The organism is Microbispora siamensis (assembly GCF_016863095.1).
Taxonomy (GTDB): Bacteria; Actinomycetota; Actinomycetes; order Streptosporangiales; family Streptosporangiaceae; genus Microbispora; species Microbispora siamensis.
The window spans coordinates 1-55,613 of record NZ_BOOF01000060.1; the positions used below are offsets into that span (position 1 = coordinate 1).

The 55,613-nt window shown below is 70.6% G+C and carries 38 protein-coding genes and 1 pseudogene; 22 read left to right on the forward strand and 17 right to left on the reverse strand.

Annotation, left to right across the window (positions count from 1 at the left end):
• Together Msi02_RS37795 and Msi02_RS37800 are read right to left on the reverse strand one after the other, a co-directional pair.
• Positions 1-336 (reverse strand): annotated as a pseudogene (locus Msi02_RS37795) (hypothetical protein); the annotation flags it as partial.
• A 258-nt stretch (positions 337-594) separates the two neighbouring features.
• Positions 595-1,611, reverse strand: coding sequence for a LacI family DNA-binding transcriptional regulator (locus tag Msi02_RS37800; RefSeq protein WP_239109127.1), 1,017 nt, complete (start codon positions 1,609-1,611; stop codon positions 595-597).
• Positions 1,612-1,822: 211 nt separating this feature from the next.
• On the opposite strand from Msi02_RS37800, the gene Msi02_RS37805 reads away from it, so the two are divergent.
• From Msi02_RS37805 to Msi02_RS37830, 6 genes are all read left to right on the forward strand, one after another.
• A complete protein-coding gene (locus Msi02_RS37805; protein ID WP_204052579.1) occupies positions 1,823-3,781 on the forward strand; it encodes a glycoside hydrolase family 127 protein in 1,959 nt (652 codons plus the stop codon).
• 136 nt (positions 3,782-3,917) lie between these two features.
• Positions 3,918-5,627 carry a carbohydrate-binding protein gene (locus Msi02_RS37810; protein WP_204052580.1) on the forward strand — a complete coding sequence of 570 codons (1,710 nt, stop codon included), beginning with the start codon at positions 3,918-3,920 and terminating at the stop codon, positions 5,625-5,627.
• Between the two features lie 45 nt (positions 5,628-5,672).
• Positions 5,673-6,953: a sugar ABC transporter substrate-binding protein gene (locus Msi02_RS37815; protein WP_204052581.1), complete on the forward strand. Its 1,281-nt coding sequence runs from the start codon at positions 5,673-5,675 to the stop codon at positions 6,951-6,953.
• A 66-nt stretch (positions 6,954-7,019) separates the two neighbouring features.
• Positions 7,020-8,000, forward strand: a complete 981-nt coding sequence (locus Msi02_RS37820; RefSeq protein ID WP_204052582.1) for a carbohydrate ABC transporter permease — start codon at positions 7,020-7,022, stop codon at positions 7,998-8,000.
• Positions 7,997-8,818, forward strand: a complete 822-nt coding sequence (locus tag Msi02_RS37825; protein ID WP_079318423.1) for a carbohydrate ABC transporter permease — start codon at positions 7,997-7,999, stop codon at positions 8,816-8,818. The genes Msi02_RS37820 and Msi02_RS37825 overlap by 4 nt, the downstream gene beginning before the upstream one ends.
• A 243-nt stretch (positions 8,819-9,061) precedes the next feature.
• On the forward strand, positions 9,062-12,106 hold the full coding sequence (locus Msi02_RS37830; protein ID WP_204052583.1) for a LamG-like jellyroll fold domain-containing protein: 3,045 nt from the start codon (positions 9,062-9,064) through the stop codon (positions 12,104-12,106).
• A gap of 168 nt (positions 12,107-12,274) precedes the next feature.
• Here Msi02_RS37830 and Msi02_RS37835 read toward each other — a convergent pair whose 3' ends face one another.
• Entirely contained in the window at positions 12,275-15,091 is a 2,817-nt protein-coding gene (locus Msi02_RS37835) for an immunoglobulin-like domain-containing protein (RefSeq protein ID WP_204052584.1), read from the reverse strand.
• A gap of 909 nt (positions 15,092-16,000) precedes the next feature.
• On the opposite strand from Msi02_RS37835, the gene Msi02_RS37840 reads away from it, so the two are divergent.
• On the forward strand, positions 16,001-17,701 hold the full coding sequence (locus Msi02_RS37840) for a lectin (RefSeq protein ID WP_204052585.1): 1,701 nt from the start codon (positions 16,001-16,003) through the stop codon (positions 17,699-17,701).
• A 60-nt stretch (positions 17,702-17,761) separates the two neighbouring features.
• Here Msi02_RS37840 and Msi02_RS37845 read toward each other — a convergent pair whose 3' ends face one another.
• The 6 genes from Msi02_RS37845 to Msi02_RS37870 form a co-directional block, all read right to left on the reverse strand.
• A complete protein-coding gene (locus Msi02_RS37845) occupies positions 17,762-19,834 on the reverse strand; it encodes an alpha-galactosidase (protein ID WP_204052586.1) in 2,073 nt (690 codons plus the stop codon).
• Positions 19,835-19,925: 91 nt separating this feature from the next.
• Entirely contained in the window at positions 19,926-20,972 is a 1,047-nt protein-coding gene (locus Msi02_RS37850; protein WP_204052587.1) for a LacI family DNA-binding transcriptional regulator, read from the reverse strand.
• A gap of 10 nt (positions 20,973-20,982) precedes the next feature.
• On the reverse strand, positions 20,983-22,326 hold the full coding sequence (locus Msi02_RS37855; protein WP_204052588.1) for an ABC transporter substrate-binding protein: 1,344 nt from the start codon (positions 22,324-22,326) through the stop codon (positions 20,983-20,985).
• Between the two features lie 31 nt (positions 22,327-22,357).
• Positions 22,358-23,167: a carbohydrate ABC transporter permease gene (locus tag Msi02_RS37860; RefSeq protein ID WP_204052589.1), complete on the reverse strand. Its 810-nt coding sequence runs from the start codon at positions 23,165-23,167 to the stop codon at positions 22,358-22,360.
• Positions 23,168-23,190: 23 nt separating this feature from the next.
• Entirely contained in the window at positions 23,191-24,132 is a 942-nt protein-coding gene (locus Msi02_RS37865) for a carbohydrate ABC transporter permease (RefSeq protein WP_204052590.1), read from the reverse strand.
• 358 nt (positions 24,133-24,490) lie between these two features.
• Entirely contained in the window at positions 24,491-24,808 is a 318-nt protein-coding gene (locus Msi02_RS37870; RefSeq protein WP_204052591.1) for a hypothetical protein, read from the reverse strand.
• Positions 24,809-24,878: 70 nt separating this feature from the next.
• On the opposite strand from Msi02_RS37870, the gene Msi02_RS37875 reads away from it, so the two are divergent.
• From Msi02_RS37875 to Msi02_RS43680, 5 genes are all read left to right on the forward strand, one after another.
• The gene (locus Msi02_RS37875) at positions 24,879-25,799 is read left to right on the forward strand and encodes a LysR family transcriptional regulator (protein WP_204052592.1); all 921 of its coding nucleotides are present in this window, start codon (positions 24,879-24,881) and stop codon (positions 25,797-25,799) included.
• A 248-nt stretch (positions 25,800-26,047) separates the two neighbouring features.
• On the forward strand, positions 26,048-26,863 hold the full coding sequence (locus Msi02_RS37880) for an NAD(P)H-binding protein (RefSeq protein WP_204052593.1): 816 nt from the start codon (positions 26,048-26,050) through the stop codon (positions 26,861-26,863).
• Positions 26,864-26,972: 109 nt separating this feature from the next.
• Positions 26,973-27,833: a haloalkane dehalogenase gene (locus tag Msi02_RS37885; RefSeq protein WP_204052594.1), complete on the forward strand. Its 861-nt coding sequence runs from the start codon at positions 26,973-26,975 to the stop codon at positions 27,831-27,833.
• Between the two features lie 211 nt (positions 27,834-28,044).
• Complete coding sequence (locus Msi02_RS44850; RefSeq protein ID WP_239109128.1) at positions 28,045-28,797, forward strand: GH12 family glycosyl hydrolase domain-containing protein; 753 nt, start codon at positions 28,045-28,047, stop codon at positions 28,795-28,797.
• 100 nt (positions 28,798-28,897) lie between these two features.
• Positions 28,898-29,500, forward strand: a complete 603-nt coding sequence (locus tag Msi02_RS43680; protein ID WP_239109130.1) for a hypothetical protein — start codon at positions 28,898-28,900, stop codon at positions 29,498-29,500.
• Positions 29,501-30,182: 682 nt separating this feature from the next.
• Here the strand turns inward: Msi02_RS43680 and Msi02_RS37905 are convergent.
• A complete protein-coding gene (locus Msi02_RS37905) occupies positions 30,183-30,752 on the reverse strand; it encodes a TetR/AcrR family transcriptional regulator (protein ID WP_204052596.1) in 570 nt (189 codons plus the stop codon).
• Between the two features lie 79 nt (positions 30,753-30,831).
• On the opposite strand from Msi02_RS37905, the gene Msi02_RS37910 reads away from it, so the two are divergent.
• The gene (locus Msi02_RS37910) at positions 30,832-32,265 is read left to right on the forward strand and encodes an MFS transporter (RefSeq protein WP_204052597.1); all 1,434 of its coding nucleotides are present in this window, start codon (positions 30,832-30,834) and stop codon (positions 32,263-32,265) included.
• A gap of 196 nt (positions 32,266-32,461) precedes the next feature.
• Positions 32,462-33,895, forward strand: a complete 1,434-nt coding sequence (gene pdxR / locus Msi02_RS37915; protein WP_204052598.1) for a MocR-like pyridoxine biosynthesis transcription factor PdxR — start codon at positions 32,462-32,464, stop codon at positions 33,893-33,895.
• 43 nt (positions 33,896-33,938) lie between these two features.
• Here the strand turns inward: pdxR and Msi02_RS37920 are convergent, their stop codons facing one another.
• From Msi02_RS37920 to Msi02_RS37930, 3 genes are all read right to left on the reverse strand, one after another.
• A complete protein-coding gene (locus tag Msi02_RS37920; RefSeq protein WP_204052599.1) occupies positions 33,939-35,294 on the reverse strand; it encodes an FAD-binding oxidoreductase in 1,356 nt (451 codons plus the stop codon).
• A 359-nt stretch (positions 35,295-35,653) separates the two neighbouring features.
• Complete coding sequence (locus Msi02_RS37925) at positions 35,654-35,992, reverse strand: hypothetical protein (protein ID WP_204052600.1); 339 nt, start codon at positions 35,990-35,992, stop codon at positions 35,654-35,656.
• A 9-nt stretch (positions 35,993-36,001) separates the two neighbouring features.
• Complete coding sequence (locus tag Msi02_RS37930; RefSeq protein WP_204052601.1) at positions 36,002-36,445, reverse strand: VOC family protein; 444 nt, start codon at positions 36,443-36,445, stop codon at positions 36,002-36,004.
• An 88-nt stretch (positions 36,446-36,533) separates the two neighbouring features.
• Here Msi02_RS37930 and Msi02_RS37935 point away from each other — a divergent pair, with 88 nt between their 5' ends.
• Positions 36,534-36,983, forward strand: a complete 450-nt coding sequence (locus Msi02_RS37935) for a winged helix-turn-helix transcriptional regulator (RefSeq protein ID WP_204052602.1) — start codon at positions 36,534-36,536, stop codon at positions 36,981-36,983.
• Positions 36,984-37,249: 266 nt separating this feature from the next.
• Here Msi02_RS37935 and Msi02_RS37940 read toward each other — a convergent pair whose 3' ends face one another.
• Positions 37,250-37,501, reverse strand: a complete 252-nt coding sequence (locus Msi02_RS37940; protein ID WP_204052603.1) for a hypothetical protein — start codon at positions 37,499-37,501, stop codon at positions 37,250-37,252.
• A gap of 87 nt (positions 37,502-37,588) precedes the next feature.
• On the opposite strand from Msi02_RS37940, the gene Msi02_RS37945 reads away from it, so the two are divergent.
• The 5 genes from Msi02_RS37945 to Msi02_RS37965 are packed head-to-tail and all read left to right on the forward strand — an operon-like array spanning position 37,589 to position 47,982.
• Entirely contained in the window at positions 37,589-39,136 is a 1,548-nt protein-coding gene (locus tag Msi02_RS37945) for a TIGR02677 family protein (protein WP_204052604.1), read from the forward strand.
• The gene (locus Msi02_RS37950; RefSeq protein ID WP_204052605.1) at positions 39,133-40,584 is read left to right on the forward strand and encodes a DUF2398 family protein; all 1,452 of its coding nucleotides are present in this window, start codon (positions 39,133-39,135) and stop codon (positions 40,582-40,584) included. The genes Msi02_RS37945 and Msi02_RS37950 overlap by 4 nt, the downstream gene beginning before the upstream one ends.
• Positions 40,581-44,936 (forward strand): SbcC/MukB-like Walker B domain-containing protein, encoded by a 4,356-nt coding sequence (locus Msi02_RS37955; protein ID WP_204052606.1) that lies wholly within the window; start codon positions 40,581-40,583, stop codon positions 44,934-44,936. Before Msi02_RS37950 ends, Msi02_RS37955 begins: the two co-directional genes overlap by 4 nt.
• On the forward strand, positions 44,933-46,228 hold the full coding sequence (locus tag Msi02_RS37960; RefSeq protein WP_204052607.1) for a TIGR02679 family protein: 1,296 nt from the start codon (positions 44,933-44,935) through the stop codon (positions 46,226-46,228). Before Msi02_RS37955 ends, Msi02_RS37960 begins: the two co-directional genes overlap by 4 nt.
• 59 nt (positions 46,229-46,287) lie before the next feature.
• Positions 46,288-47,982, forward strand: a complete 1,695-nt coding sequence (locus Msi02_RS37965) for an AMP-binding protein (RefSeq protein ID WP_204052608.1) — start codon at positions 46,288-46,290, stop codon at positions 47,980-47,982.
• A gap of 46 nt (positions 47,983-48,028) precedes the next feature.
• On the opposite strand, the gene Msi02_RS37970 is transcribed toward Msi02_RS37965, so the two are convergent.
• Both Msi02_RS37970 and Msi02_RS37975 read right to left on the reverse strand, forming a co-directional pair.
• The gene (locus Msi02_RS37970; RefSeq protein ID WP_204052609.1) at positions 48,029-48,916 is read right to left on the reverse strand and encodes an oxidoreductase; all 888 of its coding nucleotides are present in this window, start codon (positions 48,914-48,916) and stop codon (positions 48,029-48,031) included.
• 25 nt (positions 48,917-48,941) lie between these two features.
• On the reverse strand, positions 48,942-50,375 hold the full coding sequence (locus Msi02_RS37975; protein ID WP_204052610.1) for an MFS transporter: 1,434 nt from the start codon (positions 50,373-50,375) through the stop codon (positions 48,942-48,944).
• Between the two features lie 203 nt (positions 50,376-50,578).
• Here Msi02_RS37975 and Msi02_RS37980 point away from each other — a divergent pair, with 203 nt between their 5' ends.
• Positions 50,579-51,157: a TetR/AcrR family transcriptional regulator gene (locus Msi02_RS37980; protein WP_204052611.1), complete on the forward strand. Its 579-nt coding sequence runs from the start codon at positions 50,579-50,581 to the stop codon at positions 51,155-51,157.
• Between the two features lie 67 nt (positions 51,158-51,224).
• Here Msi02_RS37980 and Msi02_RS44160 read toward each other — a convergent pair whose 3' ends face one another.
• Complete coding sequence (locus Msi02_RS44160) at positions 51,225-54,815, reverse strand: LamG-like jellyroll fold domain-containing protein (RefSeq protein WP_204052612.1); 3,591 nt, start codon at positions 54,813-54,815, stop codon at positions 51,225-51,227.
• 281 nt (positions 54,816-55,096) lie between these two features.
• Here Msi02_RS44160 and Msi02_RS37990 point away from each other — a divergent pair.
• Positions 55,097-55,613: extracellular solute-binding protein (locus tag Msi02_RS37990; RefSeq protein ID WP_204052613.1), on the forward strand; the 517-nt coding region annotated here is incomplete at its 3' end.

Sequence of the window (55,613 nt, forward strand, 5' to 3'; positions counted from 1 at the left end):
GGCCCCGGTCGCTCGTCCCTTGTCCGCGCCGTCCCATGCCTCAGGCGCTCGGTCGCTCAGGTCGAACACGCCGTAGCCGCCGTCGGAGCTCGGCTTGCCCTGGTGGTCGTCCCAGCGGGACAGCATGTACGCCACGGCCTTCAGCAGCGGTTCCGGTACGCCCGTCGCCTTGGCCGCCTCGCCGAAGGCCGCCTCGCGGGTGGGCGCCGACAGCGTCGCCGTGCAGGAGACCCGCGGGCCGGCCGTGGAGGTGGAGGCCAGGACGGACGGCGTCGCGGGGAGCAGCGCCGCCGCCGCGGTGACCGCGACGACGATGCCACGATGTGGAGTTCTCAACGTTGTGCGACCCCTTCTCGAATGCCTGTGGGGGATCAGGCCGGGGCAATCACACCTCTGTGTGCGTCCGTACGCCAGAGCGCCACGCAAATCTCGTCGAGATCGTAACTTTTCGCCAGACAGGCCGAGTCAGATGAAAATCCTCGCCCGGAGCGCGCCCCAGCCAGTTTTTGACGTCTGTGATGGGAGCGCTAACATTCGCGCTGGCCACCCCGCCGCGTACGGCGGGGCGGCGCTGCGTCTCCCAAAAAGAGAGTCTTACGGGAGCGGGACCGCGCTCGACTCGCGGACGACGAGGTGGCAGGGCAGGGCGTGCCGGCCGGGTGAGGGGGAGCCGTTGATGGCGGCCAGGAGCATCTCGGCCGCGGAGCGGCCCAGGCCTTCGAGGTTCATGTCGACGCTCGTCAGCGGCGGCTGGCAGCCCTCGGTCATGACGTCCCAGTTGTCGAAGCCGACGAGGGCGACGTCCTGCGGAACCCGGCGGCCGGCGGCGCGCAGCGCGTCGCACACGCCCCGGGCGATCTGGTCGCTGCCGCAGAAGACCGCGTCGAACTCCGCCCGCCCGGCCAGCAGGATGCCGACGGCCTGGCGTCCCCACGCCTCGCTCCAGCCGCCGAACAGCGGCGACGCGGCCGGTTCGAGCCCCTCCTCCGCCAGCCGCTCCAGCGCCGCCGCCGCGCGAACCCGGGCGGAGTTGTGATGCTCGGGGCCCGTGACGTGCGCGATCCGGGTGCGGCCGACGGCCAGCAGGTGCTCGACCGCCTTGCGGGCGCCGCCCGCCTCGTCCGGGACCACCGAGCAGTCGCCGGGGTCGGCCGAGCTGATGAAGGCGTACACCACCGGCACGGGCAGGTCCGCGGCGATGGGCGCGCGTGCCTCGGTCCGCCGGCCGGTCACGATGATCCCGTCGACCCGGCGGCTGAGGAGCGTCCTGACGTAGTACTGCTCGCGGATCGGGTCGTCCCGCCCGTCACAGAGGAAGACCGACATCTCCCCGGCGCCCAGCGCGTCCTCCGCGCCGATCAGGACGGGGATGCTGAACCGGCCGATGGTGTCCGTCGTGATCATCCCGACCGTGTAGGTGCGGCCCGAGTGCAGGCTGCGGGCACCGGCGTTCGCCTCGAAGCTGAGCTGCCGTGCGGCCTCCCGGACGCGCATGCGGGTCTCCTCCCGCAGCGATCCGCGTCCGTTGAGCGCCTTGGAGGCCGTGCCCACCGACACCCCGGCCAGTGCCGCGACGTCGGCGATCGTGGCGTGACGCTCCAGCTTTCCCACGTTTCCTCCACTTTCCGATGGCGTTGCCTGCATTCACTCTATCGCCGGACCGTTGCGGCGCCGGTTCCCTCCGGTAACACCAGTGAAACCTGCTATTGACGACCCAGGACAGCGTTGGTAGCTTTCCGGCAACCGTTTTCCTAATTTTCCTTCTGAAGGACGTCCCGGCGGAATCTCGCACGGTCCCGCGTCACGACACGAGAGATCAGGAATGACCCAGCAGAAGCTGTCAGACACCGTCCCGGCCGCGCCCGGCCTCCAGGAGGCGGCCGGGCCCGTAGTCCCGACCCCGGCGGCCCTGTCCGCGCTGCGGCCGCTCGGCCTCGGCCAGGCCCGGTTAAGGGCGGAGGGCCTGCTCGGGCGGTGGCGGCGGCGCAACGCCGAGGACACGCTGCCGCACTGCGTGGACAACCTCCACACCGCCGGCAACATCGGCAATCTCCGCGCCGCCGCGGGGGAGTCCGAGGACGAGTTCGTCGGCATGTGGTTCGCCGACTCCGACGTCCACAAGACGCTGGAGGCGGCGGCGTGGCAGCTCGCGACCTCGCCCGAGGACGACGGCCTGCGGTCGTTCGTCGACGACACGACCGCGCTGCTCGCCCGCGCCCAGCGGGAGGACGGCTACCTCAACTCCTACTTCACCGTCGTCGCGCCGCAGGAGCGGTGGGCCAAGCCCGACTGGAGCCACGAGCTGTACTGCGCGGGCCACCTCTTCCAGGCGGCGGTGGCCGCGGCCCGCACCGGGGTGAGCCCCGACCTGCTGCCGGTCGCCCGGCGGTTCGCCGACCTGCTGGTCGAACGGTTCGGCCCGGACGGAGTGGAGGAGGTCTGCGGGCACCCCGAGGTCGAGACCGCGCTCGCCGAGCTGTACCGGCTGACCGGCCATCGGCCCTACCTGGACCTCGCCCAGCGCTTCCTCGACCTGCGCGGACGCGGCCTGCTCGGCCACGGCCGGTTCGGCCCCCGCTACTACCAGGACCACCAGCCCGTACGCGAGGTGCGGGAGGTGACCGGGCACGCCGTGCGCCAGTTGTACCTGCTGGCCGGGATGGTGGACGTGGCCGTGGAGACCGGTGACCTGGCGCTGCTCGACGCGGCGGAGCGGCTGTGGGCCGACGCCTTCCGCTCGCGGACCTACGTCACCGGCGCCCACGGCTCGCGCCACCGCGAGGAGGCGTACGGCGACCCGTACGAGCTGCCGTCCGACCGGGCCTACGGCGAGACGTGCGCGGCCATCGCGAGCTTCCAGTGGAACTGGCGGCTGCTGCTGGCGACCGGCCGTGCCCGCTACGCCGACGAGATGGAGCGGGTGCTGTACAACGCGGTCGCCGCCGCCGTGTCGTCCGACGGCAGGCACTTCTTCTACTCCAACCCCCTGCAGCTGCGTACGGGGCACGCCAGCTCGGGCGAGGAGGCGGCGTCGCGCCGGCTGCCCTGGTATTCGTGCGCCTGCTGCCCGCCGAACATCGCCCGGCTCATGGCCTCGCTGCCCGGCTACCTGGCGACGGCCGACGACGGCGGCCTGCAGATCCACCTGTACGGCGACGCCTCCCTCACCGCCCCCGGGGGGCGCCGCGTGGAGATGCGCACGGCCTACCCCTGGCAGGGCCGCATCGAACTGGAGGTCGCCGAAGCCGGCGGGGACGGTCAGGCGTGGACGCTCGCGCTGCGCGTGCCGGCCTGGTGTGACACCTACACGGTGAGCGTCGGCGGCGAACCGGTGCGGGTGCCCGCGCGGGACGGCTACGTGCGGCTCACCCGCGTCTGGACGCCGGGCACGACCGTGGTCCTCGACCTCGACATGCCCGTCCGGCAGGTGACCGCCCATCCGCGGGTCGACGCCGTGCGCGGATGCGTCGCCCTGACGCGCGGCCCGCTCGTGTACTGCCTGGAGCAGGCCGACCTGCCGCCCGGCACGGTCCTGGAAGACGTGCGGCTGGACCCCGGCGCCGAAGCGACGGCGGCCCGCCGGGAGGACCTGCCGGACATCCCGGTCGTGATCACCGCCGGTGGGCTGGTCGCCCACGCCGGCGACTCGCTGTACACCGCCGGAGCCAGGCGGGAGCGGACGGGCACGCCGCTCACGCTCACGGCGGTGCCGTACTTCCTGTGGGGCAACCGGAGCGAGGGCCCGATGCGGGTCTGGATCCCGGTCGCCGCTGCCGGATGACCGCGGCGGGCCGGATCCGTAGAGGTCCGGTCCGCCCGCATGGGGACCGTCCACGGCGTCGCCGGCTCGGGGAGGGACGGTCCCGCTCCACCTCCTGCTCTCCCCCCACCTGAGCACAGAAAGAGCGAGGTAGTTCATGCGCAGACCCCGAGGCACGACCCTGCTGCCCGCGCTGGCCGTGTCACTGACCGCGGCACTCGTCCCGCTGAGCCCCGCCGAGGCGGCGGGCGCCACCCTCACGGTGAACGTCGCCCAGCCCTTCCGGCCCGTCACCCACGTCGCCGCGGGCGGCCTGTACGGCCTGGCGGAAAACGGCCGCCCGGCCGACTCCACGCTGCTGCCGCTGAAGGTCAACTCGCTGACGCAGCCCGCCCCCGGCGTGGGGCAGAAGCCCAACGGCCAGCCCCCGGGAGGCGACTCCCTGCTCGTGGCCCCGCAGGCCACCCGCGTCGGGGCCGGGGAGTTCATCCGGATGCCGGACATCTATCCGAATTTCCCGTACAAGTGGGTGAGCTGGAACGACTGGCTGGCCAAGGTGGACACGATGGTCCGCGCCCGCCTCAACGCGACCACGGTGACCAACGTCATCGGCTGGGAGCTGTGGAACGAGCCCGACGGGACGTGGAACACCTCGGCGGCCGGGTCCTTCAACGACGGCTGGACGCGCACCTACCGGGCCGTGCGGGCACTGGACACCACGACGCCGATCGTCGGCCCGAGCATCTCCTACTACAACCACTCCTGGTTGTCGTCCTTCCTGAGCAGCGCCAAGGCCGCGGGCACGCTGCCCGACGTCATCTGCTGGCACGAGTTGGGCGGCGACCCCAGCGGCATCGCCGCGCACATCGCCGACTACCGCGCCCTGGAAAGCTCGCTCGGCATCAGCCCCCGGCGCATCGCCATCAACGAGTACGCCGCGACGAGCGAGGTGGACGTCCCCGGCCGGATCGCCAGCTACGTGGCCAAGTTCGAGCGCGGCGGCGTCGAGATGGCGCACCGGGCGTTCTGGTACGAATACGGCACCATGAACGGGCTTGTCGTCAACAACAGCCAGCCCACCGGCACCTGGTGGCTGTACAAGTGGTACGGCGACATGGCCGGCCGCATGGTCACCACCACCCCGGCCACCCAGACCGGGCTGGACGGCTTCGCCTCCTACGACTCCACGCGCAAGATCGTCAACGTGGTCTTCGGCAACGAGTCGGGCACCAACACGGTCCGCGTCACGGGCATCGGCGCGCTGGGCTCCTCGGTCCGGGTGACCCTGCAGTCGACCCCCGCGAACGGCCGCTTCACCGCCGTGACCGCGCCCACGACCATCTCGACGAGCACGTACGCCGTGAGCAACGGGGAGATCAGCGTCTCGGTGCCGAACATGTCGGCCACCAGCGCGTACAACCTGGTGATCCAGCCGGTGAGCGGCGTGCCGTCCTACCAGCAGCGTTACGAGGCGGAGAACGCGTCCGTCTTCCGCGCCCAGCGGCTGACGAGCTCCAGCGCGTCCGAGGGCGGCTACGTCGGGCGCATCGACAACAACACGAGCACGCACAGCACGGACAGCTACGTCGACTTCGTCGTGAACGTGCCCACGGCCCGGACGTACACGATGACCATCGGCTACGCCAACGCCACCGGGGCGACCGCCACGCAGGGGCTGGCGTACAACGGCGGCGCCTGGACGACCGTCAGCTATCCGCCCACGGCCGCTTGGGGCCAGTTCGGCGCCACGGTCAGCACGAGCGTCAACCTGCAGGCGGGCTACAACGTGATCCGCCTGGCCAAGGGGTCCCCCAACTTCGCCGGCGGCACCGGCTACGCCGAGCTGGACTACATCCAGCTCACCTGAGCCGCGCCGGTCCACCGAGCAGGGTCACTGAAAGGAAACAACGACATGGATAGCCTCGACAGGGGCCGGCGCGCCGCCGGTCTGGGCCTGGCGGCTCTCGCCATCGCGGGCGGCCTCACCGCGTGTTCCGGGTCGTCCGGCGGCGACGGCGGTGCCGCGTCGGCGGGCGCGGGCCAGGCCGCCGGGGGCGGGACCTACACGATCTGGGATCCCTACCCGCAGTTCGACGACTCCTCCGACTGGGTGAAGCTGCTCACGCAGTGCGGGACGCAGGCCGGGGTGACCGTCAAGCGGACCGGCTACGACACCACAGACCTCACCAACAAGGCGCTGCTGGCGGCGCAGCAGGGCAACTCGCCGGACGTGCTGATCGTGGACAACCCGGTGGTCTCGACGCTGGCCGAGGCGGGGGTGCTGACCTCGACCGACGAGACGAAGATCGACACCTCGGCCGTCTCGCCGAACCTGCTCGCGGCGGGTCAGCTCGGCGGCAAGACGTACGGCATCCCGATCGGGGCCAACACCCTCGCCCTGTACTACAACAAGGAGGTGCTGAAGAAGGCCGGAGTCGACGCGGACGGCATCAAGGACTGGGCGTCGCTGACCGCGGCGCTGGAGAAGGTGAAGGCCGCGGGCAAGAAGGGCATCACCTTCTCCGCCATCGGCACCGAGGAGGGCAGCTTCCAGTTCCTGCCCTGGTTCTGGGGCTCCGGCGCGAACCTCACGAAGCTCGACTCCCCGCAGGGCGTGGCGGCGCTGTCGCTCTGGACCGACTGGGTGAAGAAGGGCTACGCCCCGACCTCGGTCATCAACAACACCCAGACCACGAGCTGGCAGGAGTTCGCGACCGGTGACTTCGCCTTCGGCGAGAACGGCACCTGGCAGCTCGCCAACGCCAAGAAGACCGGCTTCGACTACGGCATCATCCCGATCCCCGGCAAGGACGGCGGCACCGCCCCCGCCCCGACCGGCGGCGAGTTCGTCACCATTCCCGTGCAGAAGGACGCCGCCCGCTACGTCGCCACGCAGAAGCTGGTGACGTGCCTGGCCAGCACCGGCAACTCCCTCACCACCGACACCACGCTGTCGTACATCGCGCCGACCGAGGAGGTGCAGACCAAGCAGGTCGAGCAGAACGCCGAGCTGAAGGTCTGGGTGGAGGCGGTCAAGGCGGCCAAGGGCCGCACCAGCGACAACCTCGGCACGAAATACCCGAAGATCTCCGAGCCCATGTGGAAGGCGATGCAGGCCGCGCTGAGCGGGTCGCAGCCGCCGCAGGAGGCGCTGACGGCCGCCCAGGCGACGGCGGCGAGCGCCGTCCAGTAGCGTCGCGCGGGCCCGGGATATCGTCTCCGGGCCCGCATCCGGTTGTCCGACGGGTCGAAGGAAAGCATGAAACACGCAACACAGACGCCGGCCCCGCCGACGGGGGAGCGCCGGCGCGAACAGGCCCCGGTGCCACGGGCCGCGGGCCGCCGCGCACCCGCACGGCGATCGGGACAGTGGGCGGCATGGGCGTTCCTCGTGCCGGTGGTGGTCTACCTGCTCGCGTTCTACGTCTATCCGCTGTACCGGAACGTCGACCTCAGCCTGCGGAACTACACGGTGCGGTCGTTCGTGCAGGGGGACGCGCCGTTCACGGGGTTCGCCAACTACGCGAAGGTGTTCGCGGACGCCACGTTCGGGCCGGCGCTGTGGCACACCATCGTGTTCACGGTGGTGTCGCTGGCCTTCCAGTTCTCCATCGGGCTCGCGCTCGCGGTGTTCTTCAGCCGGAACTTCCGGCTGTCGACGACGTTGCGCGCGCTGTTCCTGGTGCCGTGGCTGCTGCCGCTGATCGTGTCGTCCTCGACGTGGTCGTGGATGCTCAACAGCGAGTCGGGCGTGGTCAACGCGGTGCTCGCGGCGCTGGGGATCGACCCGGTCAACTGGCTGACGTCCCCGGACTGGTCGCTGTGGTCGGTGACCATCGCCAACATCTGGATCGGGATCCCGTTCAACCTGGTCGTGCTCTACAGCGGCCTGCAGGCGATCCCGTCCCACATCCACGAGGCGGCGGCCCTGGACGGCGCGAGCGGCTGGCAGCGGTTCTGGCGGGTGACGTTCCCGCTGCTGCGGCCGGTATCGGCGATCACGCTGCTGCTCGGGCTGGTCTACACGCTGAAGGTGTTCGACATCATCTGGATCATGACGAAGGGCGGGCCGAGCGACGCGTCCACGACGCTGGCCACGTGGTCGTACCGGCTGGGCTTCGGCAACCTGCTGCCCTCCTTCGGGCCCGGCGCGGCGGTGGGCAACCTGCTGATCGTGATCGCGCTGGTCTTCGGACTCGTCTACATCCGCGCACAGCGAAGGCAGGGGGCGGCGGCATGAGGGCGACCCGGCGCACCTGGTGGCGGACCGGCCTTGGCGTGGTCTTCACCGCGTTCATGCTGTTCCCCGTCTACTGGATGATCAACGTCTCGTTCACCCGCGACCAGGACATGCGCAAGTCGCCGCCGTACTGGTTCCCGGTGCACGGGACGCTGGAGGGCTACCGCGCGGTGCTGGAGCAGCAGGGGCCCTACCTCGCCACCAGCCTCGTGGTGGGGCTGGGCACCGTGGCCCTCACGCTGGTGATCGCGGCGCCCGCGGCGTACTCGCTGGCCAAGCTGCGCCCGCGCGGCGGCGGCGTGCTGAGCTTCGTACTGCTGATCGCCCAGATGATCCCCGGCGTGATCATGGCGATGGGCTTCTACGCGATCTACCTCAGCACCGGTGTGCTGAACACCGTGCCGGGGCTGATCGTGGCCGACTCCACGCTGGCGGTGCCGTTCGCGGTGCTGATCTTCACCGCGTTCATGTCCGGCATCCCCGAGGAACTGATGCAGGCGGCCCGGGTGGACGGCGCGGGCGCGGTGCGCACATTCTGGTCGGTCGTGCTGCCGGTCAGCCGCAACTCGGTCATCACCGTGTCGCTGTTCGCCTTCCTGTGGGCGTGGTCGGACTTCGTCTTCGCCAGCACGCTCGACCAGGGCGGCGGCCGCCAGCCGATCACGCTCGGCATCTACCACTACATCGGCAACAACAACCAGCAGTGGAACGCCATCATGGCGACCGCGGTCGTCGCCTCGATCCCGGCGACCGTGCTGCTCGTCATCGCCCAGCGCTACGTCGCCGCCGGGGTCACCGCCGGCGCCGTCAAGGACTAGACAGGGGCGACGGATCGTCCGTCGCCCCTGTCGGCACCACGCGTCAGGGCACTCCAGGGCGGCCCGCCGCCGTCCTCGCCCTTTCGAAGGAAGCGCCCACATCGGCAGAGGACGCCACCACCCCCGGACGCGCTCCTATGTTAACGCTAACACAGCGCATCGGCACGGACCGGGACCCCTTCGAGACGACGCACAACCAAATGTGAGCGTCCCCTCGTTCACGAACTCAAAGGAGCACCACGCATGTCTCGAACGGCATCGCCTCCGGGGAGGGCATCGGCCTCGCGCCTCGGCCTGCGCCGGTATCAGGGCGCATCCCACCACGCGGCGGTCCTGGCGGTGGCCGCGCTCACGATCGCGGCCACGGGAGCGGCCCTGTCCGCCTCGCCCGCGTCCGCCGCGGCGGCCCCCGCGGCCACGCTCGTGGTGAAAGCCGACCAGCCCTTCCGCCCGGTCACGCATGTCGCGACGGGGTCCCTGTACGGCCTCGCCGACGACGCGACGCCCTCCGACGCCCTGGTCAAGGCCATCAAGCCGAACACGTTCGTCCAGATGGCCGTGGGCGGCAAGCAGCAGGCGAAGGGCGACGTGCTGGTGGTCGCCGACAAGGCGGCCAGAGCGGGCGCGAAGGTCGTGAACCGCCTGTCGGACTACTACGCCGGCTGGCCGTACAAGTTCAGCTGGGACACCTGGCCGGGCGTGGTGGAGCAGCAGGTCAAGGCCGTCCAGGCGTCCGGCGCGACGAACATGGCGGCGTACGCGCTGTGGAACGAGTCGGACAACACCTGGCTCTCGTCCAACGGCACCTACGAGGACTTCTGGACGAAGACCTTCCGTCAGGTGCGATCGCTCGACCCGACCACGCCGATCCAGGGCCCGAGCTTCTCCGACAACATCACCGACATGGAGAAGTTCCTGAAGAACGCGGTCGAGACCGACACGGTCCCCGACATCATCGCCTGGCACGAACTGATCAACTCGGGCAAGATCGTGAGTGACCTCGCCAAGGTCAACGCCATCATGAAGGACCTCGGCATCAGCCCCCGCCCGATCTCGATCGAGGAGTACGCGGCGCCCTCCGAGGTCGGCATCCCCGGCTCCCTGGTGGGGTACATCGCGAAGTTCGAGCGATACGGCATCCACGACGCCGAGCTCGCGTTCTGGAACGGCTATGGCGCGCTCGGCGACCTGCTGACCGGCACCGGCGGAAGCCCGAACGGCGCCTACTGGCTCTACAAGTGGTACGCCGACATGAGCGGGGACATGGTCGTGACCACCCCGCCCAACGCCACCACCGGCCTCGACGGCGCCGCCGCCGTGCCCACCGACAAGAAGCAGGTCAGCGTGGTCTTCGGCGGCGGCAGCGGCGCCACCGCCGTCAAGGTCGACGGACTGGACAAGCTCGACCTGGGCGGCACCGTCCACGCGAAGCTCGAGTACACCCCGTCGTACGGGCGCACCAACCCCGTCGCCGGCCCGATCACCATCTCCGACACCGTCTACCAGGTGACCGAGGGCTCCATCACCGTGCCGGTGGCGATGAGCTCCGCCGACGCCTACCACCTGGTGATCAGCGGCGCCGGTACGGCGACCGGCCTCGAGAACACGTATCGGATCACCAATCTCAACAGCGGGCTCGCGCTCGACACCCACGATGCGGGGACGTCGGCCGGGACCCTCGTGAACCAGGCCACCGCCGCGGGCGGCGCCACACAGAAATGGAAGCTGGTCTCCACCGGCTCCGGCCTGTACAAGGTGGTCAACGCGGCCAGCGGATTGGTGCTCGGGGTGAAGGACGCCTCGTCAGGCAACGGTGCGTCCGCTGTCGTGGAGACCGACACCGGCGGCAACGCCCAGCTCTGGCAGGTCGTCCCCGACGGGAAGGGCCACAACCAGCTCGTGAACTACGACACCGGTCTCGTGCTCGCCGTCGACGGCATGAGCAAGGACCCGGGCGCCCAGGTCGTGCAGTGGAGTGACACCACCGTCACGTCCTCCGGTATCGGCGGCACCCGGGTGACCGGCAAACTCGGCAAGGCCGTCGCGCTGTCCGGAGCCAACCAGTACGTGAACGTCCCGCGAGGCGCGGTGAGCGGCGTCACGGGCGACTTCACGGTCTCGACGTGGGTCAACCCGGCCAAGAACACGACGTGGTCGCGGGTGTTCGACTTCGGCACCGGCGCGTCGAACTACATGTTCCTGACGCTCAACAAGAACACCGGGCTCCGCTTCGCCATCACGACCAGCGGCGCCGGCGGGGAGCAGCAGATCAGCTCCACCACGACGCTCCCGCTCAACACCTGGTCGCTGGTGACGGTGACCGTGTCCGGCACCACCGGCACCCTCTACGTCAACGGCCAGGTCGCGGGCACCAACACCAACCTGACCCTGCATCCGTCCAGCCTCGGCAGCACCACCCAGAACTGGATCGGCCGCTCGCAGTACTCGGGGGACCCGTACCTGGCCGCCGCGGTCGACGACTTCAACGTCTACAGCCGCGCGCTGACCGCGTCCGAGGTGTCCGCCCTCGCGACCGGGCAGGCCGGCGCGGGCGACGTCCTGCGCTACACGTTCGACGAGACCGGAGGCACGGCCGTCGCGGACTCGTCGGGCAACGGGCGCAACGCGACCCTCGTCGCCAGCCCGGCACCCGCGACAGGCGAGGCCGCCGTCCCCGACCATTTCTGGGCCCTCGAGCCCTACCCGACGATCAAGGGCGTCTCGGTGGCCGACGGCGCCACCGTCTCCGGCACCCCGACCTTCACCGTCGACCTCGGCGGCACGGCGTCCGACGTGTCCTACACCTACATCGAACTCAACCGCGGCGGCGTCTGGCTGACCGACAACACCAAGGCGCCCGGCAGCCACAACGACGGGCTTCACCCCAACCTCGTCGTCGACACCACCGCCTATCCGAACGGCACCTACCAGCTCAAGATCGACGCGGTCGGCGCGAACGGGCTGACCACCGAGCAGACCGTCTCCATCGTCATCGACAACCCCCCGGCCTGGGCCGCCGCCACGGTCTACGACACCGGTGACCAGGTGTCCTACCACGGATCCGTCTGGCGCGCCTCGTGGTGGACGAAGAACCAGACCCCCGGCGATCCGTACGGGCCCTGGCAGCAGATCGTGACCACGGCGGACGGCACCGCCGTGTGGACCCCGTCACGGATCTTCGTCGCCGGCGACCGGGCGGAATACCAGGGCGTCGTCTACCAGGCGAAGTGGTGGACCCGTAACCAGACACCAGGCGACCCGAACGGCCCCTGGAAGCGCGTCGGATAAGGCCGACAGGCCGACGTCGCGGGCCGGGCGTCCTCCGGGCGCCCGGCCCCGGCGTGCTTTGGTCCCGACGCTCCCGCCGGGCGCCGTCGAGGCGCTGAGCTCGCCGGCCCTCCCAGGCCGCTCGTGGCGGGCCGGCGAGGATGAGCTCGCCGGTCCGCCACCTGCCGGCTACCGCACCGTCAACTTCTGGTAGTCGGCGGCGTAGGGCTGGTAGGTCGGGTTGCCGGAGTATGCGACGTGGACCGTGTACGCCCCGCGCTGCAGATCGGCAGTCTGCAGTGTGACGACGGCCTCGCCGTCCGCCAGTGACACGACCTGCACGGTGCCGCCGAAGGTGACGGTGACCTCGCCGGTCGGAGTCGGAGCGTTCTTCTTCTGCCCGCCCGCCGGCCCGACGGTCACGTGCAGCTTGAACGTGTCCCCGCGGACGACCGACGCCGGCGCGGTCTTCGCATGGACCTTGACGGCGTCCGGGCCGGAGGGCACCTCGAATGACGCCGCACCTTCCGACGCCTTCAGGTAGTCGAAGCCGAGGTACTCGGCCTTGACCGTCCGGGTACCCGCAGGCAGAGCCGCCGGCAGCGTGACCGTGGCCGCGCCGTCCTTCAGGTACGCGAGCTTCGACCACGAGCCGATGCTGAACCGCACCTGACCGCCGGTCTCGAACCCGTCGGCTGCCTTGACCGTGGCGGTGACCGTAGTCGTCTGGGCCTCGCTCGCGTACGGCTCGACAGCCACCTCAGTGGTGGTCGTGACGTCGCTGTTCGGGATCCGGCGGATGTCGTTCCACTCGCGGAGGGTGATCGGGATCACGGTGCCGTGACGCGGACGGGCGACGCCCGCGTTGGTCATCGTGATCGCCTTGGCGTTCCAGGTCGGAGCCTCGATGTTGTCGTGGCACGCGGCCTGGTATCCACCACCGTTCGTGTATCGGTCACCCCAGAGGTAGAACTGGCCGGGGCAGGAGGTGTCACCAGGGTTGGCCTTGAAGATGATCGGCCCCTCGTACCCCTGGTTGGCGACCCACGTCGTGCGCCCCAGAGCCGGAGCGACCAACGTCCAGTTGTCGATGTTGCTGTCCAGGAAGTCGGTGTGCTTCTCCGAGAAGATGTCCGAGCCCTGGTTGCCGGCCTCGTTCTTGGTCACGCGGTAGTAGTAGTCGCCGACCCGGATCGCGGTCGTGTCGATCCGCGACAGAGGGGCCGGGTTCTGCCAGACCTTGGGACCGGAGAACGTCTGGAAGTCGCGCGTCGTGGTGTACCACATCTGCGCGTTTCCTTGACCGGTGCGGTTCACGGGGTCGTTCCACAGCGACTGTGCCCAGAACACGGCGTAGGCGCCGATCTCCTTGACCCACAGCGACTCGGGTGCGAAGGCGTTGCCCGCGTTGTCGGGCGCGACCTTCACGTGCCGCTGAGGAGTCCAGTGCACGAGGTCGTGCGACTCGAACACCTCGATGTACTGGGTGTCGTTGATGGCGTATCCGCCCTGGTCGTACCAGTTCAGGTCGGTGGCGATCATGTAGAACGTGTCGCCGTCGGGTGAGCGGACGATGTGCGGGTCACGAAGGCCCTGGTCGCCCAGCTGGGAGATGAGCGACGGCCGGCCTCCGGTCAGACCGGTCCAGTCCAGAGCGGTGTTTCCGTTGGACGTCGCGAACATGATCTGCTCGCCGTCGGCGATCCCCTCGCCCTTGAAGTACCCCATGAAGTACCGCTCGTACTCCTCGGAACGGGGCATGGCGGTGATGGTCACCGGGAACGACTTCGTCTTCGAGGCCGAACCCTTGGTGACGGTCGCCGTCAGGACGGCGTCGACGTCCGCACGGCCGAAGGGCGGGCGGCTCACCTTACCCGTCGGGGTGACGAGGTCGGTGGTCGACTTCCAGGTGATCGTGGATCCGAACTCGCCGGTGGCAGGGAGGTTGATGTTTCCGCGCACGTGGTCGGTGGCGTGCAGGGTCAGGTCGGACGTGTCACGGTCGACCGCCTGCGCGTTGCCGAACTCGGCCTTCACCACGATGGGGATCTCCCGTGTGGTGACCTCTTGGGCGCCCTTGCGGACAGTCGCCGTGAGCGTGGCTGTCGCGTCGGGCTGCCCCTGCGCGGGTCGGGTGATCTTGCCGGTCACCGGGACCTTGCGTGCGCTGGGGAGGGTCGGCGGGGTGTAGACCTGGACGACTGACGGGTCCGAACTCGTCCACGTGATGGTCGAGCCCGCCACGGAGCCCACCTTGGGCAGAACGATGTCGCGTACGATCGCATTGGTCAGGCCGAGGTCGATGGCGTCGGCGTCGGCGTGAACGCCATTGGAGACGGTCCTTGCCGCCAGGGCGAGTGTCTCGTCGGGGCTCACTGCCCGGTCGTAGACCCGGAAGTCCCGGATCGTTCCGCGGAACGAGTAGTGGCCCGACGTCTGCGAGCGAGCGAGAAAGTTGCAGTTGGTCCCCGCAGCGTTCACCGACGGCGGCGTGGTCAGGTTCGTTGACGTCGCGTGCAGCACGCCGTCGAGGTAAAGCCTGCCGGTCCAGCTCGTCCCGTTCGCGTTCAGTGACTGGGTGTAGGTGACGTGCGTCCATGCTCCCTCGGGCATGCGGACCCGGTTCTGTTGGAGGTTCGCCGAACCCACCGCGATGCGGAACCGCTGGGTGTTCGACGCGAAGATGGAGCCCTGGGCGCCGGTGTCGGCGTCGCACGAGCCGGACTTCGCGCCGAAGCTCCACATCTGGTGCTCGCCGACGTTCGCCGGGTCGATCCACACGTCATAGTCGACCGTGAGGTTCGACATGCCGGTGGTGATGTTTTTCGGCAGCGCCACGTACGCACCGTCGAGGGCGCTCTCGTAGGAGCCGGGGTTGAACCTGACTCCATCGCCGGTCAAGGTCGCCTTCTCCGGATGCACGAGCGTGGCGTTCGCCGCCGAGCCCGCACTACCCGAGTTGACCAGCGTCGTCCCACTGGTCTCGTCGAGGGCGAAGTGGTGCACCAGGCCCTCGTTCAGCTTGTCCTCGGCAGCGTGCGAGGGCGTCGCTGCGAGCGAGACCGAGAGAAGCGCACCCAGTACCAGGCCCGCGACACCTCTACCCTTGCGACTCAGCCTGTGACGTGACCTTGGCTGTCGCACTCTCAATCGATCCTCCTCGATCCGGTCGCTGACACGTGGGGCACGACGCCGTTCCGGGCGGGGCTCCGAGGGGACGAGGGCAGCACAGACAAAGGTTCACCTCGCTGTGAGATGTGGGGGGCGGTGTGAGCTGGGGGGATGGGGCTATATGTCGCAGGTGTCCGGGTCTTGAATGCAGACCCTAACCTCCAGCGCCAGCGAAAGATAGCGTTAACAGAAGCGAGCTTTGTGCGTGAACCGATGAAAGCAACGCAAGACGTGGATAAAGGTCTCATCCTTGTCAGAACATGAAGAACTTCGCCGAGCACTGGCGGCGGGTTCACTGAACGTGACCGAAGGCCTCTATGCCGCCTACGACAAACAACGGAACCAGGGCCGTTCAGCCCAGGAACGTGGCCAGGTGTGGGTCGCGCAGCGGGGCGTCGGTGGGCGACGGGAGGTTCTGGGATAGCCCGCATGAGATACGGACTGGGGGAGTGTTACCGCTATCACCTCTAGTCGTCAAGGAGCATGCCGGGCGGGCGTGAATCTTTCACGTCCGCCCGGCCTTTCTTCCTGCCTGGGAACAGGCGCTGACCAGCGATCGGACCGATAAGACGACTTCCCTTCGTTCGGCCGATCCGCGACCACCGCTTGACATCGTCGGCGGCAGGTTCTAGATCCTCATGTTACCGATAACTCACATCGTCGCGGATCCCGCGACCCCCCTACCGGCGGGAGTGCCGCTTCCGCACACTCCGGCCCTACCACCCCCCGACGAGGAGAAGAACGATGCACGACTTACCCGTTCGCCCGGCGGCCGGGCGGCGGCGTTCGCCGGGCGCCGTCGCCCTGGGCCTGTTCACGGCGCTCGCCACCCTGGCGGCCACCGCGCTCACCTGGACGGCGCCGGCCTCCGCGGCCCCCGCGCCGCTGGTGGGCACCGCCTCCGGCCGCTGCCTGGACGTGAAGGGCAACGTCGACACGCTCGGCACCACCCTGGACATCTGGGACTGCAACGGCCAGGCCAACCAGGGCTTCGAGTTCACCTCGGCCGGCGAACTGCGCACCCTGAACGGCACCCGCTGCGTGGACGCGTACAACAACCAGACCTCGCCCGGCACCCAGGTGATCATCTGGTCCTGCAACGGACAGGCCAACCAGAAGTGGCGGCAGAACTCCGACGGGTCGATCACGGGGACGCAGTCGGGCCTGTGCCTCGATGTGGACCATGCCGGCACCGCCAACGGCACCGCCGTCATCCTGTGGACGTGCAACGGGCAGAGCAACCAGAAGTGGAGCACCACGACCGGCGGCGGCAGCGCCCTCGTGGTCGACGCGAGCAGCGTCGTGCGGCCGGTCACCCGCGTCGGGTCGGGAACGCTGTACGGCCTGTCCGACGCGAACACCCCGCCGGTGTCGGTCATGCAGCCGCTGAAGCTGCACCAGCTCCGGCAGCCGCCGCCGCTGCACGAGCACCGGCCGAACGGCTCCCCGGTCCCGATCGGCGACACGCTGAACATCTGGCGCAACGCCGCCGCCATCGGCGCCGTGATCACCGTCGACATGGCCGACAGCTTCGACGGCTTCCCCTACAACTGGACCAACTGGAACGACTGGTACAGCCGGATCGACAAGATGATCGCGGCGGCCAAGTCGGCGGGCGTCAGCAACATCGACGCCTGGGAGCCGTGGAACGAACCGGACTGGACCTGGCCGTCGGCGTCGGGCGTCTCCTTCAACGACGGGTGGGTGCGCACCTACCAGCGGATCCGGCAGAGCGAGCCGAACAAGGCCATCATGGGGCCGAGCTACTCGTACTGGAACGTGAACGCGATGCGGTCCTTCCTGACCAACGCCAAGGCGACGAACACGCTGCCGCAGGTCGTGTCGTGGCACGAGCTGAGCGGATGGCAGCAGGTCACCGCCAACGTCCGGGCCTACCGGGCGCTGGAGCGCGAGCTGGGCATCTCGCCGCGGCCCATCTCCATCAACGAGTACGCCACGACCGGCGAGATCGACGTGCCGAGCAGCGTCAACCACTACGTCGCGCAGTTCGAGCGCGAGGGCGTGCGCGACGCCGAGCGGGCGTTCTGGTACGAGGCCGGCACGCTCAACGGCCTGCTGTACAACGGCCAGCCGACGGCGTCGTACTGGATGTACAAGTGGTACGCCGACCAGACCGGCAACGTCGTCAAGGTCACCCCGACCACGTACAACGACGGCGTGGCCGCCTACGACGGCAGGACGTTCAGCCTGGTCTTCGGCGGCCAGGCCGGCAACAACACGATCCGCGTCGACGGAATCGGCGGGCTGGGCTCCTCGGTCACGGCGACCCTCGAGTACGTCCCGGGCTCGGGACGCAAGACGAACGTGCAGGCCGCGACCCGGGTGTGGTCGAACGCCTACACCGTCACCAACGGCAGCGTCACGATCCCGATCGCCAACCAGGACGCCAACGGCGCCTACCGCCTGGTCCTGACGGCGGGATGACATGAATGAAGGAGGCCCGCCGGCGCCCGGCGGGCCTCCTCTCGGCCTGTTCCCGCGCGCCTATTCCCGGACCAGGTGGACCAGGGCGCTGGCGTAGTCGCCGGGCGCCAGATCGGGGAACAGGCCGTGGGTGAGCAGGACGGCCCCGTGGTGGACCTCACCCGTGGCCGTGTCGCGGTAGCGCGCGTCCGGGTCGAGGGCGCGCAGCGGAATGCCGGGATCGGCGTGCCCGAACCGGCGGGCGCGGCGGTAGACGAGTACAGCGGCCTCCCTACCGTCGGAGGCGAGGTACTGCACGGCCGACAGCTCGCCGTCCGGCGGCCGCAGGCGGTACTGCCGGCCGTGCTGGACCAGCGGCCGGATCCGCTTGTAGTCGGCGACCAGCTCGGCCGCCCGGTCCAGGTCGGCCCGGCTCCACTCGGTCAGGGCCCCGCCGATGGCGAGCACCCCGGCCATGGCCACGTGGAAGCGGAAGTCGAGCGGGATCTCCCGGCCGGTGTAGGGGTTGGGGCTGTCGGTGACCCACGCGCCCATCACCCGGGCCGGGTAGAGCTGGGAGAATCCGTGCTGGATGTCCAGCCGGTCGAGGGCGTCGGTGTTGTCGGAGGTCCACACCTGGTCGGTACGCCGCAGGATTCCGAGGTCCACCCGGCCGCCGCCGCTGCTGCACGACTCGATCCGCACGTGGGGGTGGGCGGCGCGGAGGCGGTCGAGCACGTCGTACAGGGTGTGGACGTGGCCCAGCCACAGCCGATCGTCCGGGCCGGCCTCGGTGAAGGGCCGGTTCATGTCCCACTTCAGGAAGTCGATGGCGTTCTTGGACAGCAACTCGTCCAGCGTCCGGTAGAGCCAGTCCCCGACCTCGGGCCGGGACAGGTCGAGCACGAGCTGGTTGCGGTGCTCGGTGCGCGTCCGGTGCGGCCGGTGGATCACCCAGTCCGGGTGGGCGCGGTAGAGGTCGCTGTCGGGGTTGACCATCTCCGGCTCCACCCACAGCCCGAACCGCATGCCCAGCTCGTGCACCCGGTCGATCAGCGGGCCGAGCCCGTCGGGGAACCGGTGCGGGCTGGGATACCAGTCGCCCAGCCCGGCGGCGTCGTGCGTGCGGGCGCCGAACCAGCCGTCGTCCACCACGAACAGCTCCACGCCCATCCGGGCGGCCGACTCCGCCAGCCGGATCTGCCCGTCGAGGGAGACGTCGAAGCCGGTGGCCTCCCAGGAGTTGTAGAGCACGGGCCGGATCTCGCCGGGGTGCGGCAGCACGTGCCGTAGCTGGTGGTCGTGCCAGGCGCGGCTGGCGGCGCCGAAGCCGCCTTCGGTGTACAGGCCCGCGCACACCGGCGTGACCAGCTCCTCGCCGGTGCCCAGCTCCCAGGTCACGGGGTCGTGCCCGGCCCCGGCCGACAGCGTCACGCGCTCCGTGGGCAGCCGCTGCGCGGTGAGCCGCCAGCTCCCGCTCCAGGCCAGCGCGCAGGAGTAGACCGCGCCGTGCTCCTCGCCCGCCGTGCCGTCGTCGACCATCGCCCAGGGGTTGGCCTGGTGGCTGGTCACACCCCTGCGGCTGGTCAGTACGGTCTCGCCGTACGGCAGCTCGGCGCGGTGCAGCCGGGTCTCGGCGCCCCACTGGCCGCGTACGGAGCTGAGCCGGTAGCCGTCCAGGCGGGGGAGGACCCAGGTGGCGGAGTCCGCCCGTACGACGGTGACGGGCTCGCCCTCGTTGCACAGGACCAGGTGGCGCTCGATCACGTCGCCGTACAGGCGGTAGTGGCACTCCACGGCCAGCGGGTAGTGACGGTCGGCGTACGCCAGCACCAGCTCCCGATCGGTGCGGCGTTGCCCGGTGAAGACGAGCTCCAGGTCGCGGGTGCCGTCGGCGAAGCGCACCTGCAGGCCGGCCTGCCCGTAGCACAGGCCCCCGGTCGCGACCAGGTCGAAGGAGCCCTCCAGCGGGTCCTCGACCGGCCGGAAGCCGGGCCTCGGCAGCCGGAGCAGCAGCGAGGCCGCCTGCTCGGGGGTGAGCCGGGGTCCCCAGTGCAGGACGCGCGGCCGGTCGGCCTCGTCGAGGTGCAGTACGTAGGAGGAGGACGGCCCGGACAGCACCCACAGGCGGTGTTCGGAGTCGTGGTGGATCATCTCAGCCTTTCGACGGCGAAGGAGAAGGCGGCATGGCATGCCGGACCCCTCCGCCGCATGGCGCGGCGGAGGGCCGTGGAGACGCGGGAGGTCAGGCGGGAGCGGGGCCGCTGCTCTCCCGCACGATGAGTTCGGGCTCGCTCCAGGCCGGGACGGCGGGGGCGTTCTGCGGGTCCAGCCTGCGGTGCAGCAGGCCGAAGCAGGCCCGGCCGAGGCCCTCGAAGTCGAGCCGCACGGTGGTGAGCGAGGGGTTGAGGTAGGCGGAGGGCGGGGAGTCGTCGAAGCCGACCACGCTGAGGTCGCCGGGGATGTCCCGCCCGGCCTCGCGGGCGGCCCGCATGACACCCAGCGCCAGGTCGTCGTTGCCGCACAGGACCGCGGTGACCGAGCGGTCCGCGAGCAGGGAGCGTACGGCGAGGTAGCCGGATCGAGGGCTCCAGCCGCCGGGCAGCGGCTCGGGCACCGGGCGGCCGGCGGCACGCAGCGCGTCCTGCCAGCCCTGGGTGCGCTGCGGCAGCGCGCTGGTGGAGGAGGGGATGGCCACGTAGTGGACGGTGCGATGCCCCAGGCCCAGCAGGTAGCGGGTCGCGTGCGCGGCCGCCGCCCGGTCGTCCAGCCAGACCTGCCAGGGGTCGTCCGGCCCGTCGTCGGGCCGTCGCTCGACGGCGGCCGCGACCGGGACGTCCGCGGGCAGCGCCCGCAGCGCGCGCACCCCCGCGTCGTCGAAGGCGATCACCATGACCGCCTCCCCGGGCCGGTTCAGCCGCAGGGCGATGTCCGCCTGGCCGGAGGTCCGCTCCAGCACGCTGATGCCCACGGAGAACCCGGCCGTCCTGGCCGCCTCCTCCATGCCGCGCAGCGTGGCTGCGGCGCCGTACAGGGCGGTGTCGGAGGTGAGGACGGTGACCGAGCGGACGGGCCCTCCGGCCAGCGCCTGGGCCAGCCGGTTGGGCCGGTAGCCGAGCTCGGCGATGACCTGGAGGACCCTGGCCCGGGTCGCCTCGCTCACCCGGGCCTTGCCGTTGATGACGCGGCTGACGGTCTGCTGGGAGACACCGGCCACCCGGGCGACGTCCCAGATGCTCGCCGACCGTGCGCGGGGAGCGTCCTGGGCAGGCATGTGACCGGTAACTTCCATGAGTCTGACCTTACTTGATGGCGGCGTTGGCCTCGGTGGTGATCTTCTGGGCGGCGTCCTGCGGCGACAGCTGACCCAGCCAGACCTGGTTGAAGATGTCGAGCGCCTTCACGTTGTAGACGTCGGCCGCCTCGGTCAGCGGGTAGCCCATCGTGGTGCCCTCGGCGGCCTTCTTGAAGCCGGTGACGTCGACGCCCTTGGCCTTCCACGCGTCGGCGAAGACGTCGTTGAGCGAGGTGATCCCCGGCCAGACGGCGCCCGCCTGGGCGACGGCCTTCTGATGGCGTTCGGAGATCAGCCACTTGAGCAGCTCCCATGCTTCCTTCGGATGCTTGGTGCCGGCGTAGACGGCCTCGGTCAGGCCGTTGTAGACGCTGCCCTTGCCGACCGGGCCCGCGGGGAGGTCGGCGACGCCGAAGCCCCCGTTCGGCAGCGCGGTGTCGAAGGCGCGCAGCATCCAGCTTCCGTCCATCGCCGTGGCCGCCTCCCCGCGCCCGACGACCTGGTCGAGCGACGGGCCGTTGGGCGGGTTGGTGACCGTGGCGGGCACCGCGACGTGATACTTCAGCCGCAGGTCCTGGACGAACTGGATTGCCTGCACGCAGGCCGGCTGGTCGATGGTCCACCGGCCCCACGGCTTGTCCTGGAGCTTGCAGCCGTTCTGCAGGGCGAAGTTCCACCAGTCCTGCTGGCCGGTGGGCGCCTGCATGGCCAGGCCGTACTGCTTGATTTTCTTGGGGTCGAAGCCCGGCTCGCCGGCGCGCTTGCCGTTCTCGTCGACCGTCAGCTTCTGCAGGGTTTTGACGAAGGTTCCGCCGTCGGCGGGGTTCCAGGTGAGGCCGTCGAGGTCGGCGGGGGTGAGCCCGGCGTCCTTCAGGGCCTTGGTGCTGTAGAAGAGCCCAATGGTGTCCCAGTCCTTGGGCAGGCCGTAGACCTTGCCGTCCACCTTCCAGCCCTCGGCGAGCTTGGGGTCGTAGATCGAGGTGTCCACCTTGTCCTGGGCGATGAGCGGCGCCAGGTCGGTGAGCACTCCCTCCTTGCTGAACTTCGGGAAGTAGGAGACGTGGTCCCAGAAGACGTCGGGGGCCGAGCGGCCGGCGAGCTGGGTCTGCAGCTTGCTCCAGTAGTCGTTCCAGTTGTTCAGCTCGATCTGCACCTTGATGCCGGGGTGGGCCTTCTCGAACTCCCGGATCGACTGCTCGATCGGCGGCTTCTGCACCTCGTCCCACATGGCGTACCGGAGGGTGACGGCGCCGCCGGTCGAGTCCGAGTCGTCGGCTCCTCCGCCGCCGCACGCGGCGAGGGACAGCAGGGCCGCCGCCGCGACAGCAGATAAGGCGATTTTTCTGGACATAGGTGTATGCCCTTCTCTCTACGGGGGGTGGTTACTTCAGCCCGGTGAGGGCGATCGAACGGACGATGTGCCGCTGGAACAGCAGGAAGATCACGATGAGCGGCAGCAGCGCGAGGGCGGCGGCCGCCAGGATCAGGTGGTACTGGGAGGAGTACTGGCCCTTCAGGGCCGAGATGCCGAGCGTGACCACCCGGGTCGCGTCGCCGTTGGTGACGATCAGCGGCCACAGCAGCGTGTTCCAGGTCGTGATGAACGTGATGGTCGCGAGGGTGGCCAGGATCGGGCGGCTCAGCGGGAGCAGCACCCGGACGAGCACGGTCAGCGTGCCCGCGCCGTCGATGCGCGCGGCCGACTCCAGGTCCTTCGGGATCGTGCGGAAGTACTGCCGCACCAGGAAGATCCCGTACGGCGTGCCGAACGCGGTGGGCAGGATCAGCCCGAGATAGGTGTCGATCAGCCCGAACTCCCGCATGATCAGGAAGAGCGGGACCAGGGTGACGATCTGCGGCACCATCATCGTCGCGAGGTAGCCCCAGAACAGCACGTCGCGGCCGGGGAACGACATCCTGCCGAAGGCGTAGGCGGCCATCGTGCTGAAGACGACCTGCCCGGCGGTGACGACCCCGGCGTAGACCAGCGAGTGCAGCAGGAAGCCGGCCATGTCGTACTCCGACCAGACCTGGGCGAAGTTGTCGAGCGTGACGGGGAAGGCGGGCTCCCAGGCGCGGGTGGTGAGCACCTGCGCGGGTTCCTTGAACGCCGAGTTCAACGTCATCAGGTATGGCGCGACCGAGACCGCGGCGCCCGCGAAGAGCGCGAGATACAGGCCGATCCTTCTCATCGGGGTCCTTCTCATCGGGGTCGTCAGGAGAAGTCGTAGACGGTGCGCTTGCGGAAGTAGAGGAACTGCGCCGCGGTGACCAGCAGGATCAGGGCGAACAGCACCATCGCCAGCGCCGAGGCGTAGCCGGACCGGAAGAGCTGGAACCCCTGCTGGTAGATGTGGAAGTTCAGCACGTCGGTGGCGCCGCCCGGACCGCCCTGGGTCATCACGAAGACCGTGTCGAAGATCTGGAACGACCCGATCGTGTTCGTCACCAGCACGAAGAACAGCGACGGCCGCAGCAGCGGCAGGGTGATCATGAAGAACCGCTGCACCGGCGTGGTGCCGTCGATCGCCGCGGCCTCGTACAGCGTGTGCGGAATCGCCTGCAGCCCGGCCAGCAGGATCAGCATCGTGTAGCCCGTGTACTGCCAGACGTTCACCGAGGCGATCACCGGCATGGCCCACGCGGGGTCGGTGAGCCAGTTCGGGCCGTCGATCCCCACCATGCCCAGCAGCTGGTTGACCGCGCCGTATCTCGGGTCGAACACCCAGGACCAGATGATGCCGAGTGCCACCGGCATGGCCATCCAGGGCAGCACGAAGACCACCCGGAGCACCTTGCCGCCGCGCATCCGCCGGTTCAGCGCCAGCGCCAGCAGCAGCGCCAGCACCGTCTGCGCCGGGATGTTGAGCACCACGTAGTAGATCGTGTTGAGCACGGCCCGCCAGACCTCGGAGTCGGCGGCGAGCTCGCGGTAGTTGTCCAGTCCGACGAACGAGGGCGCGCCCATCAGGTTCCAGTCGAACAGGCTCAGCGCCGCGACGCCGAAGATGGGCGCCACGAGGAAGAGCAGGAAGCCGGCGAGGCTCGGCGCGAGCAGGGCGTACGCCTCGGCGACGGTGCGGGCCCGCGCCGCGAGGCGGCGCTCCACCCGGCGGTGGCCCCGTACGGGTTGGGCGTAGGTGATGTTATCGGTCACATTCGTTCTCCACATGCCTCCGGGGTATCCGGAGGGCTCAGGTGATGGAGAGAAGAGTTATCGATAACATCCGAGTCGTCAAGTGTTCATGCCGCAGGAATCGGCCCGGGGGCGGCGAGGACGCCACCCCCGGGCCGGGGCAGGGTTCGGTAGACGTAGGGCCATGTCCACCGTCGTCGTCGGTGAGGACGGCCTGGTGGCCGGGGCCATGGATGCTCCCGTGCCCGGCCAGGATCTGCCGCTCCCGAGGTCGTCGCCGTCCCGTTGCGGTCGACGTACGGGCCTGTGACCGCGCCGTTCTGACGGCCGATCCCGCTGCCGGCCCCGGTGACCAGGCCCGCCTTTTGGGAAGTGCCGCTTATGCCAGAGTCTCGTGGTTCGCCCAGGCGACCTTGTAGGGGTGCCGGGACTGCCAGCGGTGGATGACCTCATGCATGCCCGGCGCGGTGAACGCCTTCGCGAGGGCGTCGATATCGGCGACGGTCACCCGCACGATCGCGGTCGCGATCAGGGCCGGAATGTCCTCCTCGCCGGGGACGGGAATGTGGCGCCGGGTCGCGACCGACTGCACGAAACCGGAGCCGAGCATGACTTGTTCGATATCCGCGAGGTACTGGTCGAGCTCGGCGTCGGGCAGCGGCTGGTCGAAGGAGACAATCATCGTGTGGTAGATCATGCAGGCATTCTGGGCTCCGCACGTCGCCTGCGTCCAAGACCGGTTCGCCATTCGGCGATAACCTGTAGGCATGGTCGAACTGGAGACCCGCGAGCTCGAGTACTTCATCGCACTCGCCGACGAGCTGCACTTCGGCCGGGCCGCCGTCCGGCTCTCGATCGCCCAGCCGGCGCTGTCGAAGGCCATCCGACGGATCGAGACCCGGCTCGGTGTCCCGCTCTTCACCCGCTCCAGCCGGCACGTCGAGCTCACCCCGGCCGGGAAGGCGTTGCAGGAACACGGCCGGCACGCGCTCAACGCGGTCAGCGCCGCCATCCGGTACGCCCAGCGTGCCGGCGACACCCAGGACCACCTGCGGCTCGTGCTCAAACCCGGCGGCGACGCCGGCCTGCTCTCCGGGCTCCTGGCCGAATACGCGCACCAGCCCGACGCCCGCCAGGTGGACATCCTGTTCAGCGGCCCGGCCGATCGCGCCGACTTCCTGCGCGACGGCCGGGCCGACGTCGGCCTGCTCTACGCGCCGTTCGACGACCTCGACGGCCTAACCCACGAGACGCTGCACACCGAGGACCGCGTGGTCATCGTCCCGGCCGGACACCGGCTGGCCGGGCATACTTCGGTGCGCATGTCCGATCTGGAGGGTGAGACGCTGCCACGCTGGAAAGGAGTACCCGGAGGCGATGGCACCGGTCCCGAGGTCGCCGACGTGGTCCAGATGCTCCAGATGATCACGGTGGGACGGATGATCGGGGTGCTGCCCCGCTCACTGGTCGAACCGGCCCCGGCCGATCTGGTCTGCGTCCCAGTGGCCGACGCGCCGCCCAGCCGCCTGGTGCTCGCCTGGATCGAGCGAGACCGCCGGCCGCTGGTCGCCTCGTTCGTGGCCGCCGCACTCAGGTGGCGCCGGGACAAGACCCGGTCGGACATCGACGAACCTGACGCGCCGCTCGCTGCGGACAACGAGCGGCTCGTGCCGGAGAACGTTCGGTGACGGGGACGAGCAGTTCCCGGCTGCCGGCCGCATATCGGACAGCCGCCGTTCAATAGTGACTGTGCCTGCGCCGCGACCGAACCCCGCAGTCCGGGCACGCGGCCGCGGCATCGCCGCACGTGAGCGTGGACCGTCGCGTGTCGGAAACCTTCCGACCTTCTGAGCCCGTCAACTGACTAGAGCTGGACAAGTGGTATCGAGGGCCGCTACGGTGTTTTAAGTCAGTCAACTAACTCATAGGAGCGATTATGATCGTGGTGACGGGTGCCACCGGAAACGTCGGAGGCCAGGTGGTCGCGCTGCTCGCCGCCGCAGGCGAGCGGGTGACCGCCGTCTCCCGGCGGACCGCCGAAGTGCCTCAGGGCGTACGGCATGTGCGAGCAGACCTGGACGACCCGGCCGGGTTGAAGGACGCCTTCGACGGTGCGGACGCGCTGTTCCTGCTGGTGGCCGGTCAGGACCCGCAGGCGATCCTCGGCGCCGCCCGGGCCGGCGGGGTCCGGCGGGTCGTCCTGCTGTCCTCGCAGGGGGCGGGGACCAGGCCGGAGTTCTACCGCCACCCTGCCGCGTTCGAGGACGCGGTGCGCCGGTCCGGCCTGGAGTGGACGATCCTGCGTCCCGGCGGCTTCCACTCCAACGCCTACGCCTGGGCGGAGTCCATCCGCGGCGGACGTATGGCCGCCGCCCCGTTCGGCGACATCGGCCTGCCGACCATCGACCCGGCCGACATCGCCGAGGTAGCCGCGACCGTCCTGCGGGAGGACGGGCACGCGGGCCGCGTCTACGAGCTGACCGGTCCCGCGCCGACCACGCCGCGGGAACGGGCGGCGGCGATCGGCGCCGCGCTGGGCACGCCGGTGCGGTTCGCCGAGCAGACCCGGGAGGAGGCCCGGGCGCAGATGCTGCAGTTCATGCCCGAGCAGGTGGTGGAGGGGACGCTCGCCATCCTGGGGGAGCCGACGGACGCCGAGCGGCAGGTCAGCCCGGACGTCGAGCGCGTCCTCGGCCGTGCGCCCCGGTCCTTCGCCGACTGGGCGGGCCGCAACGTCGCCGCCTTCCGATGAGCCCGATCGAGGCGTTCCCGGCCGAGCCGTCCGCGGCTGCCTGACCACCCTCCGCCCCGGCGCGCGCCGTTCCACCGATTCACAAGCTCGAGATCTGAAAGGATTCGTCGTGCCCGTTGCGCACGTTCTCGGCTCCACCATCCACTACCGCGACACCGGCTCCGGCACGCCGATGGTCTTCCTGCACGGCAACCCCACCTCATCCCACCTGTGGCGGCACGTCATCCCCGCGATCGGCGAGGGCCGCCGGCTGGCTCCCGACCTGATCGGCATGGGTGATTCCGGCAAGCCCGACATCGCGTACACCTTCGCGGATCACGCCCGCTATCTGGACGCCTGGTTCGACGCCCTCGGCCTTCACGACGTGGTCCTCGTCGGCCACGACTGGGGCGGCGCGCTGGCCTTCGACTGGGCCGCCCGTCACCCCGGCCGCGTACGCGGAATCGCCTTCACAGAGACCATCGTCAAGCCGATGACCTGGGAGGAGTTCCCCGAAGGCGGCCGGGAACTGTTCGCGGCGATCAAGACCGAGGGCGTCGGGGAGAAGATGATCCTGGACGACGACGCATTCATCGAACAAGGACTGCCGGGCACCGTCGCCGCCCCCATGGACCAGAGCGACCTGGCCGTCTACCGCAAGCCGTACCCGACGCGGAAGAGCCGCCTGCCGCTGCTGCGGTGGGCGCGCTCGATGCCGCTGGGCGGTGAGCCCGCCGACGTGGTGGCCCGCGTGGAGGCGTACGACACGTGGCTGGCCGCCAGCCCAGAGGTGCCGAAGCTCCTGCTGGCCTTCGCGCCCGGACCCGGCACGATGGTGCACCAGGACATGATCGACTGGTGTGCGGCCTCCATGGCCGGCCTCGAGATCCGGCGGTTCGACGAGGTCGCGGGGCACCACACCCCGGAGGACCACCCGGGGTTGATCGCCGCGGCCGTCGCGGGCTGGGCGAAGGCGCACGGGCTCCGGTGACACCCGGGCGTCCTGAGCGTGGAAGTTTCACGCGCGCCTCGGGCCGAGGCGGGCTTGACCAGGGGAGTCGGAGAAGCTTTCCCGCCGGGGTTTCCTCGATGTGCGAGCGGTCCTACCGTGACCCCAATCCCGGCGGCGAGAAGGTTTCGGATCGTCGAAATGCGGCGCCGGTCCCCAGACGATCTGGGCAAACTCCTACAGCAACTGGGGTGTGTGGGCGAACCACCCCAACACCGGCGGCGTGAAGTCCTATCCGAACGTCAGCCGGAACGTGAACCGGCGCCTCAGCACGCTGGGTTCGGTGACCAGCGGCTTCAACGTCACCGTGCCGAGCGGTGGCGCGTACACGACGGCGTACGACATCTGGTGCGACGGTCACACCTACGAGATCATGCTCTGGATGAACAAGTACGGCCCGGTCGGGCCGCTCGGCTCCCGGCAGACGAGCGTGTCGGTCGGCGGCCACAGCTGGGACGTGTACCGCGGCTCCAACGGCTCCAACCAGGTGTTCTCGTTCGTACGGCAGGGCAACGCCACTTCCGGCACCGTGGACGTCAAGGCGGTCCTGAACTGGCTCAGGACGAACAAGTGGTTCGGCGACGTGACGCTGGGCGACGTCCAGTTCGGCTATGAGATCACCTCGTCGAGCGGCGGCATGGGACTTCCGCACCAACGGCTACTCCCTCTCGGTGAGCTGAGGCCGCCCGCCGACGAGGGTTCCTCGCCGAGCACCAACTTCCGGGCCCCGCTCCACGGCCTGCTCGGCGAGGTCGAGCTCGCCGAGTTCGAGGTGAAGCTGAGCAGCACACCGCAAGGCCATCGCGAGGGCGCCACGGCTTCCCGACCTCTGGAGAATCGCGATGGCCCGCTGGTAGTGGAACAGCGCTTCGCGGAACCGCCCGCACTTGTAGTCGATCCAGTCGGCGAGGACGAGAATGCGGCCGAGCGTCCCCTCGTCCCGTGACTCCAGCAGCGGCACGCCGGCCTCCAGGGCCATCTCGGCCTGTGTATCGCCGAAGCGCACAAGTACTGAGACCAGTCGATCGGGGGTAAGGAGTTCCGCCATGCGTGCCCTCATCCGCCGGATCCTGCCGGCCAGCGTCATCGTGGTCATGACAGCCGGCTGTGTGGGTGAGGGCCCGCGGCTCCTTCTCGACGAAGACCCCGAAACGGGCACGACCGCCTCAATCGGTATCGTCCTGCCCGACACCGTGGCCCGTCGGCCCTACTCCCTGGGAGGATGGGTGATGTGCCTTGATCGGCCGGGTTCGGTCACCATCGACAAGGTCGATCTGATCAGGCCGAGTGGCGGCATGGTCCTGCAGGCGTTCTCCTCGCGGCTGCAGAGCCGTACACGTGCCATGCTCGGCAACGCCGAGCAGCCTCTGACCGAGCTGGAATTCCCGGCGCGCAGTCCCGCCGTGACCACGCCCTGCAGCAACATGGACCACGACGGACTCCTCACGGAACTCGGCCTGCAGTACGGGAAGACCGGCGACCGCACAGCACGGGCCGAAGGCGTTCGCGTCACCTACACCTCGGCGGGCCGGCAGCGCACCGTCGATCTCGACCTGGACGTGCAGCTGTGCGCTCCCGACGACATGGACACCAAGCAGTGCAGGGACATGTACAAGGAGCTCCGGAGCGAAAGCAAGGGCGACGAATAGCCGCCCTTCGCCGTCCGGTTCGACCGGGCGTCGCCTGTCCCGCCCGATGAGATGCCCGGAACATCTTCAGTGGAAATGGCGAGAGGACCTCGCGCCGCGGAAGTAACCGTGCTGCGGCAGAAGACCGCCGGGGACTGCGCACCGCGGGTGTGCCGATGAGCGGCGCTTACGCTCAGGGACCGATGTGGTTTCCGATCCGGCGGGCAACGTCGGCATGACGGGCGCGGTCGAGCCGTACGACGTCCACATGGGTGCCTGCCTCCTTCCCACCCTGGCGACAGGGGCAGGACATCGGTGGCCGAGTGCATGGCCTGTGATCCGCTTGTAGCGGCGACTGGCCGGTACAGGAGCTGCGGGTCACGGGGTGTGCAACGCCGGTGCGGCTTCCATAACCGGTACCCGGCGCCGTTCAGGTAGAGCTTGAGGAGGGCGACGTAGTCGCGGCCATCCAGTAGGACGGTGCGGACAGTACCGCCCTTGCCGTGGCTGCGGACGTGCTCGTCGTCGGTGCGCAGGTCGAAGTCCTCGACGTTCAGGACGCAGGCTTCGGCGGCGCGTGTCCCGCACCGGTAGGTCGTCCCGAACAGCACCGGGTCACGCAGTCGGTCCAGGGAGCAGATCGTGTTCAGCACCTTGGTGACGTCGGCGGGGTCGGCGGTGATCCACAGTGCGCCGGACTGGATCAGGCGAGCAACCGGTCGACCAACCCGTCGAGATAGTCAGGGGTGAGCGGGCCCGCGCCGAACAGGACACGCATGTAGATCGGCGCCAGGAGATGGTCCAGCACTTCCAGTGCGTCGGGCGGGTCCTCGCCGCGGTCGCGGGCGCGGTCGAGCATGGCCTGCAACTGCCTGGTGCGGTCGGCCAGGAGCTCGTCGCGCGCCTGAAGGCCCTGCTGGCCCTCGCCTGACAGCGCGATGGTCAGCCGCACCAACGCCAGGCCGTCGGGTCCGGTGACCTCGCGGGCCACGATGGCGGCGTAGGCGCGCAGGTCGCCGGCCAGGCTGCCGGTGTCGGGCATCGGCGCCTGCGCGTTGAGCCGGGTCAGCAGCACATCGCCGAGCAGGGCTTGGAGGTTGCCCCACCGGCGGTAGACGCTGGTGTCGGCCACGCCCGCGCGGGCCGCGATGTCGCCGACGGTGAAGTTTCCGTAGCCGCGCTCGCTGACCAGGTCGGTAACGGCCTGGTGCACTGCCGCGCGGACCCGGGCGCTGCGCCCGCCGGGCCGCCTGCCCCGCTCCTGCTCCTCCATACCCTCACCTTAACGCAGTCGAGACTTGCGTTAGAGTCTCCCTAAACGCAGTCATCAACTGCTTTTAGGAAGGATGTACGTGAAAGCGTTGCTCACCCTGACCTGCGCAGGTCAGTTCATGGTGCTGCTCGACAACACGATCGTCGGCGCCGCCCTGCCCGACATGCAGGAGCGGCTTCACACCGGGCTGACCGGCCTGCAGTGGATCGTCGACGCCTACGTGCTGCTGGTGGCCATGCTGCTGCTGTCGGGCGGCGTCTTCGCCGACCGGTTCGGCCGCAGGCGGGTGTTCCTGGCCGGGGTGGTGGTGTTCACGGCCGCGTCGGTGGTGTGTTCGCTCGCGCCCTCGATCGGCTGGCTGATCCTCGGGCGGGTGCTGCAGGGCGTCGGCGCCGCGGCGCTGAGCCCCGCCTCACTGGCGCTGCTCGCCGCCGCGTATCCCGCCCCGAGGGAGCGCGTCAGAGCGATCGGGTTGTGGGCCGGGTTCAGCGGCATCGGCCTGGCCGCCGGACCGCTGGCGGGCGGGGTTCTAGCGGAGTCCTTCGGCTGGCCCGCCATCTTCCTGGTCAACGTGCCGATCGGGGCGGTCCTGCTGCTGGCCGGGCTGCGCGTGCTGGGGGAGTCCCGCAACCCGAGCGCACCGCCGATCGACGTCCCCGGCACGGTCCTGTCCGTCGCGGGCGTGGGCGCCGTGACCTACGGCCTGATCGAGGGCGGTTCCCGAGGCTGGACCTCGCCGGTGATCCTGGGCAGCTTCGCCGCCGGGCTGGTGTTCCTGGCCACGTTCGTCGTGGTCGAGGGTCGTGCGCCGACGCCGATGCTGCCGCTGCGGCTGTTTCGTCAGCGGCTGTTCACGGCGTCCAACACGGCGATGGTCGTGGTCGGGTTCGCGCTGATGGGGTCGTCGTTCTTCTTCTCCCAGTTCTTCGTCTACGTCCAGGGCACTTCGATCCTGGTCGCCGGGCTGCGGACCCTGCCCACCTCGCTGGCCATGGTGATCGTCAGCCCGTACGCGGGCCGGTTCGCGGCCAGGTACGGCTTCCGCGTCGTCGTCAGCATCGGCCTGGCCCTGGCCGGGCTGGGGCTGCTGGCGCTGGGCTTCGTCCAGGCCGATACCGGCTACGGGAACGTGTGGTGGCGGCTGGCGGTCGTCGGCATCGGGTTCGCTCTCACCCTGTCGCCGCTGACCGGGGCCGCCATCCAGGCGGTCAGCCCGCAGGAGGGCGGCCTCGCCTCGGGGGTCAGCAGCACCACCCGGCAGATCGGCGCGGTGCTCGGCGTGGCGGTGCTCGGGGCCATCGTCCATATGCGGGAGTCCGGCGGCGCCTCCTTCGAATCCGGCCTCAACAGCGCCTTCCTGGCGGCGGGTGCCGTGACGCTGGCCTGCGCCGTATTCACCGGCCTGTGGCTGACCGCCTCCCGGACGCCGAGGGGCGTCGGGGTCGAACAGTCAGGAGGCCAAGCAGTCAGTGAGCCGCCGCTCACAGCTCCTCCCAGTCTGCCCACGTCTTGAGCCGCTCCGGAGGATTCCTGTCCGTGCTCGTCGCGGCGGACGTGGTCAGGCTCGGCCGCGCCGTCGCCGCGCTCGCGGACGCCCTGGCAGTGCGGCCGGAAGCATCCTCATGATGGGTAGACGTGCGGGGCGGGCGGCACGGTTCGAGGTCACTCGGCCTGGCAGGAATCGGTACACGCCAGTAAGGTCCGGTCCTGTGGGGCGCTCGAGAACCAATTCCGGGTCGGCCGAGGATCTGCTCATCAAGCTGGACCGCGACGCCGGGGTGCCGCTGCACCGGCAGATCGAGACGTCCATCCGCGCAGGCATCCGGGCCGGCCTGCTGCGAACGGGCGCGTCGCTACCACCCACCCGCACCCTCGCGACAGGCCTCGGGGTTTCCCGTGGGGTCGTGGTGGAGGCCTATCAGCAGCTCGTCGCCGAGGGCTACCTCGTCAGCCGATCGGGCGGTTACACCCAGGTCGCCGCGTCGATGCCGCCGGCCGACGCGGGCTCCGCGGCTTCGACGGCGCAGCCGACCGCGCGCGGTGTCGGCTTCAGCGTCGACTTCGGGTACGGGCGCACCGACGTTTCACAGTTCCCGAGGGCCGCATGGCTGCGCTCGGTCCGAACCGTGCTCACCACCACGCCCAACGACCGGTTCGCCTACCTTGACGGGCGAGGCGTGCCGGAACTGCACGAGACCCTGTGCGACTACCTCAACCGGGTGCGCGGCACATCGGCCCTCCCCGGCAACGTGGTGATCTGCAACGGCTATGGGCAGGGCATCGCGCTGCTGATCCAGGTGCTCGTCCAGCACGGTGCCAGGCGGATCGCGCTGGAAGACCCGTCGTCCAACGACGATGCCCGAGTCTTGGCCGGCGCCGCCGGTCTGGACGTGGTCGGCATCCCCGTGGGGCCGGACGGCGTTCAGGTCGATGCGCTCCATCGGGCCGACGCCGATGCGGTTGTGCTCACGCCGTCGCACCAGTGGCCCATCGGGGGAGTCCTGTCGGCCGCGGCGCGGGCCGAGGTGATCCGCTGGGCGAAACGCCGCGGCGCGATCGTGGTCGAGGACGATTACGACGCGGAGTACCGCTACGACCGGTCGCCGGTGGGCGCTATGCAGGGCCTGGCTCCCGATCGTGTCGTCTACTGCGGTACGGCCAGCAAGACGCTCGCGCCGGGGTTGCGGCTCGGCTGGCTGGTAGTGCCTCCCCATCTGGTCGCTGACGTCGCCGCGGCAAAGGTTCTCGCCGACCGCGGTTCGCCTGTCATCGACCAGTTGACGTTCGCCGACTTCCTCGCACGCGGCGAGTTCGACCGCCACCTGCGCCGGATGCGTCCGCTGTACCGCCGCCGCCGCGACGCACTGCTGGGCGCCCTGCGCACCCACCTGCCCGATCTGGAACCGGCGGGAATCGCCGCCGGGCAGCATGTGGTCGCCTGGCTCCCGCCCGACCTCGACGAGGCGGCGGTGGTGACGGCCGCCGCCCGGCACGGGCTCGCCATCCACGGCGTCGGCCCTTACCGGATCGCCGACACCGGACCGGGCGGCCTCATCTTTGGCTACGCCACTCTCGGAGAGGCCGCCATCGCCGAGGGGGTCGCGCTGCTGGCGAGGGCCATCCGGGACGTACGGGGACCCTGATCCCGCGCAGGCGCTCCGCCGGGGCACATCCAGGACATGCGCATCAGCATGCCGGGCGGATGTTCTGGTTCAGATGGAACACATTGGCCGGGTCGTACGCGGTCTTCACCGCGGTCAGCCGGGCCAGCTTCGCGGCCGAATACGCCCGCCGTACGCCGCGCTGCCCATCGGCCAGCTCGTCGGCCGTCAACGAGTTGACGTACACCCCACTCGCGTACGGCTCGAGCGAGGCACCGGCGGCGCGGGTGGCATTCATCCTGGCGTCGTCCTCGGCCGGGTCGGTCCAGCGAGAGCCGGCACCGAACTCGAACATCGTGCCGCGGTGACTGAACGCCGCGTCTGCTTCCGGAACATCGGCGATCGCGCCGCCGTGTGCCTGCAGGCCGACGCTCGGCAGGTCCAGGCTCGCGCTCAGGTCGGCGCCGCCGCGCAGCAGGAACGCCTCGATCGCCGCGGTGGGAAAGCTCCGCAGGTAGTGCCCCTTGGAATAGCGGCGGTACGCGTGACCGCCGGTGGAGTCGTCACGTTGCTGAAGTTCGAGGTACGACGGAGTGGTGACGCGGGAGGCGACGGGGCGCCCGAGCGCCCGCATCGCGGGGAGCAGCCGGCGGCCCTCGGCCGGGTCGCCGACCCACACGAACCCCAGCGTGGCGATCGGGCCGGCGGGACTGCTGGCGACACTGGCGGTGAACGTCGCCTGCCGGGGCGCGACGGCGTTCAAGTCGCGCCAGCCCTCGATGACCGGGACGGCGTCCTCGGCGCGGAAGTCGAACTCGGCGACCAGCGTCCGCGTGCCGATGCGATGCAACTGGAACTCGAACTCGGTGACGATGCCGAAGTTGCCACCACCGCCGCGCAGGCCCCAGAACAGGTCGGGGTTCTCGATGCGGCTCGCGGTCACCACGTCCCCCTCGGCGGTGACCATCGTGTAGGAGACGACGTTGTCGCAGGCCAGGCCGTACTGGCGGGCCAGCCAGCCCATGCCGCCGCCGAGCGTGAGCCCGCCGACGCCGGTGTGTGAGACGTTGCCGGCGGTGGTGGCCATGCCGTACGCCTGGGACGCTCGATCCAGCGCGCCGAGCAGCGCGCCGCCCTGCACCCAGGCCCGGCGACGGGCCGGGTCGACCCGCACGCCGCCCATGGGCGTCAGGTCGATCATGAGACCACCGTCAGGTACGGCGAAGCCGGCGGCGTTGTGGCCACCGCAGCGCACGCCGATCTCGAGGTCCAGTTCGCGGGCCAGCCGCACGGCGGCGACCACGTCGGCGACGCCCGCCGTGCGGACGATCATGCGTGGACGCCGGTCGATCATGGCGTTCCAGACGGTACGGGCGGTGTCGTAGCCGGCGTCGCCAGGCGTGAGGAGCCGGCCGTCGAAGCGGGCAGCTGTCGTTGTCATGCCACTTAGCCTGACCGGAATCGGTACCCTCGATAAGGTCCGATTCTGTAGGAGAATTGAGGACCAATTCGGAGTGCGGTCAGCTCCTCGAACGCAGGCAGCGGACGAAGGACGCCAGCCCCCACCGACGTACTCGCCAACCTCTTCTATCGGCGTGGAGATGACTTCGCAGCGGCACCACCGATGCGCTCGGCGTCGCTGCGACCGCCCTTCCTTGTCGAAGCCCGCCTGCGGATCCCTACAATCAAGATCGAGTTACATCGTTGATTGGACAGACCCCGTTCTGGTACTCCAAGGGCCGCCTGCCGCGAGATGTACGCCGGGATCGGATAGACGCTGATTGCCCTGGCCGGGATCGCTTATACGGGGAGGGCGTCTCCGGGGAAGCCGTGGCACGGGTGAACCTCGCAGCGCATCATTGCGGTTCGGACGCAGGGGTCCCCGGCCATGATCTCCGCGGCTTCTTCGGCCGGTACGGTCATGATCGCGATGCCGGCCACGGTGTCGGAGGCGACCGGGCACAGGATCGCGATCACCCCCTCAGCGCGCAGCGATACCATGCGTCGCTGGTGTTCGAGTTCGATTGCGTCCGCGCCGTCCATGGTCCGTTCCGGCCCCCACTGAAGGAGCGCCAGGCTGTAGGGCTTCGCGGTCGCGGCCAGAGCCCGAATCTGTTCGTCGGTCACGGTCGTGCTCATGATGTCTCCTTACTTCTCGATGCGCTCGGCCAGCGAGACGATGATTCCTTCGGGCCCGCGGACGTAGGCCATCCGCCACACGCCTTCGTATTCGCCGATGCCTCCCACCAGGCCGTAGCCGTCGGCTGCGGCGTGGTCGACTGCGGCTTGGAGGTCGTGCACCTCGAAGGCGACGTTGCGCAGGCCCAGCTCGTTGGCCGGCGCGGCAGGCGAACCCGGGAGGTGGTCCGGCCGCGTGAAGCTCGAGAGCTCCAGCGTCGTACCTCCGCTGGGCGCTCGCAGCATGACGATCTCGGTGCGGGCGCCGGTCATGCCGATCACCGTGTCCAGGAACTCGCCTTCGACGGCCATCTTCCGATCGGCCTCCAGACCGAGGCTGACGAAGAACGCCGTCACGGCATCGAGGTCGGCGACGGTGATGCCGACGTGGTCGAAGCGCCTTATGAATGTCATCGGATCCCTTTCGAGGTTTCTTTAAGAGACGCTGAGAAAGGTAGCAGCCGAGGTTCCCTCAGGGAACCCCACTTGCTAGATTGCTGCCATGCAGCGAACGCGGTTCGGGGAGATGGCGTGTTCCATCGCGCGTACCTTGGACGTGATCGGCGAGCCCTGGTCGCCGCTGATCCTGCGCGACGTGTGGGCCGGGGTGTGCCGCTTCGACCACATCCAGGCCGACCTGGGGATCTCCCGCAAGGTGCTCGCCGAGCGGCTCAACCACCTGGTCGAACAGGGTGTGCTCGAGCGGCTGCCCTACGATGCCCGCCCCCGGTACGAGTACCACCTCACCGCCAAGGGGGCCGATCTCGTCGAGATGCTCATGGTGATGGCCCGGTGGGGTGACCGCTGGCTCGCCGGCGAGGCCGGGCCTCCCGTCCTGTACCGTCACCATGCCTGCGGGCAGATCGGCCACGTCGACCCACGCTGCAGTCACTGCGGAGAGCCGATGCACGCCGACGACGTCGACCTCCTCCCAGGCCCGGGTTCGGCCTGATGACCCAAAGGTCGTGACGCCGGCTTCCACTCGTGATCTTCGATCGGGGCGTTCACGCACGAGGAGAAGCAGGTCGACGGCGCGCCGAGCACGGTTGCCCGTCGTGTTCGCTTGCGGGATCCAGGTCAAACCCCGCCGCACCGATCACAAGATCGGCAGGCCACCATCGTGACGATCTACGCCGTCACCGGCCTCCCGGCCGGGGCCTGATCGCGACCAGACCCCAGCTGCAGCTCGAACACGCAGGATTCGAGAATCCTTACCGTTCAATCCGAGGGCAGCTTGCCGGGGTACTCATCCGCCATCGCATCCAGCGAGCCCAGACCAGCAGCGATGTCTGCGCTGACGGCCGCGTCCACGGCGTCCGTGGCCGGCATCGCATTGGCGATGACCTGCCCGCCCTCGGTCAGGCATTCGACGTGCTGCGCCTCCCACCCGCGCAGGCGCGACTTTGATTTGGCGAGCTGAGGCCGCCGGTCCCCTGCCTCGCGCAGGTCGCAACTGTCGGTGCCCTCCAATACGGTCTTCTCGGCACGCGGAGTCCCGCCCCTGGCGGTGGGCGGGACTCCGCGATCGGGGGCGTGCGACACGGATTGGGGGACCGGATGGCGGACCGCAGGGCGCTGGACCTCGACTCGCTGGCGATCAGCGATCGGTTCAGGCTGTTCAACTTCACCACCGGGCGCGAAGACCCTGTGGCCTTTCTCTGGGTCCTGCGGGCGATGGACCGGCTGCGTGAGGTGCACCGGGTCCAGGTGGACGCCGGGGAGGTGCAGGCGGCCCTGAACGAACTCGCCCGGCTCCACGACGAGGTCCCGACGTTCGACGGCAAGCTGCGCGACCGGCTGGACGCCCTGTACGAGGACGGGGTGGTGCACCGGTTCGACGACGCGTCCCGGGCCGGCAACCTGGTCCGCTACCGCAACAGGCAGTCGGTCTACCAGTTCAGCGAGCTCGGTTACTGGGCGTACACCTCGGTCGAGGGACTGCTCGCGGCCCGCATCCAGGACGCGAACCTGTCGCGGCTGGTCTTCTCCGACATCCTGGAGGACCTCAAGGCGCTCGCGGCGGCCAACCGCGCGGGGGAGGCGGAGCAGGTCTACCGGCGGCTGTCCCGGCTGGACTCGGTGATGGAGGACATGGGGCGCCGATCCGCGCACTTCCACGTGACGCTCGGCGAGATCATCCGGTCCACCGACGCCTCTCCCGAGACGTTCCTGCGCTACAAGAACGCCCTGCTGACGCACATGTCCGAGTTCATGGCGGAGCTCGACCGCTATCTGCCCCGCCTGGCCACGGCCGTACGGGACGTGGAGGCGAGCGGCCTGGCCTCCCTGCTCGACCGCGCGGCGGCCGCGGACGAGCGGCCCTTCATGGATCGGGACGAGCGGCTGGAGGACTGGCGCCGCCGCTGGTCCGTCCTGCGGGCGTGGTTCGCCCCCCAGGGCTCGCAGGAATCCCGCGCCGGTGAGCTGCGCAACGCCACGCGCATCGCGGTGTCGGGCGTGATCGCGTTGCTGCGGCAGATCTCGGAGGCGCAGCGCGGCGGCGTCAACCGGGCCACCCAGCTGCGGCATCTGGCCGAGTGGGTCTGGAACGCGCCGGACGAGGGCGCCGCCCACGCGCTGATGGGCGCGGCGTTCAACCTGCGGACCGCGCGGCACCTGGGCGCGGCCCACGAGGACACCGAACAGATCTCGCCCAGGGCGACCTGGTGGGACGCGCCGGGGGTGGAGGTGTCGGTCACGCTCTTCCGCAGCGGTAAGGCGCCCACCCCGGGCGTGCCGACGCCGGTGCGCGGCAACTCCGGTGCGCGGGCGGCGCTGCGCCGCGAGCAGGCCGCGGAACGCGCGGCCGAGCGCGAGGCCGCCGGCCACCTGACGGAGCTGGGCGCGCACGGGCGGGTGCTCGACGAGTCGGAGACCCGGATCCTGCTGAAACTGATGACGCGGGCGCTGGAGGGACGCACGGTCGTCGCCGGCCGCCTGAAGAGAGGCTCCGGCGCCGACGACGCCGTGATGATCCGGCTCGTGCCGTGCGACACCGGAAGCGCCGTGCGCACCGCGCAGGGACTGCTCCATCTGCCCGGGTTCCGGGTCGAGCTCGCCGGGCGGACGCAGGGGACAGGTTCGAATACAGGGGGTGCCAGGTGACGAGTTCTCGCGCCCGGGCCGCCGTCGGCGTCCCCGCCGCCGACCTCGGCTCCTACCAGCAGGCGGTCCGCCGCGTGCTGACCTGCGACCTGATCACCAAGGAGCGGCCGCGGCCCGGCGTGCTCGACCAGGTGCTGCGCTGGGCCGACGAGATGGCGCGCGACTTCCGGGAGCTGCTCGGCTACACGTTGATCGCCACGACCCACCACGTACGGCTGGTCCGCCGCCTCGACGTCCTGGACGACACGCAGCGATCGATCTTCTCCCGCAAGGGCAAGCCGTTCGACCGCCGCAGGATGGCCTACCTGTGCCTGGTCCTCGGGTCGTTCCAGCGCTCCCGCATCGAGATCAGCCTGGCGGACCTGGTGCGGATCTTCACGCCGCTTGCCAACTCCATCGACGGCCTCGGCTTCGACCCCGCGATCGGTTCGCACAAGGCCGCCATCGTCGACGTGCTGGGCTGGCTGGTCGACCGCGGCGCGCTCCGGCTGTCCGACGGCAGCCTGGAGTGGTGGGCGCGCGACTCCGAGCGCGGCGACGCGTTGTACGACATCGACCACGACATCTGCGCGGTGCTGTTCAAACCGGCCAGGCCCGTCCAGCACCTCACCAGCGCGGCCGGCCTGGTGCACGAGCCGCCGCACTCGAACCCGGCACGCAGGGCGCGGCGGCTGCTCGTCGAGTTCCCCGTGGTGTACTACGCGGACGTCGAGCCCGAGGTGGCCGACGCGCTGCGCGCCCCGGGTCTCGCCGAGGACCTCGTCCGGTTCACCGGCCTGGTTCTGGAACGGCGCGCGGAGGGCGTCATGCTCGCCGACCCGGGCGGCGTCTTCACCGACCGGCCGTTCCCGGGCAGGGGAAACGCGGTGAGCCGGGCGGCCGGGCTCCTGCTGGCGAAGATCGCCGACCTGCTTGAGGACCCCGAGCACGTGCCGGAGCCGCTGCCCGTGCCCGCGCTCGCCGACGACCAGGCCGACCTCGTCGCACGGATGGACACGGGGCTGCCCCGCGACGGCATCGTCGCCGAGCTCGCCTGGTCTCCGCCCGAGGCCGGTCCGTCCCCCGACGATCGGCCCGCGCCCGCCGAGGCGCCGTTCGTGGAGCGCACCCGCCTCGAGACGATGACGACCGAGTTGTACGACGAGTTCGGGGCGGCCTCGTTCACCACCACCTGGCAGCAGGACCCCCGGGGGCTGCTCGACGCCGTCATCGGCTTCCTCGCGGACCTGATGCTGCTCAGGCCGGTGCCCGGCGGCGTGCTCGTCCTGCCCGCCGCGCTGCGCTACCGCAACATCCGGGCCGCTCTGCCCACCCGGACCTCGGGCGGCCAGCTGTCGCTGGTGGCGCTGCCGGAGCCGGCCACGCCGAAGGATCCGCCACCCCAGGATCCGGCACCCCAGGATCCGCGCATGCAGGAGGTTTCGTCCACGCAGGAGGAGGAGCGATGACACCGCCGCCCGACCGGTTCCAGCCCACCAGAGCCGGTGTGATCAACGTCTGGGACTACGTGGACGAGGAGTTCGCCTTCGCCGACGGGCGCCTGGTCCTGCGCGGGCACAACGGCTCGGGCAAGACCAAGGCGCTGGAGGTGCTCTTCCCGTTCATCCTCGACGGCGTTGCGGACGCCCGGCGGCTCGACCCGTTCAGCGGCGAGAACCGCACGATGAAGTCCAACCTGCTCTATCGGGGGCAGGAGGCCGAGTACGGCTACGTGTGGATGGAGTTCGCCCGGCGGGAGATCGGGGCGGAGCCCGCCGAGACCGACGAGACCGTCACCCTCATCATCGGCATCCGCGCGCACCGGCACAGGGACGGGGTGCGGACCTCGTTCTTCGTCACCGACAAGCGCCTCGGCGTCGACTTCGGGCTGCTGGCGCCCGACTCCCGGCCGCTCACCGAGCGGCAGCTCAAGGCCGTCCTCGGGCCGGACGCCCACAGCGAGACCGCCACGCAGTACCGGGACGCGGTGGACGCCCGGCTGTTCGGGCTGGGCAGGGAGCGCTACACCCAGCTCCTCGACCTGCTGCTGGCGCTGCGCCGCCCTCTGCTGGCCAAGGACCTCGACCCCGACAAGGTCTCGGCCACGCTCACCTCGGGTCTGAGCCCCATCGACGAGGAGCTCGTCGACCAGGCGGCCCGCGACTTCGAGAACCTGGCGGCGGTCCAGAAGCAGTTCGACGACTTCGCCGTCGCCGACGCGGCCGTACGGGCGTTCCTCACCGACTACGTCGCGTACCTCCGCACCCACGCGAAGGCCCGGCTCGCCCGCATCCAGACGGAGATGGACGGCGCGGTGGAGCACGCCCGCACGCTCGTGCGCGCCGAGGAGGCGCGGAAGAGGGCCGCGGCCGCGCGGGAGGCCGCCTCGGAGGCGGCCACCGCCGCCGAGGCCGAGCGGGAAGGGCTGGAGCGCCGCCTCACCGCGTTGCGCGCGGACGACGCCTACCGTGCGCGGAGCGAGCTGGACCTGCGCCGCCGTCAGATCGCCAAGACCGGCGAGGAGATCGAACGGGAGCGCGCCCGGCTGGCGGACGGCGCCGAGCACCTGACCGCCCTGGAAGGCGAGGCGGGCGAACTCGCGGAGCGGCTGGAGGGCGCACGCGCGGCGATCGTCCGTCACGCCACCGACCTCGCCGACGCGGCGGAACGGGCCGGCGTCTCCCACGACGGAGACGGCCCGGCCGACACCGGGGAGGACCTGCTCACGACGGCGAGGGCACGTGCCACCGCCCGCCGGGACGACGTCGCGAAGGTCCGCGACGAGATCGCCAGAGTGGCCGGGGCGGAGCGGGACCGCCTGCGCGCGGAGACCGACCTGGACAAGGCGGACAAGGACGTAGAGGAACGGGAATCGCGGTGCGAGGCCGCCGACGCCGCGCTGGCGACGGCACGCCGCCTCGCGCGGGAGGTGCTCGACGCCTGGGCCGCCCGCTGGGCCCGCTCGTCGGAGCCTTCAGGAGATGTGCCGCCAGGAGACGTGGATGGCGGGGGCCCGGAGGACGACGAGGCGGTGGCCGGGCCCGCCGACGTGGAGGCGCTGGCGGAGGCCCTCGCCCACGCCGGCGACGCCGGGGCGCCGTCCCTGGCCGAGGTCTACAGCGTGCGGACCGAGGAACGGCGGACGGAGGCGGCCAGGTCCGCCGAGCGCCTGTCCGCCCGGGTGCGCGACCTCGCCGCCGGCCTCGTCCGCCTGCGCCGCGAGCGGGAGGAGATCGCGGCGGAACGCGACGAGGCGCCGCCGCACGACGACCGCCGGACCGCGGACCGCGACGGACGCCCGGGGGCGCCCCTGTGGCGGCTCGTCCGGTTCGCCGACGACCTCGACGAGAAGGAGGCGGCCGGCCTCGAAGGCGCTCTGTACGGTGCGGGACTGCTGACCGCCTGGGTGCACCCGGAGGCACGGCACACCCGCGACGCCGTCGAGGTCCTGGAATCCGACGGTTACCTGCTCCCGCTCCCCGAGGAGAGCCGCCCGACCGGCCGTACGCTCGCCGACGTCCTCGTGCCGGAGGAGCAGGACCTGGTGCCGGCGGCGGTCGTCGCGGACGTGCTGCGGTCGGTCGCGGTCTCCGACACGATCACGCCCTGCCGGGATCAGCAGGGCGGACCGGCGCCGACGGTGACCGGCCGGGCCCAGTTCGCCCTCGGGCTTCTCCTCGGCGCCCGGCCCAAGCCGTCGCCCGAGTACATCGGCGCCACGAACCGGGCCAACCGCCGCGCGGCCAGGCTCGCCGAGTATGACGAGATGATCGGCGAGACGAGCCGGGCGCACGAGGACGCCGAGCGCGACCTGGCGCGCGCGAACCGCCGCCTGGAGGACTTCGCCCGGGCCCGGCGGGAGCTCCCGCCCGCCACGGCGGTCGTCGAAGCCGTCACCCGCGTGTCGCAGGAGTCCGCGCTGCTGGCCCAGGCGCGGTCGGCGCTCGCGGATCGCCGCCGCGACCTCGACGCCGCGGTGGCCCAGGTCGACGCGGCGCGCCGGCGGCTGCGGCAGGTCGCGGCGGAAAGGAGCATGCCCGTCGCCGAACAGGAGGTCGACGCGGTCGCGCGGGCCGTCGACGACTTCCTCACGACGGCGCAGCGGCTGCACGACGGCCGCGAGCGGGCCGCGTCCGAGGAGCGGGACCTCGCGTCCCGCCAGGCCGCGATCGCCCGGCAGCGCGAGCGGCACGACGCGGACTCCCGCGCTCTGGAGGACAAGGAGCGGGAGCACCGGGCCGACGCCGAGGAGCTCAGGGCGGGCGAGGAGGCACTCGACGCGCCGCTGCGCGAGGTGCTCGCCCAGATCGATGAGGCCGAGCGCCGCCTCGCCGAGGTCCGCGGGCGGTGCGAGGAGCACGCCGCCACGGCGGCACGGGAGAACGAGGCGCTGATCGTCGCCCAGGCCGACCTCAGGCACGGCCAGGCCTCCCTCGGCCAGGCGCTCGGGCACCTCTTCGAGCACGTCGCGGCGTTCGGGCCGTACGCGCATCTGGAGCTGCGCCCGCTGCTCGGCGTCACCGCAGTGACGCCGTGGCCCGCCCACGTCGGCTGGCCCGAACCGGCGGAGGCGGCCGCGTCGGTGGCCGCGGAACTGTCCGCCCGCTCCAGTGGACCGCCGCCGGATCCCGCCGCCCTGGTCGGCCGGGTGCTGCCGGGAGACGTGGCCGCGCTGCTTGACGCCTTCGCCGCGGAGATGGCCGACATCCGCGTGCCCGGGGAGAGCGCGCTCAAGAACGCCGCGAGCCGGCTGTCGGCCTCGCTGCGGACCTTCCAGGACGCGCTCGACGGCTGCGCCGAGGACTACCGGCTGGAGCACGACCCCGCCGGCGTCGTCATGGTCTACGTCAGCGACGAGGGCGGCCGCAATCCGGTCGCGGCGTTCGCCCGGCGGGTGGCGGACCGCGTCCAGGAGCAGGGGATGCTGATCGAGGAGCGGGAGCGGACGGTGCTGGAGGACGAGTTGCTCACCGCGCTCGCCCAGCAGGTGCACGACCGGGTCCGCACCGCACGCGACCTGGTGCGGGGGATGAACGAGGACACCCGGTCACGGCCCATGTCGTCCGGCACCAGGATCGGCATCCGATGGGGGCGCTCCGAACGGCTGAACGACCGGCAGGTCGCGGTCTCGCGGCTCCTCGACCGGGATGCGCATGGGCTCGGCGCGGCCGGGCTGGGCGAGCTGCGCGGCCTGCTGCGGGAGATGATCCGCGACTACCGGGCCGCCCATCCGCGTGCCACGTACAAGCAGGCCCTGGCCGACGTGCTCGACTACCGCACCTGGTACGGCTTCGAGCTGGTGCTCGCCGTGCCGGGGGAGAAGGAGGTGAAGCTCACCCGGGCCAAGCACGAGGAGATGTCCGGCGGGGAGAAGTCGGCGGCCATCCACCTCCCGCTGTTCGCCGCCGCCAACGCCCTCTACTCGTCCGCCAAGCCCACGTGCCCGCGGATGATCGCGCTGGACGAGGCGTTCGCCGGCATCGACGACCGGTACAAGCCCGAGCTGCTGGGCCTGACCGTGAAGTTCGGCCTCGACCTGTTCATGACCGGCCACGACCTGTGGGTCCATTTCGACACCGTGCCGATGGCCGCGCACTACGACATGCACCACGACAAGAGCGCCCACGCGGTGTCGGCGATGCTGATGCTCTGGGACGGCGCCCAGACCATCGACGCCGACGCCGGTTTCTCCGGCAACGAGGAGCTGGCCGAGACGCTGCTCGGCTTCCGCCCGGGCCGCCGCGCCCCCGCCCTCACCGAAGGCACCCTCCTCGCCACGGACGATCACGAGAAGGTCGTGGACATGGAGGATGAGGTATGACCGACCCTGAGGCGGTGAAGCGCTACCACGCACCGGAGTACCAGCGCCTGCTCCGCGCCGCGCGGCGCCGCCTGGAGAACAACGGCGGCAGCCTGGACGGATCGGTCGGGGTCAGCAATCCCGACGAGGCGGAACGCAACGCGATCATCGGTATCACCGGTCGCCATCGCGGTCTCGGGGTCGGTCGCGCCTCCGTGACGCTGCGCGAACTCGACGCAGTCGTATACGCCGGCACCGGGCTCACTCTCGCCGGGCTGCTGGAGACGATGAACGGCCCGTTGGCCGACCGGCCCGCCGAGGCCGCCCGAGATCTCGCCGCCCGACGTCAGGCACTGCGGCCCGCGGAGGAGAGCCCACTGTATGAGAGCGCCGAATGGTTCCGCACCTGGCTGGGTGTGTTGAGGCGTAACGGCATGGTGGGCAGGCTCATCGCGCGGCCGGAGACCGTCGGCGTGCTCGCGCAGGCCGTTCGAGTTCTGGAGTCCCTGGAGGCCCGTTCCGAGGGCCGCGCGCCCGTCACCCTTGCCGGGCTGGCAACCGAGGTCACCGACGACCCCAAGGCCCTCAACCATCGGACCACCCTGTCCACCCTGGTTCTGCGGGCGCTCGCGATCCGCCACGGCGTTCCGCTCCCGAGCACGGCTGAGGAGCGCCGCGATCTGTGGGACCGCTACGAGGTGGTCGTCGACGACCTCGCCAGCCGGATCCTCGTCCTGAACCTGCCGGCGGAGGGCGAGGGGCTGGGGGAGTGGCTGACCGGTGCCGCCCGATTCGGTACGCCGTTCCAGGTCACGCTCCACCAGCTCGGCACCTTCTCCATCGCACTGCGCGCACCGGTCGTCCACGTGTGCGAGAACCCGGCCGTCCTGCGGCGTGCGGCCGCCGAGCTGGGACCGGAATGCCCGCCCCTCGTCTGCACCGAGGGACGTCCCTCGACGGCCTTCCACCGGCTGGCGGCGATCGCCGTACGCGGCGGGGCCCGCCTGCGTTACCACGGCGACTTCGACTGGCCGGGAGTGGACATGGCCGGTGCCGTCGCGCGGCGTCATGGCGCGGAGCTGTGGCGTATGACCGCAGCCGACTACCTCGCCGGTCTGGCCAGCGCTGTGAAGGCCGGCGCTGCGAAGGCCGATGACGGGGACGCCGGTGACGGTGAGGGGCGCGTCGCGCTCACCGGGAGGCCGGTGCCCACGCCCTGGGATCCCGCCCTCGCGGACGCGATGCGTGAGCAGGGGAGCCCGGTCTACGAGGAGGCCGTCGCCGACTCCCTGTTGGCGGATCTGCGGGGGTGACATCGCACGAGGGGCGGTCGTACGTTGACCTCCGTGGCCTGCGCGACGAAGGAGTCACCGTGAGCGAGACGACCAGCACCCATGTCTTCAGGGAAGCCCGCGACCTGCTGCTCCGCTTGAGGGAGGAGCCCGAGCGGGCGGCACGCGAGTTCGCCTGGCCCGTCTTCGGCGACAGGTTCAACTGGGCCACGGACTGGTTCGACGCGATCGCCCGGGGAAACACCCGTACGGCGCTGTGGATCGTGGAGGAGGACGGCTCCGAGCGTCGCTACTCCTTCGACGAGATGGCCCGCCGCTCCGATCAGGTGGCGGCCTGGCTGGCCGCCCAGGGGGTCGGCAAGGGCGACCACGTGCTGCTGATGCTCGGCAACCAGGTCGAGCTGTGGGAGTCGATGCTGGCCGTGACGAAGCTCGGCGCGGTGATCATGCCGGCGACCACCGCCCTGGGCGCCGCGGACCTCGCCGACCGGGTGGCGCGGGGACGCGTCCGGCACGTCATCGCCAACGCGGCCGACACGCACAAGTTCGACGGCGTGCCGGGAGAGTACGGCCGCGTCTGCGTGGGCGAGGCGGCCGGGTGGCTCCGGTACGGCGACGCCTACGCGATGCCGGAGCCGGATCCGTTCGAGGCCCGGACCTCCCCCGGCGACCCGCTTCTGCTGTACTTCACCTCGGGGACGACGAGCAGGCCCAAGCTCGTGCGGCACACCCAGGTGTCCTACCCGGTCGGGCACCTGACGACGATGTACTTCATCGGGGTGCGGCCGGGCGACGTCCACCTCAACATCAGCTCGCCCGGCTGGGCCAAGCACGCCTGGAGCTGCTTCTTCGCGCCGTGGAACGCCGAGGCGACGGTGTTCGTGCACAACTACTCCCGCTTCGACGCCGCCGCCCTGCTCGGGCAGATCCGCCGCGCGGGGGTCACCACGTTCTGCGCGCCGCCCACGGTCTGGCGGATGCTCATCCAGGCCGACCTCGGGGACGGGCCGGGCAGTCTGCGTGAGGCGGTCGCCGCGGGGGAGCCGCTGAATCCCGAGGTTATCGCCCAGGTGGAGCGGGCGTGGGGGCTGACGGTCCGCGACGGCTACGGTCAGACCGAGACGACCGCGCTGATCGCCAACACGCCCGGCGCGCCCGTGAAGGCCGGATCGATGGGCCGCCCCCTTCCCGGCGTCCCGGTCGTCGTCGTCGATCCGGTGACCGGGCGGCCGGCGGACGAGGGTGAGATCTGCCTCGACCTCGCCGCCCGCCCGGTCAACCTGATGACCGGCTACCTGGACGGCGAGGAGGGAGCCATGTCCGGGGGCCTGTACCACACCGGCGACGTCGCGGTCCGCGACGCCGACGGCTCGATCACCTTCGTGGGACGCACCGACGACGTGTTCAAGGCGTCCGACTACAAGATCTCGCCGTTCGAGCTGGAGAGCGTGCTCATCGAGCACCCCGCCGTGGCCGAGGCGGCGGTCGTGCCCGCCCCCGATCCGATCCGCCTCGCCGTGCCCAAGGCGTACGTGGTGCCGGCCGCGGGCTGGGAGCCGAACCGGGAGACCGCCGCGGCCATCCTGCGGCACGCCCGTGAGAGGCTCGCGCCCTATCAGCGCGTGCGCCGGATCGAGTTCGCCGAGCTGCCCAAGACCATCTCGGGGAAGATCCGCCGGGTCGAGCTGCGAGCCAGGGAGAGCGACGCGGCGGAGGCCGGCGCCCCGCCGTCCGGGGAGTGGCGGGACGACCAGTTCCCCGAGCTGCGGGGCTGACCGGTCCGCCCCTCTGGCCGACCGCGCGGAGCCGGGGCCGGAGCGGTCACCGCGCGCCATGCGCGAGGAGGCGGGCGACCGGCTCCTCGGTCAGCCCCACGACGCCGTCGAAGTCCGTCGAACGGCTGACGGCGGCCCACCGCTCGGCTTCGGCGGCGCGGGCGCGGGACGCCTGCTCGGCCATGCGCAGCGCATCGGAGCCGAGCAGCAGCCGCAGCGGCGGCTCGTCCACGTCGACCAGCCCGGCGATCACCCTGGCCGCCCGCCGGGGGTCGCCTGGCTGGGCGCCGTCCACCGCGCGCCGGTAGGCGTTGATGCGGCCGACGGTCTGCTCGTAGTCCGCCCCCACCGGCGGGATGCGCATCGACGAGCCACCCCAGTCCGTACGGAACCCGCCGGGCTCGACGATGACCACGGTGATCCCGAGCGGCCTGACCTCGCTGTTCAGCACCTCGGAGAACCCCTCGACGGCGAACTTGGCCGCCTGGTAGGCGCCGAGCCCCGGCGTTCCCCCGACCCGGCCGCCGACGGAGCCGATCTGCAGGATGTGACCGGACCGCTGCGCGCGCATCACCGGGAGCGCGGCCCTGGTCATGGTGACGACGCCGAACAGGTTGGTCTCGAACTGCGCTCGGAAGTCCTCGTCGGAGGTCTCCTCGATGGGCGAGGAGTTCGCGTAGCCCGCGTTGTTCACGAGAACGTCCAGCGAGCCGAACTCCTCGACGGCCAGCCGTACGGCCCGCTGCGCCGCCGTCGCGTCGGTGACGTCCAGCGCGACGGCGCGCGCCCGGTCGCCGTGGGCGCGGACGAGGTCGTCCAGCCCTTCCGACCGGCGGGCGGTGGCGACGAGGCGGTCGCCGCGTTCGAGCACCTCGCGGGCCAGCGCGCGTCCCAGGCCCCGGGACGCGCCGGTGATGAGCCATGTCCTCTGCATGATGTCTGTCTCCTTTGGGTGATTTTCAGCGCGCCGCGCCCGCCGGGACCCGCTCGGCCGCCTCGACGGCGGACGCCGTACGGCGGCGCGCCCCCGGGACCAGCAGTGCCACGGCGACGGTGGCCGCCAGGGTCACGGCCAGCACCAGGAAGGCGGTGGTGAAGCCCGACTCGTACGGCAGGCCGTCGGGGCGCAGGTGGCCGGTGACGATGGAGCTGACGACGGCGGTGCCGACGGACCCGCCGATGGTGCGGATGTTGGTGTTCATGCCTCCGGCGACGGCGGTCTGGCCGGCCGGCACGCTCTGCACGATCAGGTTGGTCATCGAGGCGTAGGCCAGGCCGAGGCCGAGCCCGAACACCGCCGTGGCGGCGGCGAGCTGCCACGGCCGGTCGTGCCAGAGGGCGACGCCGGCGCTCGCCAGCGCGCCGAGCGCGCACCCCCACACGAGCTGGGCCTTGACCCCGGCGATGCGCGAGATGGGGCCGCTCACCGTGCCGGCGACGGCCATCGTGACGAGCATGGGCAGCATCAGCAGCCCTGCCTCGGTCACGCTTGATCCGAAGCCGTAGCCCGTCACGGCCGCCGGCATCTGCACGAACAGCGGCAGGAAGGCGTACGAGGCGAACATGCCCGCGCCGAACAGCAGCGCGACCAGGTTGGTCGTCCACACGGCCGGAAGCCGCATCATGCGCATGTCGATCAGCGGATCGCGCGAGCGCAGCTCGACCGCGATCCATGCGGCGAACAGCACCACGGCGGCGGCGAGCGGTGCGATCACGGCGGCCGAACCCCAGCCCCAAGAGGTCGCCATGCTGAGCGGGACCAGCAGCGCCACCAGCCATCCGGACAGCAGCGCCGCGGCCGCCCAGTTGACCCGGCCGGGCGTGCGCACCGGGGACCGGGGAACGTGGCGGTACGCCAGGAACGCGGTGGCGACGACGATGATCGCTGGAATCCAGAACAGCCAGCGCCAGCCGAGGGCGTCGACGATCGGGCCGGCGAGCACGATGCCGACGCCGCCGCCGACGGCGATGACCGCGGACAGGACGCCGACGATCGAGGGGACGCGCGAGGCGGGGAACTCGTCACGGACGATCCCGAACGAGACGGGGAACACGGCCCCGCCCAGCCCTTGGACGACCCGGCCGACGATCAGCACCCCCACGTTGGGGGCGATGGCGGCGACGAGGCAGCCGAGCGCGATGGCGGCCAGCGCGACGAGCAGCGTGCGGTCCTTGCCGATCATGTCGGCGATCCTGCCCATGAGGGGAGTCGCGACGGAGGCGGACAGCAGCCAGGCGGTGAGCACCCAGGTCACCGTGCTCTGGCCGGTGTGCAGGTCGTGCTGGATGGTGGACAGCACCGGGCTGACCAGGGACTGCAGCATGGAGAACGAGGCCGTGGCGGCTGCCAGCGCGAGGAAGGTCAGCCGTTGCGGCGAGGTGGTACGTGACATCGACATCCTTCGACAGGAGGAACGGGCGCGACGAGGCGCGCCGGTGACGCCGTCCCCGGGCACGGGGACGGCGCGTAGTGAAGACGACGATCAGGGCGGCGTTTTACAGGGAAGACACGAACGCGGATGCCCGCCTGCTAAAGTCGAGGCGTGCCTCCACATTAGCGGAGGTATGCCTCCGGTACAACCTGGGGAGGATCCCGGTGAACGAGAAGGCGGCCGAAGGCCCCCGGACGAGGGTGCGACGCCCCCAGCGCGCCGACGCGCGGCGCAACTTCGACGCGCTGCTCGCCGCCGCGCGCGAGGCGTTCGCCGAACACGGCACGCAGGCCTCGTTGGAGGACATCGCCCGGCGCGCCGGGGTCGGCATCGGCACGCTCTACCGCAACTTCCCCACCCGCCAGGACCTGTTCGACAGCGTGTACCTGGACGAGATCGACGAACTGTGCAGTGCCGCGGCGCAGGTCGCGGCTCTGCCGCCATGGGAGGCACTGGCCGCCTGGCTGCGCCGGTTCGTGGACTACGCGGCCACCAAGCGGGCCATCTACGAGGCGCTCAACCGCGACTCGGAGATGATGCGCTCCAGCCGGACGGCGATGTACGAGGCGGGGGAGCCGCTGTTCGACCGGGCGCGCGAGGCCGGGGAGGTTCGCGGCGACGTGACCTTCGACGACGTCCTGCGGATGATCTCCGGCATCACCGGAGGCGGGTTCGTCGACGACGACCAGCGCGAGCGGGTGCTGGGCATGGCTCTCGACGGCCTCCGGGCCCGCCCGGCCTGAATACCGGTGGAGAAACAGGAATGCCGGGCGGGGCCAGCGGCCCCGCCCGGCTGACGTGCCCGGCGTGTCACCTGGCGATGGGTGTCACCGCGATCTTGTCGGTGATCGGGGCGTACTTCGATCGGAGCAGGATGTCCGGGAAGGCGTCGGAGATGTAGGTGTCGCCGTCGAAGTTCGGCAGCTCTCGTGAGGCGAAGGCGACGGTGTTGGATCCCTTCCTGAGCTGGACGGGGATGGTCAGCTCCCAGAAGTTGTCGGCGTGGAACGAGTGGGGGAACCAGGCCCGCTGCGGTGCGGCGCCGTTGACGGAGATCTCGGCGTGGCGGGCCAGCGGGTCGGGGTTGTAGTGGGAGGCGGGGGACTGCTCGGGGTTGGAGTAGCGGACCGTCAGCGCGTACGTCCCGTTCTCGGGGGCGGTGACGTCGAAGGTCAGGGTGCCGGCGGTGCCGGGGGCGCCGCCGATGTCGGTGACGGCCTTACCGCCGCTCGCCAGCGGATAGGCGGCCACCTTGGCGGCGCCGGCGACGTGGGCGGACTCGGCCTCGTACCAGGTCGGCGTGAGCGCGCCCTCGGTCTTCTCGACCCGCAGCCGGTCCAGCCGCACCCTGCCCGTCCGCGCGGTGTAGGTGATCTTGTTGACGCCGCCGGACAGGAACGCCTTGATCTCGGAGGACCCGGACGGCTCGGCGATGTCCTGCCCGTTGACGGTCAGCGTGCCCTTGCCGCCGCCGCGCAGGTCGACGCCCACCGTGGACTCGCCGTCGCCGCGGGAGTAGACCCAGAACGTCGCCGACTGTCCCTTGCGCAGTTCGGCCACGCCGGAGCCGGACACCTTCTTCTGGCCGTAGTCGGTGCGCGCGCCGTCCAGCGTGGCGTGCTCGGCCTCGTAGATCGCCTCGCTCGCGGCCGGGTTGGCGAGGGACAGGTCGATCTTGTCGACGATCGCGTCTCCCTTGGTGGCGCGGGCGCCGTCGAGGCTCCTGGCGGCCAGGGTGATCGTGTGCTCCCCCTTGGACAGGGTGACCTTCGTGTCGGTGTGGTCCCAGACCACCCACTTGTACCCCAGCGGAAGGTGGAGCTCCTGCTCGTCCTTGCCGTCGACCCGGAGGAAGACGTTGGTCGGGCCCTGCTCCTGGACCGCGCCGTAGGTGTTCAGCGAGTTCGCGAAGACCGACAGGTCGTACGTGCCGTCCTGCGGCACCGACACGGTGAAGCTCAGCGTGACGTCGGAGCCGGTGCGCAGCCCGCCGACGTCGTAGCCGCCGGAGGTGTAGAACTTGCCGACGTCGGACGGGGTCCCCTCGGGACCGTTCCTGCTGTACCCGGCGCCGGTGTGGCCGGCGTCCTCCGCCTCGTACGTGGCCTGCCAGAGCGTGGTCGCCGGAGTGCCGGAGGCGGCGTGGTCGCCGGGGGTGAGGATGATCTGGTAGGCCGACGACTCCTTCAGCGCGGGCAGCGCGGACCCGAACTCGAAGGTCACCGCGCCGTCCGTCACCTTCCGGTTCAGCTCGGCGACGACGCGGGGCTGCGCGGAGTCGCCGATCTGGCCGGTCCACGGGATCTCCTGGACCAGCGCGTGCACGGTGTCGCCGAACAGCCCGGTGTCGACGTTGTCGAAGTGGATTCCGACGAGGCCGGACGCGCCGCCGAACAGCGTACGGGCCTGCGCCTTGGCCTTGTCGAGCGTCGCGACGCCCTGCAGGGTGTAGCTGACATCAGGCCGCGGCGGGGTGACCTTGACGGTGTTGCCGGTCATCTGGCCGTAGGCGTTCAGCAGCCACCACTGGCCGTTGCCGCGGTTCGCCTGCACGGCCGAGTCGGACAGGTTGCCGTCGATGTTCCAGTACGCGATGTCGGCGTCGACCTTCGACTCCTCGATCGCCGAGGCCCACTGGATCATCTGGCCGGGCACCGAGGTGTGGTAGTTGAAGGCGTACTCGTCGAGGTTGATCGGGAGCCGCCTGCCCTCGTACGGGGTGCCCGTGAAGATGGCCTGCTCCCACTGGCGGTATTTCGCCACGTTGGTGCGGATGCGGGCGGGGTCGCCCAGCTCGTGCCAGGTCATGACCTCGGGGACGGTGCCCGCCTGCACGGCGTGCCGCAGGAAGCCCTGCACCTGGTCGTACAGGACGCTGGTGTTGGGGCCGGCGATCCTGGCCTTCGGCATCTTGCCCTTGATCAGGGCGTTGACCTCGTCCCAGGCCTTGAAGTAGTACTGGGGGTCGCTCAGCCAACTGATCTTGTTGTAGCTCCACGTGCCGGTGCCGAACATGTTGCCCTCGGGCTCGTTGAACGGCACGAAGACGATGTGGTCCTGATATTTCGGGTCGAGTTTGAGGACCTGGTCGACCTGCTTGGCGATCTTGGCCGTGAAGTCGTTCAGCCTGGCCTCGGGCGTGTCGCCGGGCCACTGGTAGGGGAAGCCGCGGTAGATGTCGGTCATGTAGATGTACACGTCGCCGCCGGTGCTGTCGGCGAGCGGCTTGACCACCTCCAGCGCGTCGGCGCCGGGGTGCTGGGGGCCGTCCTGGGCCTTCGTCGCGACCGTGCGCAGCCGCATGCCCTCCAGGAGGTTGGAGGTCGGCACGCCCTCGCCGTACACGCCGTACAGGGTGCCGGACGCGCCGCCGTGGAAGGCGCCGGTCTCGGCGCCGAGGTCGATGACCAGATCGTTGGCGACGACCTTGACCGTGGCCTCGACCGTGGTCCCGTACGCGGTGCCCTTGACCGTGAACCGGCCCGGCTTGGCGTAACTCGCCGGGTCGACCGCCTCCCAGCTGACCGGCACGCCCCGGCGGATGCCGTCGGAGAACTGCGCGTCGACGGTCGCGGGCAGTGCCGGCGCGGTGCCCGGGTAGGTGGTGATCTCGAAGGAGGTCTGGTCGACCTTGGTGAGAGTGGCCTTGTGGTCTCCGGCGAGCTCCGCGACCTGCTCGGCGTTGAGGGCGGCGTCGTAGACGCGGAAGTCGTCCAGGTCTCCGGCCAGGAACGGGTGTCCGCCCCAGAACGCCTTGCCCAGGAAGCCGGAGGTGCTGTTGCGGTCGGAGTGCATCACCGCGGCCAGGTCGATCTGGGCGGTGGTACTGCCGATGGCCACGCCGTTCACGTAGTAGGTGAGGGTCCTGCCGTCGATCGTGGTGACGAGGTTGACCCACTGCCCGGTGGGCAGCTTCTGCGCGCCAGGCACCCCCACCTCGGCGCTGCCGTTGACCGGCTTGATGGACGACCTCGTGGTGGCGTCGCCTGCGTAGGACGGGGTGACGAACGTGGCGGTCGCAGCGTCCTTGCCGAGGTTGTAGACCCACTGGAAGTCGGCGCCGCCCGCCCACTTCAGCCACGTGGAGACGGTCATGGCGTGGCGGTCGCGGAACAGGCCGTTCGGGATCGTCACGTAGGGGGCGGTCGCCGAGCCGGTCGGCCCGCCGGGCAGCGAGAGGGCCTGCGTGCCGTCGGGACCCGCGGCGGCCTTGGCCGCGCCCGGGTTGGCCAGGGCCCCGTCGAGGCCGGACGGGGAGCGGTCCTCGATGACGCCGCTCGACAGGTCGCCTTCGAAGTCGTAGTGGAGGACGAGGGCCGGCACGCCGGCGCCGAGGGCTGGTGAGGCGGTCAGGGGAATCGCGGTCGTGACGAGGGCGGCGGCGAGAACGGCGTGAGGCACGCGTCTGCGCGCTCGCCCGGACAAGGGTACGGCCATGCGCTGTCCCATTCGGGGGGAGTCGAGTGGTGGATCGAATCGATTCGCCGAATCGATTCGACTGGACGATAAGCGCACCCTCGCGAGGGGGTCAAGTGCGCCGTCCGCAACATCTCCGCAACTCCTGCCCGCAGCCCATTGACGCATATGACGGGCCCGGCCTATCGTCGGCGAACCGATTCGGCGAATCGGTTCGACTCTCGTCGGGAAACAGGCGCGTAACGCAGTCAGCGGAGGTCACGTCAATGAGAACAGGGTCAAGCGGCCGGCGTGCGACCGGCATGGGTGTGGCGGTGCTGGCCGCCGCCGCAGGACTCGCCGCGTGCTCGTCACCGTCCGGCGGCGCCGGCTCGGCGAGTTCGAGCCAGGCCGCCGGAGGCGGGACCTACACGATCTGGGACCCCTACCCCCAGTACGACAAGAGCTCCGAATGGGTGAAGCTGCTGGAGACGTGCGGCACCCAGGCGGGAGTGAAGGTCGAGCGGACCGGCTACGACACCAGCGACCTGACGAACAAGGCGCTGCTGGCGGCGCAGCAGGGCAACTCGCCGGACGTGCTGATCGTGGACAACCCGGTGGTCTCGACGCTCGCCGAGGCCGGCGTGCTGACGACGACCGAGGAGAACAAGCTCGACGTCTCGTCCATCGCGCCGAACCTGCTCGCGGCGGGTCAGCTCGGCGGCAAGACGTACGGGGTCCCGATCGGGGCCAACACGCTCGCCCTGTACTACAACAAGGAGGTGCTGAGGAAGGCCGGGGTGG

Coding starts and splice junctions, on each gene's coding strand:
- Msi02_RS37805 (WP_204052579.1), top strand. CDS start 1,823: ATGACCCAGCAGAAGCTGTCAGACACCGTCCCGGCCGCGCCCGGCCTC.
- Msi02_RS37810 (WP_204052580.1), top strand. CDS start 3,918: ATGCGCAGACCCCGAGGCACGACCCTGCTGCCCGCGCTGGCCGTGTCA.
- Msi02_RS37815 (WP_204052581.1), top strand. CDS start 5,673: ATGGATAGCCTCGACAGGGGCCGGCGCGCCGCCGGTCTGGGCCTGGCG.
- Msi02_RS37820 (WP_204052582.1), top strand. CDS start 7,020: ATGAAACACGCAACACAGACGCCGGCCCCGCCGACGGGGGAGCGCCGG.
- Msi02_RS37825 (WP_079318423.1), top strand. CDS start 7,997: ATGAGGGCGACCCGGCGCACCTGGTGGCGGACCGGCCTTGGCGTGGTC.
- Msi02_RS37830 (WP_204052583.1), top strand. CDS start 9,062: ATGTCTCGAACGGCATCGCCTCCGGGGAGGGCATCGGCCTCGCGCCTC.
- Msi02_RS37840 (WP_204052585.1), top strand. CDS start 16,001: ATGCACGACTTACCCGTTCGCCCGGCGGCCGGGCGGCGGCGTTCGCCG.
- Msi02_RS37845 (WP_204052586.1), bottom strand. CDS start 19,834: ATGATCCACCACGACTCCGAACACCGCCTGTGGGTGCTGTCCGGGCCG.
- Msi02_RS37850 (WP_204052587.1), bottom strand. CDS start 20,972: ATGGAAGTTACCGGTCACATGCCTGCCCAGGACGCTCCCCGCGCACGG.
- Msi02_RS37855 (WP_204052588.1), bottom strand. CDS start 22,326: ATGTCCAGAAAAATCGCCTTATCTGCTGTCGCGGCGGCGGCCCTGCTG.
- Msi02_RS37860 (WP_204052589.1), bottom strand. CDS start 23,167: ATGAGAAGGATCGGCCTGTATCTCGCGCTCTTCGCGGGCGCCGCGGTC.
- Msi02_RS37870 (WP_204052591.1), bottom strand. CDS start 24,808: ATGATCTACCACACGATGATTGTCTCCTTCGACCAGCCGCTGCCCGAC.
- Msi02_RS37875 (WP_204052592.1), top strand. CDS start 24,879: ATGGTCGAACTGGAGACCCGCGAGCTCGAGTACTTCATCGCACTCGCC.
- Msi02_RS37880 (WP_204052593.1), top strand. CDS start 26,048: ATGATCGTGGTGACGGGTGCCACCGGAAACGTCGGAGGCCAGGTGGTC.
- Msi02_RS43680 (WP_239109130.1), top strand. CDS start 28,898: ATGCGTGCCCTCATCCGCCGGATCCTGCCGGCCAGCGTCATCGTGGTC.
- Msi02_RS37905 (WP_204052596.1), bottom strand. CDS start 30,752: ATGGAGGAGCAGGAGCGGGGCAGGCGGCCCGGCGGGCGCAGCGCCCGG.
- Msi02_RS37920 (WP_204052599.1), bottom strand. CDS start 35,294: ATGACAACGACAGCTGCCCGCTTCGACGGCCGGCTCCTCACGCCTGGC.
- Msi02_RS37925 (WP_204052600.1), bottom strand. CDS start 35,992: ATGAGCACGACCGTGACCGACGAACAGATTCGGGCTCTGGCCGCGACC.
- Msi02_RS37930 (WP_204052601.1), bottom strand. CDS start 36,445: ATGACATTCATAAGGCGCTTCGACCACGTCGGCATCACCGTCGCCGAC.
- Msi02_RS37935 (WP_204052602.1), top strand. CDS start 36,534: ATGCAGCGAACGCGGTTCGGGGAGATGGCGTGTTCCATCGCGCGTACC.
- Msi02_RS37945 (WP_204052604.1), top strand. CDS start 37,589: ATGGCGGACCGCAGGGCGCTGGACCTCGACTCGCTGGCGATCAGCGAT.
- Msi02_RS37955 (WP_204052606.1), top strand. CDS start 40,581: ATGACACCGCCGCCCGACCGGTTCCAGCCCACCAGAGCCGGTGTGATC.
- Msi02_RS37960 (WP_204052607.1), top strand. CDS start 44,933: ATGACCGACCCTGAGGCGGTGAAGCGCTACCACGCACCGGAGTACCAG.
- Msi02_RS37970 (WP_204052609.1), bottom strand. CDS start 48,916: ATGCAGAGGACATGGCTCATCACCGGCGCGTCCCGGGGCCTGGGACGC.
- Msi02_RS37975 (WP_204052610.1), bottom strand. CDS start 50,375: ATGTCACGTACCACCTCGCCGCAACGGCTGACCTTCCTCGCGCTGGCA.